The sequence below is a fragment of the Paenibacillus tundrae genome, from assembly GCF_036884255.1.
Taxonomy (GTDB): Bacteria; Bacillota; Bacilli; order Paenibacillales; family Paenibacillaceae; genus Paenibacillus.
The window spans coordinates 886716-944386 of the sequence record NZ_CP145605.1; the positions used below are offsets into that span (position 1 = coordinate 886716).

Here is a 57671-nt window from a genome sequence, read left to right on the forward strand (position 1 = left end):
GGGTACGACCTCGACAAAGCCAAATCGTATTTGTATACTTGTCTTTCTTATCTTCGGAGAAGCTTGACGGATCAGGATATACCCATCCATATTCGCAAAGGAAATCAGGGTTTCTCTGCCGAGCTAAACGATATCATAATAGATGTCTCTCCATTTGAGACGCTGCTCAACCAAATATTGGACGAAGAGAATATGCAAGAGAAGCATTACAATCAGATGAACGAGATGTACACCGGCGATTATATGGATGGATGCAATTTTGACTGGGCGATTGCCAGACAGTTGGAGATCAAATCATTGTATGTTCGTGTTCTTCGTAAATGGAATAAGTATTACCGTAGCCAAGAAAAGCTCTCGCTTGCGGCGGATAGTTTACAGCGGCTACTCAAGCTACACCCAGACTCCGAGATTGACGGCCGCGCGCTCATCAGACTCCATCTGGAGCTTGGTAACCGGAGCGAAGCATACCGTGTTTGCTTGCAGCTGGAACAGGCGGTACGCATTCAGCTTGGCACAGAATTAGAGGAGGAAACTATGTTACTGGTTCGACAAACGATGGAAAGACAGAGTGCGCATCCCAATGAGTCGTAAAATCATTGCGGCGCTTATTACAATAGCGATGCTGTTCGCCACTTATGGGTTATTGCTGACATATTTCACAATGAATAAAAAAACGATGCCCATTGCCACCGATGGAACGATGGATTTAACCAATTGGGCATTTGAAGAGAACGGTGTCGTTCGGTTGGATGGACAATGGGAGTTTTATCCCCATCGACTACTCTTCAGCCACCCAATTGATTCAGAGCGAATGGCAGATCAGCCACCTTCATTGATTCAAGTACCTGGTTATTGGGCCAAGCAGATGGACACGTTAGGCGTGGCTACATACCGGTTGAGGATTCTAATCGATGATGACAGTGTTGTATATGGGATCAAAACGGCAGCTGTTCTGATTTCTAACAGGCTTATCGTCAATGGTCAAGTCGTAGGCTCCAGCGGAGATCCTAATCTGGAAGAGGATTATCGGGCACTTAATAAGCCTTATGTTAGCTACTTCACACTCAAACAGGGGTGGAACGACATTCTCGTCGAGGTCGCCAACCACGAATTTCGCGTTGCTAGTGGAATTGGTGAATCGATTCAATTAGGTAAGGCTGATCAGATTTCAAGAATTCGGGATCTCGCGACTGCACATGATTGGGTGGTATTAACCGCGTTTCTGATCATGGGACTTTATTTTATCGGGTTATTCTCTCAGCGGAGGAACGACCTTTCTCTTGTCGTATTTGGACTCGTCTGTTTGTTTATCGCGGCGTTTACAAGTGTCAGTGGTGAGAGAGTACTGTTTGATGTGATTGGGCCATTCCCTTTCTGGCTCTATTTCCGAATTCAAATGGTGGTAACCGTTGGGGTAGGCGTAGGCTTTTTCCTGTATGTGTATACCGCATTCCGCCCCTACAGCCACAAATGGCTCACGAAAGGAGGCTTGGTTACAGGGACATGTTTACTCCTCCTGCATCTGGGCTTCGCTACACAGCTTACAACAGGACTGCTGCGTCTCGTGACGTCACTATATGTCACATTAGCTTTGTTGTACGCAACCTATGTGTTTGTTCACGCAGTTCTACATAAGGTAGCTGGTAGTTGGTATCTTGCCGTTGCGGCTATGGCTTTGAACGCAATGATCCTGAACCAGAACTTGAACGTATATTTCGGAGTACCCATTTATTCATTTGCGCCAGTTGAGCCGTTTCTTGTGCTCCTCATGCTTGCGCTGTTAATGTCGCTTCGCTTTTCCAATGCTTTTCAACGGATTGAGGAGCTTTCCGAGCAACTGCTGGAGGCAGATAAACACAAGGATGATTTTCTTGCGCGTACCTCGCATGAGTTCAAGACACCTCTGCATGGTGTGATGAACATATCACGATCCATGCTCGATGATGTTGCCAATCCAGCTACAGCAGAGCAACGAGAAAAGCTACAATTAATGATTGAGGTGACCAGAAAGCTATCTCAGCTCGTCTATGACATTCTGGACTTGTCCAAACTGAAACAGGGAGAATTCAGGATCGTACTTGCACCAGTGGATGTGCGTTCTGTCGTGGAGGTTCAGATTCGTTTCTACGCCTATCTCTGTACAGATAAGGACATTCAACTCGTCAATCAGGTTCCAGCGGATTTACCTCTCGCGCAAGCTGATGAAAATCGGATAAGCCAAGTCATCAGTAATTTGCTCGATAACGCGATCAAGCACACGGAGCATGGAACGATTATTGTCACGGGGAAAGAACACGGAGGGTTGCTCCAATTCGAAGTTAGGGACACAGGTGCAGGCATTGACCCGGAGAATCTGCCGCATATTTACGAGCCGTTCAAATCCACGGAGGAAACACGGAAACGCGGCTTCGGGCTTGGACTGCCAATTGCGAAGCAACTGATCGATCTGCAGGGAGGTACGCTTGTTGTCATGTCTACGTTGGGAGTTGGCACAACCTTTACGTTTACACTGCCGATGGCATTACAACATAGCGACCCATGGGTTCCTTCATCTACATCCTATGCTCAGCCTTTGGAAAAGGAATATTCATTCTCAACGCCATATATTATGAATCCCGATGGCCAGCGGACGGTATTGATTGTCGATGATCAGTATGTGAACTTGAAGGTTTTGCTGGATGCGTTGCAATCGCTCAATTATCGTGTTATTGCGGTCAAAGATGGATACGAAGCGCTTGAACAGATCAACCAGCCGGGCAGAATTGATCTAGTCATTCTTGATCTGATGATGCCTGGTATGTCTGGATATGAAGTCTGTCTTGAAATTCGCAAGCGGTACTCACTGCTAGACTTGCCTGTGCTAATGGTAACAGCAGCGCTGCAACCGCAGGATAAAGTGGCGGCATTCCAGGTGGGAGCCAACGATTATTTGCCCAAGCCATTTGATCTGGAAGAACTAAAAGCTCGAATTGGAAGTTTGCTTGCTATGAAGGAGTCGCTGGGACGGGCAGTCCATATGGAGGTAGCATTCCTTCAATCACAGATTAAGCCGCACTTCCTATATAATGTCCTCAATAGTATCGTGTCTTCCAGTTATACTGACGTGGAGCGTGCAAGGAACATGATTATTGCGTTGGCAGATTATTTACGAGGGAGCTTCCGGTTCAGCAATACAGATGAACGAATTGAATTTGATGAAGAATTCCAGCTTATTCAAACGTATGTGGAGATTGAGCAAGCAAGGTTCGGGGATCGGATCAGCTTCAAATATGATATCCCAGAAGATGCTTATCGCTCGAAGATGCCGCCGTTGCTGTTGCAGCCATTGGTTGAAAATGCCATTCGTCATGGTATCGGAGCTCGAATCGAAGGCGGAACCGTAGAATTGAAAGCAGAGAGATCCGAAGGGGGTTGGCTATTCACTGTAATTGATGACGGAGTCGGCATTTCTCCCGAGCGAATAGATCTACTACTGGAACAAAACGAATCGAATGGTGAGCACGGCGTAGGCCTGCGGAATATCAACAAGCGACTGAGATTTGAATACGGGACTTCACTGGAGCTCGCGAGCGAGCCAGGGCGTGGAACAAGTGTTGCCTTTCGTATTCCAGATCTGCAGTCTTAATGTGAAAATAGTGTTATATCAAAGGGTTCCATCGCATTTGCGATGGAGCTTTTTTGTATTGGCATAGCTTTAGTTTAAACGAAATAAAAAAATGGGTGGGTTTTAAAGCCTTACGAGCAAGAACCAAGTGATATGTGCAATTGAGTTGGTCGAAGAATGTCGAATAACGTCAGTTTTTAAGGTTTTTTTAAGGTGCCCTCCGTTATGTTGAGTAGAAATATATAGATGCATCAATAGAACGAGAAGACGGAGGGATAGATGCGTAATGATTCCAGTGAGAACAACAAGTAAGAGATACAACAGACATTTTCGAAGAATGGCACACCTATTGCTAGCCATCATTCTCTTAATACCATCCTTGGTGATTGGAGGAGGCGTCACTTCGGCGGCATCCGGCTGGTCAATTGTTGATGGGAATGGAGCAACTGGCATTAATGTAAATCCAGCCATGAGGGGCGAAAATCCTGCCATATTGGAATGGAATGGTGAAATTTATGTAGCGTGGAAAGAAACAATTCCGAGTACGCCTACGATTAGTCAAATCAGAGTTAAAAAGTTTAATGGCTCAAACTGGGTTAGTGTTGATGGAGTTCATCCAACATATGGTTTGAATTACGATGTCAACAGAGATGTTGAATCTCCAGCACTAGCTGTTTATGACAATGCACTGTATCTGACTTGGTTGGAGAGAAATGCTTCTTATACTGCACAAGTTCGGGTCAAAAAATATGATGGTACGAGCTGGACAAATGCTGAAGGGGGGAACCCTGCCGGGATCAATGAAAATCCTTCCATCACAGCATTAAGTCCAAAATTGACTGCATATAAAGGCGAGTTGTATGCAATGTGGCAAGAAGCAGCTAAGATACGTGCCAAAAAATTCAATGGTACGACGTGGACAAGTCTTGATGGCGGCGGAACGGATGGGTTGAATGTAGCCCCAGGCAGTGTAGCAGGTGGACCAGCTATGATTGTATTTGGCAATGATTTATATGCACTGTGGTCTGAAAGAGTAGGCACCGGCTTCAGTACAGTGCGAGCTAAGAAATATGATGGCACCAACTGGACGGTCGCTGACGGTGGAGCTGGCTTGAACAAGGTAAGTTGGAATAATGCAATAACCCCATCTCTAAGTGTTATGAATGATCATTTGTACGTAGCATGGGTAGAAGCCCGTGGGGGGCAATATAGTACGGATGATCAGATCCGTGCTAAGAAATTCGACGGCACTAATTGGACTAATATTGATGGAGATGGTGAATACGGCTTAAATGTAAGGACTGGATTTCGAGCTTTTGAGGTTCAGTTAGCGGGCTTAAATAATGAATTATATGCCATATGGACCGAAAATTCGGGAGAGATGGCAAGTGGGGTTCCTGTTTTCAAAATTCGTGTGAAAAAATATGATGGCAATGGATGGGTTCTAGCCGAAAATGGAAGAAATGGTGGCTTGAATGCTTTTGCAACTAAAACAGCCATGCACCCTGCTATAGCAGCCATGAACGGAGCGCTGTATGCGGTGTGGGACGAGAATGACAGAAAAGTAGTAAATATAAGGGCAGCTCAATTCACCCCGCCGCCACCACCAAGCGTAACTAGTGTTACTGTAAGCCCAGTTACAACTAGTACGATGCAAGGTGGCAACAGACAACTATTTGCTTCTGTTAACGCAGTAGGAGAGGCAGCAACAACGTTGACATGGAGCAGTAGTGATGTCACGAACAAGGTATCAGTAAATACTACGGGCTTAGTTACGGTTGCACGAGACGCAACACCAGGTAATTACATCATCACGGCGACTTCCACGTTTGATCGTACCAAAACAGCAACATCAACCGTTACGGTGACATATGCACCAGCAGTTCAGAGTATAACGGTTAATCCAAGTACGGATAGCTTGATGCAGGGTGAGAGCACCCAGTTAACGGCAACGGTAGTAGCCGTAGGTGGAGCACCAGACACGGTAAGATGGCATAGCAGTGATCTCGGTAATAAAGTGACTGTAGATGCGACGGGGAAGGTTAGTGTGGCATCAGATGCTACACCGGGTGATTACACCATTACAGCATCTTCCACTTATGATACGGGCAAGAGAGAAACGGCAGTCATTACGGTCACATATGCACCGGCTGTTAATAGCGTTACTGTAAGCCCAGATAATGACAGTTTGATGCAAGGAGAGAGCAGACAGCTGGTAGCAACGGTAAACGCTGTAGGTGGGGCGCCCACATCGGTGACATGGGCCAGCAGTGACACGGATAACAAGGTTGAGGTAAGCGATACCGGCTTCGTGACGGTTGCCGCAGATGCTGTGCCAGGGAACTACATGATTACGGCAACTTCGACGGTAGACAGTAGTAAGGTGGGTACAGCCACTATTACGGTGACGTATGCACCAGCAGTAAACGGAGTTATCGTTACGCCTGATCCAGCAAGCGTTGTGCAGGGAGATAGCGTACAGTTAGAGGCAGTCGTTGATGCAGTTGGGGGAGCTTCGACGGTGGTAACATGGAGCAGTAGTGATCTAACTGGCAAAGTTGAGGTAAGTGATACCGGCTTTGTAACGGCTGCAGCAGATGCTGTACCAGGGGATTACACAATGACAGCTACATCGATTGAAGACAGCAGTAAGACGGGAAAGGCAACCGTTACAGTGATGTATGCGCCAGCTATTCACAATATCACTGTCAATCCGGAAAATGCTAATGTCGCACAAGGAAGAAGCGAGCAACTCACGGCCACGGTAACTGCGGTAGGTGGAGCCGATCCTTCCGTGATGTGGGCAAGCAATGATTCTAGCAACAAGGTAACTGTAAGCGGCACGGGGAATGTTAGCGTTGCTCCTGATGCTGTGCCAGGTGACTATGTGATTACAGCGACATCTGTGTACGATCTAACCAAGGTTGCAACGGCAAACATTAAGGTGACGTATGCACCGGCCGTGAACAGTGTTATTGTTGACCCGGCTACGGATAGCCTAATGCAGGGAGAGAGCAGACAACTGACTGCAACGGTAGACACCGTAGGCGGAGCTGATGTAACGGTGACATGGAACAGTAGCGATGCAACCAATAAGGTGAAGGTCAGCGATACAGGTTATGTTACGGTAGAAGCCGATGCTGAGCCGGGGGAATATACCATTTTCGCGACCTCTACAATAGATATGAGTAAAAAAGGTAGCATGGTTCTCACGGTGACAGCAGCTCCAACATATACGATTGCTCCGATTGATGATCGCACATTGGAGTCCCTCATGCTCGATTACGAATCTGGTACTCAGGAAACGAACACCGTGTCCATTCAACATACGGGTACAGGAAATCTGGTTCATTTATCTGCATCCCTGAGCGGGGATGATTCGGATGCCTTTGTTATCACGCAACCGGATACTGAATTGACCGCTGGAGATCAGACAGAGTTCACGCTACGTGCCAAGGATGGATTACCGGCAGGAACATATACCGCTACCGTTACGTTGACAGCAGATCAGATGCTGCCTGTCACTTTCAAAGTAACACAGGCGGTGAATCTGCCTAATGCACCGGCCAACCCTCGGAATCTGACAGCTGAACCTGGGGATGGTCACGTAACGTTGAAATGGGAAACGGAACCCGATGTAGAGTACCGGATCTATATGGCAACAGATGGTGATCCTGACCATAGGATTGAAATCACAGATGAGGCATCATCACCTTATATGATTCCTGATTTGGTTAACGGCAAGACCTATTACTTTGTTGTAAAAGCAGAGAATAAGGGAGGGTTTAGCGAGGTCTCCAATCAGGTCAGCGTTATTCCTTCAAGCGTTCCAGGAGCGCCAACAGATGTAACGGCGACTCCGGGCAACGGACAAGCCATTGTGAGATTTACGGCACCAGCTAATAACGGTGGAAGTCCAATTACGGGATACGAGGTGATCGTATCGCCAGGGAACACAATAATTACAGGCATCGCTAGTCCAATAACAGTATCAGGATTGAGTAACGGAACAAGCTATACGTTCACGGTGAAGGCCATTAACGGTGCTGGCAAAAGCATAGACTCGGCGAAGTCCAATGCAGTTGTGCCAGTAGCAGCTTCTGCTCCGTCAACCAATCCACCTGTAACAGAAGCTCCATCCACCGCACCAGTAACGCCAGTCACACCACCGACAACAGCACCAACAGTGCCAACAACGGTAACGACAGGCGTCGATATTCTGGTTAACGGAAAAGTGGAAAATGCGGGACAAGCAACAATATCCCGGCGTGATCAACAAACGACATTGACCATTGTGGTGGATCAGCAGAAGCTGAATGATAGATTGGCACAGGAAGGGCAACGTGCTGTTGTCACGATTCCAATCCGCCAAACGTCTGACATCTTCGTTGGTGAGCTTAATGGGGAAATGATCAGGACGATGGAAGATTATCAAGCTGTACTGGAATTCCAAACGGAGCAAGCTTCATATACCGTTCCTGCAGGGCAGATTCGTATTGGGGAAATTGCAGGCCAAGTTGGAGGGTCTAATGACTTGCAGGGAATCAAGGTACGGATTGAAATTGCAGCCCCGACATCTGCTCAATCGGACATTGTAGGGCGCGCAGTCGCTCAAAACGAGTTAACACTAGTTACTCAACCGCTGGACTTTACGGTTAATGCCGTTTATGGGGACAAGTCCGTTGAAGTCAGTCATTTTGATGCCTATGTCGAGAGAACGATAGCTATTCCAGACGACGTAGATCCTAACAAGATTACAACCGGCGTTGTGGTGGAGCCGGACGGCACGGTTCGCCATGTTCCAACCAAAGTACGTCAGAATAATGGAAGATACGAAGCTCAAATTAACAGTTTGACCAATAGCACATATGCCGTGGTATGGCATCCGCTACAATTTGCAGACGTAACCAATCATTGGGGTAAAGATGCTGTGAACGATATGGGGTCTAGAATGATTGTGGAAGGCGTTGGCAATGGTACCTTCAATCCTGATCGAGCCGTGACCCGTGCAGAGTTTGCTGCCATCGTGGTTCGTGGTCTAGGACTTCGTCCGGAGAATGGGGAAACTCCATTTATCGATGTGAAGACCGAGGATTGGTACAATGGTGCTATCCGTACAGCACATGCTTATGGGCTGATCAACGGCTTCGAGGATGGTACCTTCCATCCAAACGAAACGATTACCAGAGAACAGGCGATGGTCATTTTGGCAAAAGCGATGACGATTACTGGGATGACAGACAGCTTGAACTCAGGAACTCTGGATACAATGCTCCAGTCATTCCAAGATGAGACTACGGTATCTAATTGGGCACGCAGTAGTGTAGTAGAAAGTGTTAAGTCGGGTCTTGTGCAGGGACGCAGCCAGTCTCTATTAGCACCAAAGGGTCAGATCACCCGTGCCGAGATTGCAACGATTATGCAGAGATTGCTGCAGAAGTCGGATCTAATCTAAGTAGAGATCGTTAAAATTTTGAATAGATAGCGTAAGGTAACTACATGGACACTAGAAGGCGGAACGAGAGGGCTATGACCAGCCTGCGTTCCGCTTTTTATTTAAGATGTACAGTTTTATTTTAATATATCTAATTTCCGTTAGCCGGGGATAAAGGTGACTTGTTTAAGCAATTTTACGGGAGAAGTATGCTTCTCTCGGGGGTGTGATATAATCGGTTACAGATGATTTAACATTTTCGGGATAAAGAATTCCCTAGTATGCATAGAGAGGTTTTGGATATGAGGAAAGACAATTTTTGGCGTGAGTTACCACGACCATTTTTTATACTGGCACCGATGGAGGATGTGACGGATGTTGTGTTTCGTCATGTTGTGAGTGAAGCGGGGAGACCAGATGTATTTTTTACGGAATTTGCGAACACGGAGAGCTACTGTCACCCTGAGGGGAACAAAAGTGTGCGCGGACGTTTGACGTTTACAGCGGACGAACAGCCCATTGTGGCTCATATTTGGGGAGATAAACCGGAATTCTTTCGTGAAATGAGTATCGGTATGGCAAAAGAAGGCTTCAAAGGCATCGACATTAATATGGGTTGTCCTGTAGCCAATGTTGCAGAGAATGGGAAAGGGAGCGGCCTGATCTGCCGTCCCGCAATCGCTGCGGAGATCATCCAAGCTGCCAAGGCCGGAGACTTGCCTGTCAGTGTGAAAACAAGGCTCGGCTTCACAGAAGTAGACGAATGGCGCGACTGGTTAACTCATATTTTGCAGCAGGACATTGTGAACCTGTCCATTCACCTACGGACAAGAGAAGAGATGAGTAAAGTTGATGCGCACTGGGAACTGATTCCGGAGATTAAAAAGCTTCGGGATGAGATCGCGCCGCATACACTCCTGACGATTAACGGCGATATTCCTGATCGTGAGACTGGCTTGAGGCTCGCTGAACAGTATGGTGTGGATGGCATTATGATTGGGCGGGGGATTTTCCAGAATCCATTTGCCTTTGAGAAGGAGCCTAAGGAACACAGTAGCGAGGAATTGCTCAATCTGCTAAGGTTGCACCTGGATCTTCATGATCAATATTCAGAGCAAGAGCCACGTTCATTCAGCGCGCTTACACGTTTCTTCAAAATCTACGTTCGTGGATTCCGAGGCGCAAGTGAGCTTCGCAATGACTTAATGAATGCAAAATCAACAAGTGTCGTGCGGACGCTGCTTGATGAGTTTGCAAGCAAGAGTCAAGATAGGGTAGAAGAGTCTTAACATATATGGAAAAAAAGTAAAGCTAAACCGCAATTCTTCTGACTTCATGTCGGAGAAGCAGTTTAGCTTTTTTTTCTTCAACTGAAAAAACGGTTATACACGTACAAACTAAGCCACGCAGCAAGGAGAACCCAAACGATAATGAACAACGTAGCCGTGTACCAGTTTCTAGGTTTGCTTAAAATCTCCTGTGCTTTGGGTCTATTCTCTTCAAGAACCACCTGAGGTATCATTTTTAGGGCGAGGACGATGCCGATTGGAACGATAATGAGGTCATCCACATAACCGAGAACGGGGATGAAGTCTGGGATAAGGTCGATTGGACTGAACGCATAAGCTACAACACACAATGTAAACAGTTTGGCAAACCAATTTACTCTCGGATCACGGTAGGATAGATACAATACGAGCAAATTGGATTTAAGCAATTTCGCAGCTTGTTTTAGTTTTTGTAAAATGGTGGTAGTCCCCCTCTATATATGTACATCCTTTTCAACTTATTTAAGCGGAATGTATAGATCAATCTTGGAATTAGGGTGATCGTAACCCAAATAACGTTGATCATATAACTCAAAATCCTCTCGGTCGTCCATTTCCTCTTTCGTATTAAGCAGCCATGTTCCCCATATGTACTGGAAGGTCTGAGGCAGCGCGCGAAGTGACCCTGTATGAGTGAATACCGCGTAACGTCCTGCTGGAAGAGTCTTTTGTACAAATGGTTCAGGCAGATCTGCAAAAGAATCGACCTCCACGCCAGCAACCTCTGTGAATATCACCTCATCACTCATTTCGTACAAACTGTTCTCATGACACGCCTCGCAGATGCCAAAGCCCCGTCCAGGAATGGAACGGTGGGGGATCTGGGTAACGATGTGGTTGAACGTCTGCCACAAGGCGGCTAGCTTATTATCCTTAAGTGTGGTGTGTCCGCGTATTCCCACGATCTTCGTTTCGGGGAACATGACAATGGTGGGTTGTATCGTGACGTTGAGCGTTAGATGATCCAGAACATTCGTGTGTAGTTTCGACTTGGAAGCAATAAAGGCATCTAAGCGATTGATGCGGTATTCCTGTGGACTGATCCTATAGTTGAATTTAAACGCACGGCTAAACGACTCGGAGGATTCGAATCCATTTTCCAGCGCAATCTCAATAACCTTTTTATTCGTATAAAGTAAAGCCTTCGCTGCACTTGCTAATCGCCGTTTCTTAATGTAACTGCCAATGCTCTCTCCCAATATCGCGCTGAATTGGCGGTTCAAATGGTAGTAGGAGTACCCTGCTGCCCGCGCAACCTCCTCCACTTTGATCGCTTCACCAAGCCTATCTTCGATATAGATGATCGCCTGCTCTAATGCTGGTCGGTAGTCCAATAGGAATCCCTCCATGATCAACGGTGCAATGATTGGTATCCGAACATCGCCAGGTTCGCTCTCTCCAAGCTAATCTCAATTGTAGTTGATGTTTCTGGTATGGGTTGTCTGATATCGTATGTGTGCCAGCCATTGGCAGCTCTACCGCCCCAACATAGCTCTATTATACCGTCTACGGGGGAGAACAGCATGCTTTTGGTGGTGCCGAAAAAGTCCTCAAAATAATGACAACACAGCCCATTGGGGTAGCTCGACAGTAACATATCCTTGAGCTGTTCTGGTGTTACACCCGTCGATCCCTCCAGTTGGGAAACAACCCACTCCGCTCGTCGCAAAGAATGAATCGCAGCCTGTGGCTCATAATGAATGAGCTCCGGAAGAACAGGATGATTGGTCGCCCAGAGAAACTGTTCTAGCGAGGTTGGGTCAATGTGCTTCGTAGCTTGATTGCCATCCATCGTTTCAAATAAAGCAGCGTTACCGGATTGATCGAGCAGCATGATATTGACATTACAAGCAATTGGTATGTCTTTGAGATAGAGCAGCGCTTCTTCAACATTGGTGCAATGCTCCAGTACCGCCCGAATGGCCGCCCAGAAATGTAATCCTTTAAGCTTAGGTGCTTGCATGAAGGGCACAGCCCCAACGGGAAAACCGCAAGCGCTCATCGTTACCGCAAGTCCATGCTCATTAAAACCATCGTCACGTCCAAAGCTCATCGTACTCGTTCCCATGTGTGTGTATTTACCAGTGACAGAGGTTCTAGCAAGAACAAAATCCTCCATCTGATGATTGAATTCATAGTTACGAGCAAGTAAGGGTTTGTTCAGTGCTGTCATTGAGGGTAGCAGGGCAATCTGGCTGCATCGCAGGAGTAAGTACGATAAGGCATAATATGCAATTTGTTTGGCAGGTACGTGCAAGGCCTCTGCAAATCCAGCAATTTCTTCCGTTATGCCTGGGCACCATTCGTCGAAGAGATGGATTGCTTCTCGATATTCGTTCTCTCCAAAGCCTTCAAGTGTGCGTGTATACGCGAGTTGTTGTTCTTTATTTTCAGAAATTAGTTTACCTAGTCTATAGCCAATCTCGTAGTTTGTACCTTTTAATTCTAGTGTGTGAACGGGAAGTGTTAACATCTCGAAACCTCCTTTTTTCCAAAGTTTACGGTAGGGAGGTGAGGGGTGCATGATATTTTGTGCTGTTTTTTGAACTGCACTAAAGTAAAATGAAGAGTGAATGGATGTCTTAAAATGCATTTCGTGAACATGGTGTGCATCATCTATCAAATGGATCGACATAGGAGGAATTATGTCCTGGAGTAAATTGAAGCAACAATTGGAGAGTTTCCTCTGTCCTGCGTTAGTTGGAAGAGTTGAATATGGATCAACCAGTTACCGGTATTCACCGGATAAGGCTGGACTTAGTTATCTTGTTGTAGATAAGAAGAACATTCTTAATATGATGGATAAGACGACCCCGATCCGCTGGTACCAGTCGGATCAGGAGATCAAGAATGATCCGCAGATTGAGATTCCGGTTAGTGATGAAGATATTGAAGAGGTTAGAAAAGCGACCAAAGGAAACGTGCCTGAGGATCGTCTGCCTGTCATGGCAAGAAGCAAGAAAAGTACAGCTGTAGCGAAGGAGATTTTGTCCGCACAGACTGCACTAAGTAAATCCAATTTTAACGTGGTGGCGAATACGTTTTTAACGACCTCGATAGAGGTAAGCCTGGAGAGCGATGATATTCTGTTGAATATTCTGGCTTTGGTGGACAGGCGTGTTGGCAAGAAGCGAATATTGAACATGTCCGAAAAGGTGAAATCCAAGCATTCCGCTGTGCAGTATTTTTATGAATTACGGCGTAGTACGTTATAATTAAATGAATGTTTTGGATTGATATGTCTTACTATATTGAATGTAAAGCTACAAATTGAAATCGCCATTTGACATGTTATAATAAGAGTATGAACAGCTTATAATGCAAAGAGAGCCGTGCGTCAACACGACTCTCCACGCAATAGCCGCTTTTAAGGGCGGTTGGCTTAACAAGAGGATATACGTCAAATAGACCGCAACCATTGCACAGGGGGCGGTCTACTTGTGTTTATTGGACAGCAGCGCTACAATCAGCGAACCGAAGGTAAGCATCAGCATAATTGCTTCAAATACTGTCACAAGGCATCACCTCCCTTCCGGGAGATTAGCCGACCGCCCATATTAGCCTTTCTATTGCTCTACAATTATATCATAATATTCATTTCACTAGAGAGACGATAAAAGAATTGAACTAACCTATCTTCCAAAATCTATTTTTGAAAGAAACCTACATCAACAACATAAATAACCCGTGATTCCCATTCTGTTATAGCTTTTAACTATAACTAGTTATGGTTTTTAAGTATCTCTTCTAACTGCCTCTATCGTGATATGATACTCGTATACAACGAGGGGGTTATTTACATGACTGATAAGTTCCAGATCGTAGGAAGTTTATTGCGGCCGGATGAGCTGTTAGAATATAAAACGCAAATTGAACACCGTGATGATATCCAGTATCCGTTCTATAATAATTTTGAGGGATATGCACAGTGCGAAACTAAGGCAATCGAGCAGGTGGTCAAGAAAGAAATTGAGCATAATCTGTCGATTATTACAGATGGTGAATTCTCCAAATCCATGTGGCATCTAGATTTTGTGTGGGGTTTTGGTGGAGTGGAGCGTTATATCGCGGATCATGGATACTTTTTCAGAGACGTGGACGGCACTTCGAAATATGAAACACGCAAAGACATTGGACTTCGCATCACTGGCGAACTGAGCGGCAAGAATCACCATTTCATTCAACTGTTCAAACAGCTGCAAGACACGGCAGGTGATCAGCAAACGAAGCTTTGCGTACCGTCACCTTCCCATATCTTCGGTGAGCTGTCCTGGTCGGATAACATTGGCGGCACAGATGCGGTGTACCAGAACATTCAGGAACTCAAAGCAGGGCTTGTCAAAGCTTATAAAGAATTCGTAACAGAATTCGCTGCAGCCGGCGGCAAAATCCTGCAATTCGATGATTGCTTGTGGGAGCTGTTTGCAGACGACAACCCGAACTCTCCGTTTACTGGGGAGCATATCAATCAAGAGGAAGTACAGGGTCTCGCTACTGAATTCATTGATATTAACAACACCGTAATCGACTATGGACATAGCCTTGGCTTGAAAATGTGGACCCATAACTGCCGCGGTAATTATGATTCCCGCAACATGGGTGGAGGATCATACGCAAAAATCGCGAATCTCTTCTTGAAGCAGTTGAAGTATGATCGCTTCTTCCTAGAGTGGGATGACGATCGTGCAGGTTCCATTGAAGCACTGGAAGTATTCAAGGACAGACCTGAAACGGAAATCGTCCTGGGTCTGTTGTCTTCCAAAACAAGCACACTTGATGATGAAGATCGCGTAATCCGCCTGCTGGACGAAGCATCCAAAATCATTGATAAGGATCGTCTGCTACTGTCCCACCAATGTGGGTTTGCATCCTGCGACGGTGGTAACGAGCTAAGCGAATCCGAGCAATGGGCGAAGATTGATCAAGGTCAACGGATTGCCAAGCAATATTGGGGCAGCTAATCACGTTTTGGAAAAATAGCATTACTTCATTCGTCACAGACGCAGTCTCAAGACTCCAATAATGATACATGAAGTTCATAGAGATGGCTTGCAGAATCCAGCAGTGGATCGCGAGTCATCTCTATTTTGTATGCCAAGTTCAAGCTAATATCCTGCCACTGAATTCCTTCTTGAGACGGAGGCTACGATCCATCGCTTGCAGGAGGTCGTTATTTTACCAAGATGTATGATGGAATTGAAGTAAATAAAGGGGGATATGGGCTTCATATTTAAGCCCTAACTCTTTGTGTGCGGCATATAACAAGGGAGGAGTTGTGAGTGGTGGGAACACTGATTGAATTCAAACAGGTTTCGAAGGAATATCAGATTGGTGAAGTGAGAATCAAGGCGCTGGACGATGTGAATTTTACGATAGCCGAGGGCGAGCTTGTTGTTATTTTGGGAGCAAGTGGTGCGGGGAAAAGCACAATTCTGAACATCCTTGGCGGCATGGATACGGCTACGTCAGGTCAGGTTATCATCGGCAATCAGGATATTTCGAAATGGAATGAAAAAAAATTAACCGCTCATCGCGGGGAGAATGTTGGTTTCGTATTTCAGTTTTATAATCTGATCCCGAATCTGAATGCATTGGAGAATGTAGAGTTTGCCACGGAAGTATGCAGGAATCATCTCGATGCGGGAGCTGTACTGAATCAGGTGGGACTGTCGCATCGTCTGCACAACTTTCCATCTCAGCTCTCTGGTGGGGAGCAGCAAAGGGTTGCTATTGCTCGAGCGCTCGCCAAGAATCCTATGCTACTCCTATGTGATGAACCAACTGGCGCTTTGGACTACGTCACCGGCAAGGCTGTGTTGAAGCTTCTTCAAGATGTGAATCGGGATCACAAAACCTGTGTCGTGCTCGTCACCCATAACGCCGCAATCGCTCCAATCGCCGACAAGATCATTAAGGTGAAAAGTGGTGGTATCGAATCCATCACAATCAATGATAACAAACAAAGCATCGAAGGAATCGAATGGTGATGAAGAAATTAGTCGTGAAGCTGTTCAGAGACATGAAACAATCGGTTGTTCAATGTATTGCGTTAGTGTTGGTCATCGCTGTAGGCGCCTTCTTCTATGCGGGATTAAGTAGCTATAGCCAGAAGCAGCGTGAGTACACCGGGGATTATTTTGCAACATATAACTTAAGTGATCTGAATGTGTATTATGACCGTGTGGCTGTAGAAGATGTAGCACGATTCGCTAAAATTGACGGAGTTGAACGTATTGAAGCGCGTTATACAACGGATGCATTACAATACTTCGATGGTTATACAGCGGCATTCACTATCCATTCACTGCCGTCCGACAATCAGATCAATAGGCCGATGATCCTAGAGGGGCGTCTTCCTTCCGAACCTGCTGAGATCATGGTGGACTCGCATTATGCCGAGGAACATTCGTATCAGGTTGGTGATTCGATTCGTTTGAACACGAATGGAAGAGAAATGACGTTTGAGATCAGCGGACTAATTGAGAATGTAGAATATGTGAAGAAAAATGCTACGCAAGACCATAAAACTCATGCCATAGCCTATGTTGCCCAAGAAGCGATTCCAAAGATTGCAGGCAGTCTATATTACAATGAATTGCTCATTGATGCCAAGGAAGGGCATGATGTGGATTTAATAGCGAAGACCATGGAAGCACAATCCGCAGAGCTTTCATATCTAGGACAAACGAGCAAAGAGCGGTCATTCGGATATGCCCAGATCCAGCAGACCATCTATAACAACGGTATGATGAGTAAAGTAATTCCGCTCATTCTCTTTTTGATCTCAGCGATCATTTTATTTCTAACCATGTCCAGAACAATAGATTCACAGCGCAATCAGATCGGCATCATGAAGGCTCTGGGGATTAAGACTAGTTGGATTATGTTTCATTACATGGGATATGCTCTGCTGGTTAGTACAATCGGTTCCCTCGTTGGCTGCATCGTAGCCCTCTACGTGTTTATCCCATTAGTCACAGCATCTAGCGCCAAGTCATATTCGTTGCCTGGAATTACATTTTCGCTCTCCCCATGGTCGTTCCTGCCGCCGTTGTTGTTCTCTAGTAGCTTTGGACTCTTGTCCGTTTATTGGAGTGGTAGAACGATACTTAATGAGCGTGCAGCTCATGCCATGCGTCCGAAGCCACCCCGCAACATGAAGAACCTACTAATCGAACGGATTCCGGGGATGTGGAAACGGATTTCCTTCAGCCACAAAATCATTATAAGAAACCTATTTCTAAACAAAAAGAAGGCAGTGGCAAGCTCCATTGGAACGATGGTGAGCATGGTATTGCTGATTATCGCCGTAGGTACCCAAGCGTCATTGCTGACAATAGCCAACCAGATTGAGGATGTGTATACCTATGATCTGAGAGTAGATTACAAAATAGGTACTGCGCTTGAGGCAATCGATCTGTCCTCAGATATTCAAAGCCATTACTTCATTTCTACCCTACCTGTGGAGCTCGTTGAGGCGAATAACAGAGAGAATGCGACGATGGTCGTGATGGAAAAAGAAAACAACCTCATTCAATTGTTTGATCAAGCAGATCAACCAATAGCTATCGGGGATCATGGCGTGATTGTACCGAAATCCTATGCGGAACATTACAACATCGTAGAAGGCGACTTCATTCAACTGCGCTTCATGCAGCCGGAGCGACGGAATCAATCTGTAACGATGGAGGTTGCCCAGATTACGAATCAGTATAATCACCCATCCTTTTATATCACGCCAACCTATTTGGAGAGCTTCAGGGTCGATTATCATCCAACCTCGATGTTGATTAAAGCTAATAATGATACGGAGTTAGCAAGCATACGCCATTTTTTTGAACAGGATCAACGTGTGAACTCGCTTACGGATAAGCAGGAAATTCAGGAATCGGCCAGATATATTCTGAACCAGAATCAGTTTATGTTCGTGATGTTTCTCATTAGTGCGGTAATTCTCTCCTTGGGAGCCGTCTACACGATCTCTTCCATTAACATTCATGAACGGAATAGAGAGCTTGCTACGCTCAAAGTTCTGGGTTATCCCATAGGTAAAATCAATCGTCTTATTTTTAAGGAAAACATCATATTAACCGGCTTGGCAGCTATTGTTGCGATACCTTTAGGTATTTACTTTTTTGCGATGGTGATTAAGGCACTATCTAGTACCCATCAACAAATTCCAGATCAAGTAAATGTGACTGGATTGCTGATCTCCGTGGTGCTGGCATTCTTTTTAACCATGCTGTCCAACTTACTATTAAGAAGGAACATTGCCAATATTCATATGACGGAGTCGCTAAAAAGCGTAGAGTAGCAAATAGAATTGCAAGAATTAGGGAAGCAAAATAAATAGAAATTAGTGTGATATGCACCCACCATTCATCACAGTAGAAGAACCAAAAATCTCTACGATGATGAATGGTGGGATTTTTTTGCAAAACCTTTAGCTGGTGTTAAGCGTATTAATGATTATGACGATTTGAGAGATTTTGTATCCTGTGGAGTTAAACAGGAGATATCTCGGTATGAATGCTCAGACGGTTACATGGAGATGAAGGGAGAGCAGAACCAATGACACTTAATCCAACACCATTAAACCAAGAACAGCTCCTGAAGGAGCTAGACACACTAGGGTATTCCAATCGGATGAAACAAATGGCACTGCTCGCGCGTGTGCACCGAGAAGATGAAGTCTATTCGGCGTTACTTATAAGCTTGCTGGAGAGCGGCACTGCGTACGAGGCACATTTGGCGCTGACTGGCGCTCAAGTCGCTAAGGATGCACAGGCTGTAACGTTCGCTATGCAGCATCCCAAAGCAGGGGTCAGGGGGCGGGCAGCCAGATTGTTGCCAGAGCTTATCACCGATCCTGAATATGCCATTGAATCCGAGATCACAATGATGTCACACCATTGCCGTCGCCATTTGTTGCAGAGCATTGTGAACATTGGTAGACAGGATTGGGCAGAGCGATTATTGCCGGTTGTGCTTACCCGCTGGGGAGCCCACGAGGCTGCGGTATTATTATCTGTATGCAGCGAGGAGACGGTTCGTAGCCGGCTCTCTGACTTAGGTTATGCGGTACATAATTGGCGGAAGTTAACGAGACGTTTCCCGGATCTGGTTGCCGAATATCTGGAGAATGAGCTACAGAAGGCTACGCAACGGGAAAAGGGATATGTATGGTGGAAGCTTTCTTCCGCCGTTGAGAAACTTAGTGTTACAAGACCGGATATCGTTATAGATTGCGCTCTCAAGTATGGACCGAAGGATGAGATACATCCTGTCCTTAAGCGACAATTAGGTATTCTCATCCAGGCTAACCCTGAGGGTGTATTTGAACTGCTGACAAGAGAAGAGGCAAGAGGGTATCTTCTGAATCATGGGGTGCCCGCAGGTATTTTGAATAAAAGAAAGTGGTTTACGACAGCGCAGTGGACAACACTGGTCACCTTGCTTGCCGATCAGCCCGTGCATGTTGCTAAGGTACTGGATACACTCGCTCCATCATCTCGTCAAGCGATGTTTGAGGCCGCATATCCAGAAACTGAACGCAAAACACGTTTGTTTTCTACCTCGTTGTTAGATGTGTTGCCACATCAATTACGGGACAAGGAAGCTGCGCGAATGCTGGAGCTTCGGGAGATTCGCGATGATCAGTATCAGACGCTTGAAATTACAACAAGGCGTTTGATTGGACATGCGAGAGCGGAGCTAGAGGGATCAGTTCAAGTATCTAATGCGGATGAGCGTGCCCTAGCTTATAGGCGGTTGATTCAGAGCACAATTCTATCTCGGCGCGGAATGGGTGATACACTTCATTTCTTGACCCGAGTCAAAAACGACCAAGATCCGGTTCGATTTGCAGTTATATCGGAACTGTCGAACTGTCCCGCGCACATGTTCAAGGAGGAGCATATAGAGGATCTAACCGTGTTGATAGATAGTGTGGTTGAAGCACGAGATACCTCATATGGGACGAAGAACGTAACGGAAAGATTGGCTTTTGACTTACTGAGGGAGCATGCACTGGAACCAGAGAGTAGGCTGTTTAGATTCGCTTTGCGAACATTTGAGAGAATGGTTATGCGTGATGGGCAGTTTGTGTTATTCGCCAAAGATTGGGATAGCATACCGAGTCATGCACTTGAGATTTTGTTTGATGAGATCTATGCTTTTGCCACGGAAGCTAACAAGCGTGAGAATGACCATGTAGTTCTGCGGATGGCAGATGCATTCGGTAAAGCTGTAGAGCGATTGCCGAAACTCCAACATCTGTTAGAGCAACTGGTCAAAACTCAAAAGTCCCCTGCACAGGCTGTTCGGCACTGGCTAGCTCCCCATAAAACACGGGACGAGAGAGTCAGAGAGCTGATCGACAGAGATCCGTCCTTCATTGCTTTCTATGAGGTGTTCAACCATCTGCATTTGAAACGACAAGAGTGGCTAGATCCGTTTATCACAGGAAAGGTTATTAAGGGAAAACATCTATCAGGCAAAACAATCTATCTTGTGCCAGCCTATAATGGATTTTATCGTTGGTTGCCGCGTCAGCAAAAAGCACTTGCTACCTTGCTTGAACGAGTCGCATTAGATGCCAAGCGCAGCTTCCATGAGCGTGCATCGGCGATGAGAAATCTTGCAAGTATGCCCGACTATACTTCGGATCAACTGGAAGTCCTATTGCAGGATAAGGAAGTACACGTCGTTGAAGCAGCCCTTCATGCCTTTTCGCTATGGGAAGAGCCGGAGAAGGCACTCCCTATTTTGTTAGACAACCTAGAGGGAGACCGTGCACGTGTTGCGATGTATTCGATTCCTAGATGCGCACGCAGGGTAAGTCCTTTGTTGTTAACGTCCATTCTCTCTGACTTGTTAAACCGGGAGAAGCTGAAAGTTACGGTTAGAAAAGAAGCGATTCGACTTCTGGGTGCTTATAAAACGAGTGAGAGCATGACTCTGCTCGTTCGGGAATACGAGAAACCGAATACGCACAAAGACGTGATCATTGCCATAGGGCATGCGGCAAGGCAGTGTCTTGACGATGAACGTAGCTGGGCGATGATGAGCACGATGGCTTCGTCTCCACAGCGGGATATCGCAAGGAGTTTGCTGAATCAGCAGCCGGGCGATCTTCCCGTGGAGGCACGTCCACGGTATCTGCAGTGGATTACTGAGATTGCAGGTCACACGGATTCGGCTGTTGCGAAAGAAGCTTTTCGGGCAATGGCCAAGTGGGTGAACGGGAACGAAGATGTGATTGCGGCTTGCGCAAGTAAGGCACTCGGGGATCTGCAGGATAGCACACGTTGGGAAGCGGCACTTGATACAATCATTGCAACTTGCCGTGATGGACAAACGAATGAACAGGTCATCGCCGTGTGCAGACAATTGGTTGATACCGAAACGACAGCTGATTGGAATGCCGGTACCGAGCGAGATCTGCCACACCGGCAGCGTTTGCTCGCCTTAATAGACAAGCTCGCCTCATTGCCTCGCCCTGCACGGTGGTTACTTATACCTTTGTATGAAGGCTTGATTGAAATTTTCCAGTCTCAAGATACGATGAAACCTTCTGTGATCAAGTTGCAATTAGCTATGACGGATTGGAGCGATACTGACGGAGCAGTCGCTAGTTTGAATGTTGTTATTCCGATGGTGGATGGACAGCCTTATTTGCTTGATTTTGCATATCATCAGATCGTCCGGGTCGTCAATGGCAGCGTAGGTTACTGGAAACCGGAGGGGCTGCTTGAACTCGTGGATCGGTTGAACGCTCAGTCGCAGATCGCTTCCTCATATATAGGTCTGTCGCTGTTGAAGATCGCCGGTAAAGCTCTATTATGGAACAAGGCTTCTGCTGATCGGTTAAGGGCTTATCGAAATCATGAACATGAGATTATCCGATTGATGGCATTGGATCTGTGGACCGTGCTTGAATAATATGATCTGAATTCGCATTGGTTCTAAGTTCTTTGCTAGGCTAGAAAAATAAGAATAATCAAAGACCGGTCTTTACCCGCATCTAAGGGTGAGTCCGGTTTTTTTGATCTCTTTCATTTTAGGAGCAAAAAGACAATTGTGATTCATCTCACTTTCATGCTATTCCAACTACTTTAAAATTAATGGAATGTGTATGAGGAGGAGAATGGATGATGAAACCTCAGATGATGCCTCAGATGAAACCGCGAGATTATGCTAAGTATCCGTTCATTGTGATCTGGGAGGTCACACGAGCGTGTGCTCTGAAATGTCTCCATTGCCGCGCGGAAGCCCAGTATAGAGCAGATCCAAGGCAGCTGACAACCGAGCAGGGGAAAAAATTGATTGATGACATTGCGGCAATGGAAGTACAGCCGTTATTTGTGTTTACGGGTGGTGATCCGTTAATGCGACCGGATTTATTTGAGTTAGCAGAGTATGCCATTAAGGAGAAGCAGCTTCCTGTCTCCATGACACCAAGCGCTACACCCAAGGTGACGCGTGCTGCAATAACGAAAGCCAAAGAAGTGGGTTTATCCCGCTGGGCGTTCAGCCTGGATGGTTCGACAGCGGAGATCCATGACCATTTTCGCGGAACGAAGGGTTCATACGATATGACGATGAAGGGCATCCAGTATCTGCAAGAAGCTCACATTCCGATTCAAGTAAACACCACCGTTTCCCGATACAACCTGCACGATTTGCAGGCGATTAGCCGCAAGGTGAAGGAGATGGGCGTGGTTCTGTGGAGTTTATTTTTCCTGATCCCGACAGGGAGAGCCCAAGAGAAGGATATGATTAGTCCAGAAGAGCATGAAGAGGTCATGAAGTGGATGGTACGTATTGCGCAAGAGATGCCTTACGGTGTGAAATCGACGGAGGCACCGCACTATCGGCGGGTGATGATGCAGGGTCGCGGGGCAGTGGGTTCCGAGCGTAGCTCTATGAAACGTCTGGATATGCTGGGACGTGCACCTCAAAGTGTGAATGATGGGGATGGTTTTGTATTTATCAGTCACACCGGCGATGTATATCCTAGCGGATTTCTGCCTGTTGTGTGCGGCAATGTGAAGGAGCAATCACTTATTGACGTGTACAGGAATTCTCCAGTAATGCAGACGTTACGAGACAAGTCCCAATTGCAGGGCAAATGTGGTGTCTGTGAATTTAAAACCATGTGCGGTGGATCAAGGGCAAGAGCGTATGCGCTTACGGGAGACTATATGGCGAGTGATACAGCGTGTGGCTATATTCCGTCTGCGTTGCGACAAACATAATATTGGTGGGAAGTGTGTAATGGATAAACAAAGCAGGAAGCAAATCGTTATTGCTGGAGGCGGAATCACGGGACTCAGTACAGCTTATTATGTAGAGCAGTTGTGCAGGGCGCACGCGATTGAAGCAGAGATTGTGTTGGTGGAGAAAAGTGATCGGTTCGGCGGACATATGCATACCGGGAAAAAGGATGGATTTGTCATTGAACGGGGGCCGGACTCGTTTCTTGCCCGCAAAACTTCCATCATTGAACTGATGCAGGAGCTGGGCATAGGGGATGACATTGTTGGCACAAGACCTGGGATATCCCACAGCTACATTGCTTATCGGAATCAGCTGCATCCCATCCCGGATGGCTTTATGCTTGGCGTACCGACGAAGTGGAAACCATTCATTACAACCAAGCTGATATCTGTGCGGGGGAAGGTGCGAGCTGCTGCAGATCTGGTTCTGCCAAGAAAGTCGAATGTGGAAGATGAGTCTCTGGGACAACTGCTTCGTAGACGCCTGGGAGATGAGGTGCTGGAACAGATTGCCGAGCCACTGCTGGCAGGGATCTATGCAGGCAATGCAGATGCACTAAGTGTGCAGGCTACCTTTCCGATGCTGCAAGAAACCGAACAGAAGCATCGGAGCTTAATTGTAGGTATGCTTGGTGTTCGAAAGAGCAGAGTTCCGAAGCAGACGACGCAATCGAGCCAAACTGCGAATAAAAGTGGAAGTGGTAACGATAGTGGTAGTGTAAGTACGGTGAAGAAAAGCATGTTTCTAAGTGCCCGTGGAGGGCTGGAAGAGGTCGTGACTCATCTCGAAAAGGCATTATCCTCCAGTATTAATATGATGAAGAATACAGAAATATCAGGTGTCACACATGAAGGGGAGCGTTATGTTGTCCACTTGCATAATGGAACGAAGCTTCATGCAGACGCGATGGTAATCGCTACTCCAGCCCATGTAGCAGCTAGGTTATTGCCAGATGAGTCTATATCCGAGTTACTGCAAACCATTCCCTATGCATCCGTGATGAATGTTGTACTTGCTTATCGCGAGCAGGATGTCGGTATCTCTTTGGCTGCATCAGGCTTCGTCGTTCCTCGTAAAGAAGGACGTGCGGTAACCGCCTGCACCTGGACGTCTTCCAAATGGGCACATACGGCTCCAGAGGGTCACATTCTGTTAAGAGCTTATGTGGGCAAATACGGGCAGGAAAATGATGATCAGCTCTCAGATGAGAAGCTGGTGCACCATGTACGCCGTGAACTGGAAGAGATGATGGGCATATCTGCCGAGCCGATCTTTACGGAAGTGAACCGACTTCCCGATGCAATGCCACAATATAAGGTGGGACATCTGGAGCGTATGCAGGAGCTTGACGATGCTTTGGCAACGGTTATGCCAGGTGTGTACCTAGGCGGTGGGGGATATCGGGGAATCGGAGTTCCGGATTGTATATCCCAAGGCAAGGCTATGGCGAATAAGTTGTTAACCAGATTAATAGATATGAGTGTGTAGTTTTTAGGTTCTTAACCAAATTGTCGCGGCTCTCTGGAGTGGCGGCTATTTGTGTTGTTGTTGGCTGAGAGAGAGCATTAAAAGTGATGACCTCAGCTCTTTGTGAATGTATGATGTGGGAGCAACTGTGATAAAATAAATATAATTCTAATAACATCGTAAACTATGAATAGTGTTTCTATAGAAAGGGGCATATCCTCCAATGAATCTAGAAGAAGTGATGCAGGAGCTTGAAGCCTTGGGCAAGGAACGAACGAAAAAAATATATATGTCTAATGGCGCGCACGAACCACTTTTCGGTGTTGCTACTGGTGCGATGAAGCCGATGTCCCGCAAGATTAAGAAAGACCAGGTACTTGCCGATCAACTCTATGCTACGGGCAATTATGATGCCATGTATTTTGCCGGCGTTATTGCCGACCCCAAAGCGATGACTGCAGCGGATTTTGAGCGTTGGATGGAAACGGCATATTTCTACATGATATCTGATTATATCGTAGCGGTCACACTCGCAGAGACGGATATTGCTCAAGAGGTTGCCGATGCTTGGATTGCGAGTGGTGATGAGCTGAAGATGTCAGCAGGCTGGAGCTGTTACTGTTGGTTGCTCGGAAGCCGGAAGGATGATGAGTTCTCCTCAGATAAGCTAGAAGCAATGCTGGAACAGGTGAAGGACACGATTCATGATTCGCCGGAACGAACAAAATATTCAATGAACAACTTCATATATACTGTAGCAACATCTTATCAACCTCTACATGATCAGGCAGTGGAGACGGCTAAGCTGGTTGGCCCTGTTGAAGTAAACAAGGACAAGCCTAAGAGTAAGCTAATACAAGCTTCTGAGAACATCCAGAAGGCCGTGGATCAAGGACGGATAGGTTTTAAGCGCAAATATGTAAGGTGTTAGTACGAGATTGAATGAGGAAAACCGCTACCTATAAAGGAGCGGTTTTCTTACTTGATGCACACCATAATTACGTATACAATCACAATTTCTTCATTCTAAGGATAGGATCTTGATCATGAAAAGCAATACAAACCGCGAGTGAACTTGCACCCTTCTATGTTCATTACAAGATGGGAAGGCATAAAAAGAGTGCCTTTTACCCGATATGGATGTTCATATCATTTGGTGATAATAAGGTAAAATGCCACAGATTGATTCTCATTCATCCGCATCATTATATGATATAATTTTTCACTGAGCGTACAATAATGGAGATCAAGCACGGTTATATGTAGCTACTTCATACCTGCGCCCCGATCGCAATTTAGCATAGATGGAAGACTTCATAGGCAGCATTCATGTCTAGCATATGGGAGCTGCGGATAGATAAAATTATTTTATTATAGGAGTTGTCTAACGGAACATGAATAAAAAAGAAGTCGCGCATATACGCAAACAATTCAAATTGGATCACGATCTACTGAATATTTACGATATTCTTAACGTCTATATTACGAAGGAAACGAATGAGGTCTACCATTGGGAGCGCCACCCGTTTGAGCTCGTGGATCGGGAAAAGCAAGAGCTATACATGGGGAATTTCAAAAAACTACTAACCGGCGAACTGGATCAGAAATTGTTCGAGCTGAAGTTTCAAGAACAGGCAGAGGAGCCTGCACAGGTGATGCTGCACCAAGCACTCGTAACAGGTGATCCGGACGAATGGTCAGACCTGATGTTGCTGCTTGTGGATCGTATGCTGGCCGATGCGAAGTATGAGCGGGACATGGTAGTTACGTTTGTTAAGGGTCAATACTACTTGCCAACTCAGGCCAGAAACGAAGCAACGGAAGAGAGCGAGAAGAACGAAGTGTTTGCTCATCCCTTCATTCTGTGCAGCGTAAATTCAACGGAAAAACAAAAGAAGACAATGTTGTTTGACTATGTGGAACGGGAGTTTAAGTATAACGTCATTGTTGATCCGATTATCAAATTGAGCACGCCAGAGCAGGGGTTCCTGTATCCGAGCGTGACAGACAATTATTCGGACGTAAATCGTGTTTTATACTGTACCGGGAAATCCAATTTTCCAGATCCACACTTTGTAGAACAGGTGTTGAATGGCGATCGGTCTGTGACAGCACTGGAGGAACGAGCCATCTTTGAAGATATCGTGAAAGAGATCACGGGGGAACAAATGGATGCATCCACACTTGCTCATGTATATGAAGAGATTAATCGGGTCATTGAAGTGAGTGAAGAGTCACACGAGGAAGAGCCGCCGAAGCTTGATTACAAGGATGTGGAGCGTGTACTCACCGCGAGCGGTGTAGAGGATCTGACAGAGGAGAAAGTAGAGCGGGCATTCGAGACAATTGTGGATAACAAGAACTATGAGTTGAAGGCCAATAGTGTCATGCCGAAATACACTTCCAAATCGATCAAAATTGATACAAAGGTAGCCACAATCTCCGTTAGTCCGCAAGATCTGAAATACGTAAGACAAGTCAACTATCAGGGCAAACGCTGCATTATGATTGAGGTTGATGAGGATGCCGTTATTGAAGGATTTACACTTACTACAGAGACGCTATAAAAAGATAAACATATGAAATTTCCATGGGATTAATCCAACATCTCAAACTCAGCAAAGAGCCCATGCCTAAGCGATATCGCCAAGGCATTGGGCTTCTTTACGTTTCGGAAGAAGGGGATATACCTCTTTCCTTAACGCTTGTATGTTGTTCATTCGCCGTGCGGCATCTCTGCTCTTGGGGCTCAGCGCTTTATCAACTGCTGCTGGACGATGATGCAGCTGCGGCCGCAGATGCCGCGGCAGCAGCCATCGCTGCCTGCTGGGCAATGAGCATGTTCACGATGCTGGTAGATAAACTTGTGGTCAGCACACCCTTTTGCAAATTCTCAACGTGGCTTGTGGCAACGAGCGCCGAAGAATGAAGCAATAGCTCTTGTTTGGTAACTGACCAAGAACCAAAACCTTTTTGCTGACGCAGTCCTTCGAAGGTTTGGGTAACCTCCTCCACAATCGCGCTTGTTTCAATGGGAAGTAGGGAGAGTACGCCCAGTGTAGGTAACGTCTGTGCTCTGTCCATTCTTAAGCCGCTTGTGCGGAATGTGTCATTTAATTCAAGTATTCGAGTTCTAGTCTGCATAGAGTCTTCTCCTAGGGTTAGCACTTGAGTTAATGTCTGCAGACCATTCCCAATGGAAAATTCTCGTCGAAGCTCCGTGTAGAGTTCCTCCATGCGCTCAACAGCAGGCTCGGGCTCAAGTGAGGACAACGCAAGCATCGAAGCAAATATGTAATCATCTTTGCCTGTCAGGAAAGAATGCTCCTTCTTCATTAGATCATAGAATATTTTGGCTCGTTGTACCGTGTCCTGAAAGGATTCCTTAGGCGCATGTGCAGCAATCTGATGTGCAGCGATCACGAGGTAATCCGAGGTGCGAAATTTATTTTCCTTCATTACGTCATACACCATCAGGCTGTCAGCCAGCAAGCTCTCTCGATCTGGCGAAAGGGATAGTAGGGTAGCGAGCAGGATAGACGTATTTCCTCTGAAAGTAGAGAATAATCCGGTGTTTTCCTTAATTCGCTCATAGTTCTGTTTGATATCCTCTGTATCAACGGTTTTATTTTCGGATGCGTACAATAAGGCTGCCAGCCGATGGATCATCACATTTTGCCATCTAAACGCTTTTTTCATCAAGTGAGTGTTGGATACGAATAATTCAATTCTAGCTGCGTGCTGCTCTAACATAAATCATCCTCCTGCTAAGTCTGTATGAGTTCAGTTTGAGATATCTATCATTTTATACCCAACCTGTGAATTCCAGAATAGAGGCTTTGGCAGATTGAGCTTCAGATTGAGCTTCTTTTCGCCATGATTTAGGCGATTGTCCCATCAGTTTGGCGAAGCAGCGGTTAAAGCTGGAGATGGAACGGAAGCCGACTTGTTCAGAGATGGACAGGATTGATGCGTCCGTGCTCTTTAGTCGTTTGCATGCTTCTTCAATGCGAGTACTATTCAGAAATTCAAGCGGTGTAGTTCCCATAAGTTCGTGAAACTTGCGGCGAAAATGTGTGGTGCTTAGATGGCATAGATCGGCGAGGTAATCGACGCTTACAGGCATCATATAATTTTTGGTGATAAACTCCAGTACCGGTGAAATGACCAACTCCCCTTGAAGGTCAGGCTCCTGATCCTGTTCAGACCAGCTCTCATTGTTCGCATGAATTCGAAGCAATTCAATATATAGGGACATTAACAAGCCATATGCGCTCTCTTGATAGTAGGGGGACTGCTGCTTGATTTCTTCTACAATGGAAGTTGCGAGTGTGTAAATCTTCGGATGCTGTTCTTTATTCAAAATGCAGTTCGTTCCCTGTATCGCCCATAGGTTAGGTTCGATGTGGCTTTGGGCTGTTTTTAGTGAGTGACGGAAGAGATCTTCTGGAGAAAAAAAGATATACGCCCACAAGCTCGCGGTATTAGGTGAACTATATGTAGTGTGCGGAAGATAGCGGGGAATAAACGTGATGTCCCCTGCTCGAAAAGGCACAGATTCGCCCTTAATCTCCATAATACCTCCATCGGAATAACAGATGCCAATTTCCATGTGATTATGGAAATGAAGGTGCTCACTTTTGATGTCTGATATTTTCCAGCGATCCCCGCTGAGCAGCAGGACAGGAAAATCAATGGGTAGGCTGTAATGCCGGTATTCAATGACGGGTTTCTTTTTTTTTGGCATATTCGATGCTCCCATTCATAAATGATTGAAATTGCGCAGTTTTGTTGCGAATATGCTTAGATTGAGACTATTTTACTGCGTACAATGGAATAAGTAAAGCGTTTACAAAAATGGACGGACACCTCTCAGAACACACTTGGGGGCGTGTGCGCAGGAGAGGGGTATGACAATGCTTCAAGTGAAATATGACAGAGAAGAGATTCTTAAGGTTATTGATACCGTTACGAAGAAAACACTAGATATGGATTTGACATGGGATTGGCCCTGCGGTGTAGCCTATTACGGAGTATCTAGAGCCTACCAGACGACAGGCAACCAAGAGATTCTGGACAGGCTTGTGAAGTGGGCAGATGAATATATTGAGCTGGGTCTACCGAGCTGGACAGTAAATACATGTGCGATGGGGCATATGCTGATTACGCTTTATGAAGAGACTGGGGATCAGAAATACTGGGATATTGCGATGAGCAAGGTGGATTATCTCCAGAACCATGCGCTTCGTTTTGGAGACAATGTGCTTCAGCATACGGTATCCGTTGCCAATGATTTTCCGGAACAGGCATGGGCAGATACCTTATTTATGGCAGCGTTTTTCCTGCTTCGTGTCGGTAGCAAGCTGAAGGATGAGGCGATGATTCAAGATGCCTTGAATCAGTATTACTGGCATATCAAATACCTGCAAGATCCGAGCACAGGTCTGTGGTATCACGGTTATAACAATGTAAATAAGGATCACATGTCCGGATTCTATTGGGGAAGAGCGAATGCGTGGGGAGCATACACGATGTCTCAGGTAAAACCTCAGTTGAAAGAGTGGTACTTGTACCCGCAATGTATGGACGTAGAGTGTTCGCTTCGTGATCAATTGGCAGCGCTGAAGCTGCTTCAGACAGAGAATGGCCTGTGGCGGACAGTTTTGGATGATGCTGAATCGTATGAGGAAGTATCTGCATCCAGCGGAATCGCAGCAGCGATGATTAATAACGGTAACCCGCTTCATACCAAGTATGTGCAGAAGGCGCTGGAAGGTATTTTGCAAAATATCAGTGAAGACGGTCGTGTCCTAGGGGTATCCGGTGGCACAGCAGTAATGAAAGACCGGGATGGGTATCGCAATATTCCTAAAGATTGGATTCAAGGCTGGGGTCAAGGGCTCACACTCGCTTTTCTGTCCGACATGTTGAGATAGGGAGGGAACGAAGTTGTCGAAAACAACGAAAGGCTCTTTTACATTACCGGGCGAATCCGGTTACGAGGCGCTAACGCTGGAACTTGCTGAGCGCTGGGGCGCAGATGTCATCCGTGATAGTGATGGTACGAAGTTGTCTGATGAGATCATTAATGCCGGGTATGGTATCTACTCGACCATTTGCATTATTCGGGATCATAATGAGTGGGCATCTCGTAATCTAGATAAGCTGCAACAGTGCTTTTTGATTACGAATCCAAAGGTGGCTGTCCAAGATTATATTTCCATCTATCTGATGGAGGATTTTTTTGCTGAACAGTTCAAGGTGAATGACTCGAAAGAGGCATTTAAGTATTGGCAGGTATACGACCGAACGACGGGTGAGGAAGTACCAAGAGAGCAGTGGAATTATGAGCGGGAGTCTGGGAATGTTGTTCTCACCGGCATTGTTCCTTGGCATAAATACACCGTGAGTTTCTTGGCTTATCGGATCTGGGAAGAGATCTCCATGTACAATCACACCACCAATCATTGGGACAAAGAGCATCTCATGCAGATTGACCCGATCTATACTGAGACGCAAACCTACCTTCTGGATTGGATGGAGAAGTGGTGTGTCCAGCATCCGGAAACAACGGTTGTGCGATTTACGTCCCTGTTCTATAACTTTGCCTGGATCTGGGGGAGTGATGAGCGTAACCGCCATTTGTTCTCAGACTGGGGTTCATACGATTTTACCGTAAGCTCCAGAGCACTGGATCTGTTTGCCCAGAAGTACGGGTATTCCTTAACGGCAGAGGACTTTGTGAACGGCGGAAAATATCGGGTTAGCCACGTTCCAGCACAGCAACGCAAATTAGACTGGATGGCATTTATTAATGATTTTGTCATTGAGTTCGGGAAAAAGCTAATTGACATTGTGCACAAGTATGACAAGTTAGCCTATGTATTCTTCGATGATAGCTGGGTGGGGATGGAGCCTTACAATGATCGTTTCGAAGAGTTTGGATTCGATGGCATGATTAAATGTGTATTCTCCGGTTATGAGGCGCGGATGTGCTCCGAAGTTAAAGTGGATACGCATGAGATCCGCTTGCATCCATACCTGTTTCCAGTGGGATTAGGTGGACTGCCTACGTTCAAAGAGGGCGGAGACCCTGCACTGGATGCGAAGAAATATTGGATTAACATCCGGCGTGCGCTGCTAAGAGAGTCGATTGATCGAATCGGACTGGGAGGATACTTACATCTGGTCGAGCCTTATCCTGACTTTGTGGCATATATTGAGAAGATTGCCGATGAATTCAGAGAGATGAAAGAGCTGCATCAGGCTGGCAAGCCTTATGAACTGAAGACCAAGGTAGCTATTCTGCATAGCTGGGGCAAATTAAGATCATGGACGTTGTCTGGGCATTTCCACGAAACGTATATGCATGATTTGATTCATATCAATGAGGCGTTGTCTGGGTTGCCGGTTGACGTGAAGTTTATAGATTTTGAAGATATCCGTCAGGGAGCACTTGAACATTGTGATGTCGTGATTAATGCGGGTTCAGCCGGCTCTGCCTGGAGTGGTGGAGAACACTGGAATGACCACACTTGTGTGGACCTTCTGACTCAATGGGTGTATGAAGGGGGAACCTTCATTGGTGTGAATCAGCCTTCGGCAGTTCCGGGCTATGACCACTTTTTCAGAATGGCACATGTGTTGGGCGTCGATGAGGATACTGGCGCAAGAGTGGTTCATGGGAAATGGTCGTACACCGTGAAGGATGAGCATCAAGTAGTTCCTGAGGGAGCGACTATAAAAGGTAAACATAACATTTATCTTACCGATGGAGCAGCAACCGTGGTCAATGATCAGGATGGCGACATTACGCTATCTACGCATGACTTTGGTAAAGGAAAAGGAATTTATCTGCCTTCATTCGAATTCACTTGGGCAAATACAAGATTATTGCTGAACTTAATTCGTCTAGCAGGTCATGAGCCGAGTGAGCCAAAATACATTTCAGATAATTGGTATACAGAGTGTGCTTATTATCCAGAAAGTAAAATATTAGTTGTGATCAACAATAGTGATCAGGCTCAATCCACGACGGTTGATACGGAGTATGGAAGTCAAACGTTCACACTCGAACCGTATGATACGGTGATCACGAATATTGGTGTAATGAAGTCCATAAAGGAATAATTACATTTTATGTTTACGGTATAACTCTATTAAAAAAAGCTCAAGCGACTGACGAGATTCGTCCAATGCTTGAGCTTTTTTTTGTTTGTGTTGGGCGATATAAAACAAAAACGTAGCGAGCTTCTTACATCTCCTGTGCAATTCGTTGTGAGGCTGCAAGACTACCATATGGCTACTCTAAAGCTTATTTAATAGATTTAAGTACTTAATGTAAGCCTAATCTTTTTAGGAGATCGCCTTTACTGTCTAATGATATCAATGATTTTGCGCTGAGCATCTTTGGCTTCAGGGATCGGGTATAACACGAAGACATGGTTCATTTTGGGATAAACAAAGGTATTGTGCTCAATGCCTTGATCCGTAAGCATTTTATCCAGCTTCATGTTATCAGGAAATAATCCCTCGTGGGTTCCAATAAAGATACTAATCTTGCCAAGCCCTTCAAAATCACCGTAGATCGGGCTGATGAGTGGATCATCTAAAGGTTTATCGGCTGCCCAGATCCGTCGAATCACATCATATCCTTCTAAGGCCAGCATCGGATCTCTAGTTTCATAATCAAAGATTACGGGGTTGTCCAGTACCATATCAACGCATGGCGATAACAAAATAATATCTTTGGGCTGTGGCAGAGAATTCATATTGATGTAATGAGCGAAGCTAAGTGAAATATTGCCCCCTGCTGAATCTCCGATAATGGTGAGTTGAGAGGGAGATTTTACGGATTTAATCATTTCTCGGTACAGATTTAAGAGCCTTGGATACGTATGCTGATAATTAAAATGAGGCACTTTGGGATAGATTGGAGCGATAACTTTGGCATTCAGCGCTTGCGCCATGCGATCCATGAACCGCCAGTGAAAGGACAAAGGCTGATGGGTATGCGCACCTCCATGGATATAGAGAATTACGTTTTGGTTAGTAGACTGCTGATCATTCAAGGTGAATATCTGCATATCTTCAAAGGAGTCTTCGACTATGGTAGACGTTAGTTTAACCTTCCCTAGCTGATAGGGTTTGGTATTTTGAGTACCCATGTGCTCAAGATGCTTCATTGTATTTTCCCGTGAAGATAAATTTTTCTTGGTATCTAGCAATCCGATATATTTCTCAAAGAGATAGCTCATGATAGAGCGTTTATTAGGGTATATATTTACACTCATTGGTATGCCGCCGCCTTTCATGGTTGAAAAGTAATACATCTACAGTATAAAGGTTGAAGTGTACTTCAAGGTCAAGGCTGGGAAAGCGGGTTGCCTATGTATGTTGGTGTGAGCCTTAGAATGTTGTCATGTTATAATTAAGGCAGAATTTACCTAGCAACAATTACATGATGGAGGGACAACATGGCAAGTTATACCTATTCATTTCAAATGAAATTTAATGGCGCATCGATGAGTGGTTCTATCGACAAAAGTTTGTATCCTTCGTTAGGTGATTCGTTGAATACATTAGATGCCTTGCACTTTACAAGCACAAGTGGGGATTCCACCATTGTAAATGGTCAGGTAACAACGAATTTCACATATCCCGCTGAGAATTTGAATGTTTATACGGCAGGGAAAAGTTTTGTCTTATTTTCGCTTGAGCCGTGGATAACGAGTGCATTACTACTCCATACTCAATCTGATCGAATTGGAGCGTTAAATTATGTTTACCGTAATGATCCTGTTAAGTTTAAACTGAAAAACCATAGCGATGAGGGGTTTGATAGATTCTTCTTTGAAGACTCTCCCTTACTGGAAGCACGTTACTTGAGTTATGACAAGGCCAGTCCGATAGATGTCCGAGAAATAGAGGAAACACTACCGAGCATTGCAAGCATTAACGATATTTCTACTGTATCGATTAGAGATGCGCTGCATAGCGCGATGTTTTGGATACATAGAGCCAATGAGGCGGGTGGTGCTCAAGGGATAGATTTTAGTGGAATCCACGCGAGGTTTCGGGATCTATGGTCTGCCTTTAATGCTCTATTTTCATTGGAAGATGGACGTTCCGAAAGAGAGAATATAGTGAGCTATATGAATAACCGGCCATATGCGCACGAGTTTATTAACCAATATACAGAACAGCGTACTCAAGTGGTGAGAAGCTTTGCCGACGCTTCGTTGACTTTAAGAAAACGTAATCAGCATCTTTCCATATCGGAGGAAGTGAAGCATTTTTTAGCAGTAAAACAAGGTGTGGACTCAGCATACGTTCCTGAATTAACAGCAGATCTTGAAGGGGCATTGTTGTTGAGCATTTACTCCGTCAGAAACAAAAGTTTTCATGGCGGTGAACTTGAAGCAGCGACAGAACGTGTCAGAGAGTGTATTGATGTGTTAGATCGGTTTTTGAAAGTGTGCATTATTGGTGAAATTCGAGCTGCGACATAGAATCCATGCAGGATGTGTCACGGGTGAGCAGTGTGTTCTTTTGATAATTTCATAAGCATTAATAATATCTATATTGGGGGTGATCTTAATGAAAATTAAGGTGGATTTAACTCGTGAGAGATTTGATGATATCAACGGAGTAGATTTCTATGATGGCAAGACGTTGTTTTTTGATATCCCGACGACACTACCAAAGGATATGGAGATCGTGGTCTGGGGCGCGAGCTTGATGCCAGAGTTCGACTGGTCTACGTATGTAAACCTGGAGGAGGACAGACGGCTCAGAAAAATTATAGCGAGAAGTAAGAATATACCGGTACAAATTAAGGGTTTTGGCAAACTGAGATTGGAAGAGTTAGTGGGTGGGAATATTGAGGTATCGCCTTTAGATATGACGGTGAAGGAAGATTATACGTATTTTAGAGATCGGCAGGGACAAATCTTGTCTTTCCGAAGAGAATGGAGTATGGAATCTGTAGATTCAACCTGTTATGAATATGGTTTTGATTCGAGAGTGGCGTTTCCATTCGGTCATTGTGATCTGAATTTGTACGCGAAAGGCAATGTGGTGTTCGAATTTGATACGGATGATTGTGTGCACTACCATGACTATGTATTGAACCCCAATAGGGATGAGACGTATTTCGGTTTTGTGAAGTGCCAAGAGCTGGCGTCGAATACGTTCAAGGATTTTAAAGTATAAGGTTTATTTCACATTACAGAATAATAAGGAGGGTGCCAATGGGGAAGTTCAACGGTAAGGTGAAAATGTTTAACAAAACCAAAGGGTATGGCTATATTTCAGGTAATCATGGTCGTAAAGATATAAATGTACATTTTAGCAACATACAGGCAGAAGGCTATAGGACATTAATAGAAGGCCAGAGCGTTGAATATGATATAGAAGAGACACCGCGTGGCTTAACCGCGATTCATGTTCGGGTTCTGGAGCGAAATCAAGCGATTGAGCATGACACCGAGGACAAGCTATATTGGTGCCGGGCAGGGGAGATTGAAGAAGAGGCATTTGTCCGTGAGATTGTTCCCCGCATCCATCGTACTCTTATTGTTCATCCAGACAAAAAGACTCGCAAAACGATGATAGATCTACTGAACACGGATCAAGGAACACTAGCCGATCTCAAAACACAAAAGACACCCTTTTTCTCAGCGGGTCGGTATGGATACGATCCCCAATACACGGTGACCTTTAATCACAAAGATTATGAACATTATAAAAGATTATATCCGACAGCCGCCATATACTTCTGGGTACACTGGGAACAGCTTCAATATAAAACGTACACGGTAGAACCATTGTATGGCGTGTGGGAAGTACCATTTACATATCTTCAAGAACGGATTGAAGCTAACGAAGTAGCTTTACACCAGTATATACATCGAATTAATGACACGAAGAACGCCACGGAAAGCTATTTATTTAATCTAAATGAGTTTCATAGACTACTCTAATCCAGATTCGATTATACATAAAAACTGGTAATTCAATGTTAACTATAATATGTTATACATAAGTTGGACTGCGAGGTTCAACTTGTAATATTGTGGTATCGCTTTCATTATTGGCTGAATCAAAGTTGTTATTCATTTAAATTGAAGGAGAATAGTACATGTACACCCAACCGAAAGCTTTGCGATCTGTATTAGATGGTAGATACCTAGAATTCATGATGAGTGAGCAGTATGACATCGGAAACTGGCAAGAATGCGTGTACTGGCTACGAGGTCTAAATGACACATATCGAGTAAAGACGTCAACAGGACTGTATATTCTGCGTGTATATCGCACTGAAATTAAGGAAGAAGAGGTGCAGTATGAACTATCTGTGATCTCTCAATTAAAGGAGAAGCTGAACTCTTCTAGTCATGCAGATGTCGGAGAGTATATTGCGAAGAAAGATCACAGTACATATACCGTTATAGATGCCCCGGAAGGTACACGTATTGCCGTGATGTTCCGCTATATTGATGGAGTAGAGAACAATCTTGAGGATGAGGCATCCTGTTATGCATTTGGTCAATCTGCGGCACAGCTACATGAGGCGTTAGATCACGTCGTTGTCGATCAGCCGCGTTATGAATTGGATACATCGTTTCTTATTGATCAACCACTAGAGCGGATTATCCATTACATTGGTGAAACAAATGAAGCGACGGCTTTTCTACAGACGTTCGCGAGTACGTTGAAGGAACGTATTAACATTGCATCCCAACAAGGATTAGATACAGGCTTATGCCATGGAGATATGCATGGGAATAATAATGCGTTTCAGCAGGGGGAAGTGTTTACTCATTATGACTTTGAATGGGGAGCTAAGGGATGGCGTGCATATGATCTGGCTCAGGTGAAGGCACGTAAGCGGCAATCGGGCGAGAAGAAGGATGTGTTATGGCAGGCGCTTCTGTCCGGCTATCGCTCTATTCGAAACTTCTCTTCCGAGGACGAACAAGCCGTTGATCTCTTTATCATGGCTCGACGCTTCTGGGTCATGGGTCTGGACGTTGCCTTTATCGATAATGATATGGGTGCACTGGATTATGGCGAGGATTGGCTTAATGATTTTGTGAATGAATTTCGAGGTATGGGGATCCTAGTGTAATCTTTCTAGTTGTCTTCTTCTTGATAACTTGTTGTTTCTAACAAACGGTTTCGCAAAGCGAGCAGTTAGCAAAGGGGGAAGGAGAAATCCTTCTCCTTTGCGCCGCTTTTTACATCATTCCAATCTGTCGTTTACTGAAGTGCTAACCATATTAAATGAATGGTTGCGCCCAGTCCCATGAAATAGATAATCGATCTGGAAAAGCTATTTTTGAACTCATTGCGCGGATGCTTTTCGAAGAAGACGTGTAACACAGTATGTATGATGAAAAAGATATCGAGTACCCAGAAGGTAATACTCTGATACGAACTAAATAGAAGCGATAGGATGACGGTGTACAGCGGTAGGTGAATCCAAGTGAAGTACTTAAAGGCTTTGTCGTCTTCCATATCTTTCAGTACGATAAACAATCTCCATTCGGATCGCCTAATGGCATCCATTTCGTGTAGAAGAAATAGAGAGAGGTTGAATAAAAATAAGACCAACAATAGATCGGGCATGCGGAGCCTCCCCTCATTCAGAATGAACATCAGATATAGATACGAGCGTTGAATTACGTTGGTTCCAAGAACGCGTTGAGGCTTGAATGAGAAAAAAACCCTCCGATCCAATTTGATCTCAGAGAGTCTTTTTATTTTCGGAACCTTCCCAATAGAAAAGATGAGTGTTGAGATGAACTGTAGCTATTATTTCACTAAAGCCTGCTCAACAAGTTCGAGTGACTCAACCTTAATATTCGGGTAATCCCCAAACACCCACTGTGGCATGATGTGAATGTTTCCCGCTTTTACGGCCTTCAGATTGCTCCATACGGCAGATTGTTTCATCTCTTCGAGCACCTTCTCAGCTTCATCATCATGACTAACTGTTGATTTGCCTATAGTCATAAAGATATGATCCGGGTTCAACTCGGGGAGTGTCTCCAAGGATAACGTCTCATACGTATCTTTCATATTTGTCAATTGAGGCACATACTTGAGCCCTAAATCTTTCGACAAGGTTGCTCCCAGATGAACATTGGGGCTAGCGACTTGCACATTTTTTTGAACACGCATGAATAGGAAGGTCTCATCTTCACCGATATGCTGTGCCATTTTTTCTTTAATTTGTGCTGCTTTGAGATCGTACTGTGCTAGCCAGTCTTCAGCCTGTTGCTCTTTACCTACGACAGTGGCAATCTCCTTCATTTCTTCTCGCCAATCGCCATCCCCGCGGAAGACGATAACAGGAGCTACTTTGCTCAATTGCTCATAGACGGTGGGCTCAATATGACGAGCGATGATAAGATCCGGTTCGCTTTCCACAGCGGCTTCAAGGTTAATCTTATCCCCTAAAGGCAGAATATCTGGATTCTGCTGGTCTACATCCATATAGGGCAGAACTGTAGAGCCCCCATAAGTGGTGGTGGCATGAGGATATACACCTAACGCATTCAGGGTATCCATAATTCGATAATCGGCCGCTGCAATTTTATTCGGTGTGCCTTCCAGCTTCGTGACGCCCATATCATGCTGATATTCAACAGACGTGCTTGCCTGAGATGGCTGGATACTAGTCCCGCAGGCACTGAGCATAATCATCATGCACATGAGCAATGCTACAGCTAGTGGTGTCTTGTGTTCTTTTGACATGAGTGAATCTCCCTTCTCGCCTACATGATCGACAGCGTCGCTACGCCATTCAGTATAGTTCAGAGGGGCAGAGTTCCATATGGATGATTTGAGCCTTTTGTATGTAATATTCGATAACTGCTGCTCAGCAGCTTGCTTTCGGTATTGTCCAGGGACGAGACCCGTATGTTTTTTGAATCGTCGGATAAAATAAAACAGATCATCGTACCCGACTTGGCATGCAATATCTTGAACCGCTGCATCGGTTTCTGATAACAGGAGAATAGCTTTCTCCATGCGAAAATGAATCAAGTAATCAATGGGGCTACGTCCCATTTTGGATTTGAACTTGCGAGACAGATACTGCACGTTATAATTCAGTGCTCGCGACAGAGCATCCAGCGTTACGGATTCGGCAAAGTGTTCTTCGATGTACCGAATCGCCTGATCCACAATATCCGGCTTAATGGTTATCGCAGACTGCTGATCTAGTTGGTGCATGATTTCATGTAGAAACAGTTGAAACATGGCGCGTGCTTTAAAGCGTGCTAGATCTCCGCCATCCATCCAAGTCTGATACAACTTCTGTGCATGTTGGTGTAGTACAGCGGGATAATCTGTTTGGAGGGCAAAAGAATCTTCCAATGCGTTATGCAAACCATTCAACACATGAAGAGGATCTGTGTTTGCCGTATGTTCTGTTTTATACAAAATGAGATAATAGGCCAACGGCTCCTGACTGATGACCTGCATCTGAAGTCCTTTGTTACCATGAAGCACATGACTGTGGGAGACAAGGTAGGAAGTCTGATTAAGGACAAATTCTCCTTGCCCTCGGGAGACAAGTAAGAAGGCGTTCGCGGGAAATCGATAGGGAGGAAGCGGTTTACCCGTTGGGATTAGCGTATAACGTACATCAAGTATATGTATGGACGATTGAGTCCATTGCTGTATATAGGTGGATAAATCCATGTTGCCTCCTCATCCATAGTGAATGTCAGAATGGGATTTTTGTTGTTATTATAGTTGATAATCATTCTCATTTCAATCCTTCCTCACATTCCTTGTTGTATTTCTGCGACACATCTCGTACAATTTGGTGAAGTAATTCTGCATTGCGTTAATGTGGATGTGAAATGGCGATTTTTTACAACATGAAGAATGTACACAAGAAAAGGGGAATGACGCTTGGAATCGAAGCAACTATCTAGAGGACTGAAGCCCAGGCATGTTGAGCTGATTGCACTCGGCGGCACGATTGGCGTAGGTTTATTTATGGGATCGGCAAGTACGATTAAATGGGCTGGCCCATCCGTATTGCTCGCCTACCTGCTGGCTGGAATTGTGATCTTTTTTGTCATGCGCATTATGGGAGAAATGTTGATTCAGGAACCGGTAACAGGCTCCTTTGCTACATTTGCCCACAAATATATTGGTCCACTTGCTGGCTTTCTCACCGCCTGGAGTTACTGGTTCCTATGGGTAACGGTCGGTATGGCAGAGGTTACGGCGATTGGTATTTACGTGGGGTATTGGTTCCCCGATATTCCACAGTGGATTCCGGCGCTTGCTGGGGTACTAATTATTGCTGCGGCGAATTTGGCTGCAGTGAAGTTCTATGGTGAATTCGAGTTTTGGTTTGCCATGATCAAGGTGACGGCCATTGTTGCAATGATTGTGATTGGTACAGGGCTGATCTTCTTCGGCTGGGGGAATGGTGGTCAAGCAATTGGTCTATCAAACCTGTTCAGCCATGGTGGATTCTTCCCAGGTGGATTGAAAGGATTCCTTTTTGCACTATGTATTGTCACGGCGGCATACCAGGGCGTTGAGATGGTAGGTATCACAGCGGGAGAAGCGGAGAATCCCAAGTATACCTTGCGCAAAGCGATCAAAAACATCGTTTGGCGTATCCTTATCTTTTATGTAGGGGCGATCTTCGTTATTGTAACCTTGTATCCGTGGAATGAGGTTGGGGAGACGGGAAGCCCGTTCGTGCTGACGTTTGCTAAGGTAGGCATTGTGGCTGCAGCGGGGATCATTAATTTCGTTGTACTTACGGCTGCAATGTCAGGCTGTAATAGTGGTATTTATAGTGCAGGACGAATGCTGTATACCCTTGCGGAGAATGGACAGGCGCCAGCCTTTTTCAAAAAGTTATCCAAGGGCGGGGTTCCCCGCAACAGTATTATCGTTACGATTTCCTTGTTGCTTATTGGTGTAGTTCTGAATTATCTAATGCCAGATTCGAAGCTGTTCCTATACATCTACAGTGCGAGTGTTCTGCCAGGGATGGTTCCGTGGTTTGCACTGGCGTTTAGCCAATTCAGGTTCCGTAAGCGCTGGGGTAACGAGATGGGCGACCACAACTTTAGATCCAAATGGTTCCCGATCAGTAACTACATCATCATTGTATATCTAGTGCTTGTTATTATTGGGATGTGTTTCAACCCGGATACACGGGTACCGTTGTTGGTGGGAGCGACCTTTATGGCGATTGTAGTTATCGGTTACTACCTGTTCGGAATCGGGAAAAAGCAGCAAATCGAGCAAGATCCAACTCGACGTTAATAAGCTATGGTGTAGATGAAAAGGGGTTACGCCTCTTAACCATTAATGGTGATAAGATTTCAAATTCCAAGATGAAGCTGAGAAAATTTCAGCTTCATCTTTTTTTGGCTTGATGCAAAATGGAGAGCATGGAATGGAGGGTATGCACATGGGATTCCAACGCTTCAATCTGTAAGTCCATGGCTCGTAGTGTATAGAGACGGTGTCCGCCTTCTGTATATTGGGACGGCTGGAGAAGTGCAATTTCGTCATAATACCGAATCGTTTTGACCGTTCAAGTTCTTGGGAAATTATATGTAGGAGCGAATGGTAAATGGGAATGCTCAGTTTAAACTCTGCCCAACTCGGTTACAAAGGAAGGAGTGAGACTTTTATAACAACCTATATGAAATTAAACGATAATAACCGAGGAGGAAATTGACGATGGCAAACCAAGACCAACACACCATACAAGATCCGACTACACAATATCCGAAGGCTACACCGGAGTGGAAACAACAGCAGGAAGAGCCGGGATTACAGCGTGAGATGACCCCTGTTCCGGATTGCGGTGAGAAAACATATAAAGGCAGCGGCCGGCTGACAGGTCGTAAAGCGGTCGTTACCGGTGCGGACAGTGGGATCGGCCGGGCAGCGGCGATTGCATATGCTCGTGAAGGTGCGGATGTGGTACTCTCCTATCTGCCGGAGGAAGAAGCGGATGCGAAGGAAGTCGTGCAATTAATCGAGGAAGCTGGCCGAAGAGCGATTGCTGTTCCGGGTGATCTAAAGGATGAGAAATACTGCGAGAAGTTGATTGAAACTGCGGTCAAAGAACTAGGCGGCATAGACATTCTGGCTAACGTGGCAGGGAAGCAGCAGTTTGTCGAGCAGATTGCAGACCTGACAACTGAACAATTCGATGCGACGTTCAAAACCAATGTGTACTCCATGTTCTGGCTCTGCAAAGCAGCCGTGAAACATATGAAGCCAGGTGGTTCGATCATTAATACATCGTCCATCCAAGCATACAGTCCGTCACCGATTCTGTTGGACTATGCAACTACGAAGGCTTCGATCAATACCTTCAGTAAAGCACTCGCCCAACAGGTTGGCAGCAAAGGCATCCGTGTGAACATTGTTGCACCAGGGCCGGTGTGGACACCACTTCAGATTGTCGGTGGACAACCTGTAGAGAAGTTGTCCGAATTCGGGAACAATACACCGCTGGGTCGTCCGGGACAACCTGTTGAGATGGCTCCAGCATACGTATTTCTGGCGAGCCAGGAATCCAGCTATGTGAGCGGAGAGACGTTGAACGCAAATGGTGGTACCGTAAGTCCGTAATCGTAGCATGTATTGTACAGATAAACGATGTTCTGGGAGCGTTACGTCTCATCAGGTTTAAAAAAGAAAACGGGACAAAGCAGTGGTAAGATGCTTTGTCCCGTTTTGTATGTCTCGTGTTAGGTTAGAACTTGAACTATTTCTGTTCCGGTTTCGATTCGAGAATAGCATAGCTGCCAAGGGTGGCAAGCTGGGCTGTATTCAGCAGTGATTCATCCACTGCAGCCAATGCTTCACCAGCGGCTGTCATAAGTTCATCTGAGTTAACAGGTGAAGCGAACCGTAGGATGACAGAAGTCTCCCCTTTTTTCAACTCTGTCTCTGCCTTGGTTTTATATTCGCTAATGGATGCGACTTCAAGGTTGTTCTGTACATAATTGCTTAATCCGATACCAATACGTATAGGCATCGGTATAACCCAATTTTGCATATAGCCGTCTTGCGGGTGCATTGTTTTCAACGACTTGCAGATAACTTGACACAGCACCATGATTTTTACCCCAGTGCAACAGATGCAGGATCATCTGTTCTGCCAGGCCGCGATTACGGTACGTTGGTTCTGTAATGATGTCATGCAGTCCAATGACTCCCTGCTCAACCACGCCAAGTCCGCAGGCCGCCACGATGCCATCAACAGATAGGGTGATGAAACCTGTCTTTGCGCGAACGTTTAAGAGCATCTGTGTCATCGTTTCCCTGAATTCTGCGTTGACTGCATTCAAACGACAGAAATGGTTCAACCATTCGTCAGTGAGCTGCTCGTCGATATGTACCTCCAGATGCTCAGGAGCTTTCAGTTCTTCTAGATTTCGAAGCTGTACGATCGTCCGATCCATGACGACATAACCTTTATCCTGCAAGAGCTGATCCAATTCTTCTGGCTGAACAAACGGTGTAATTTTGAAAATAGTACTTAACTGGTTAGATGTATAAAATTGCTCACAGGCCGTGATTTTCTCATGTACATCCAGGGTAGAAGGGTAGATGGCTTGAACCGAGTTCGCTCGCTTCGTATACCCTTTGGCAAAACGCAGCACCCATCCGTCATACAGTGAGGTTGATAGAGGCTGCCAGTGGTTGAGCGTTAATTCTTCAATATGCCGATGCGTATACTCTGTTGCATACATTTTGTTCATCCTCCCAGTGTAATGATCAAGTATATGTAAGATTTTAATTTAATAATAATACATATAAATGAATAAAAATTCAATTGGGATTGTTCGGATGTTAAACATCTGATTATTGGTATACAATTTGTAGGATACAGTGAAATGCAGCAATTAATAAGTAAGGATAAATAAGAATTTATATCAGTAAACAAGCATTAGCATACAGCTCAAGTTGCAGAAATGGAGTACAACATGATTACTATAGAGATCCAGGGACAGACCATTACATGTCATATTGAATATGGCAAACGAAAAAAAGCTTCCATCACGATGGACTTGCCCTACATGGTCACGATAAAGGCACCTAATGGCACCAGTGAAGAAGCGTTAACGGCACTCGTGCGGCAGCACGGAGAGGTCATCCTCACAAAGTCGGCGCTTATGCAGCAGGCACTGGAAGGCCCTCAGGCTAAGGAGTACGAACAAGAGGGCAAGGGAGCATTTTTACATTTTGGTAAGGAATATGCACTACATGAATTAATCCCTGTCGAAGGATTGGGGGAAGAGGAGCTAAGAGCGACCCTGAAGAAGTTCTACTTTGCCGAGTGTAAACGAGTAATTGGGGAGCGCATCGTTCGCTATCAACGAGAGCTTAAGGTGAAGCCGAAGTCTGTAGACATTGTGGAATCAGCCACGAAATGGGGGAGCTGTAGCTGGGACAAAAAGCTTACCTTTAACTATCGTTTAGCTATGGCACCGTATGAAGTTATTGACTATGTCATTATCCATGAGCTCTGCCACATTCATCATATGAATCATGACCGCTCGTTCTGGCGTCGTGTCGGCAGCATCATGCCTGATTACAAATCGAAGGAAGACTACCTGATGAGACATGGACGTGCTATGACGTTGTGAATTACAATGAATTCAAATACCCGTACCACGAGGTTTACTCTGTGGTGGAAGGAGTTAATGATGCCAGATAGCAACCCCTTTTCTGTGCAGGTGGACGAATATATTATGGGATTTGCACCTGAGGTGCAGGCACGACTTCAAGCTCTAAGGCAGTTGATTCGGGAAGCAGCCCCGAATGCGGAAGAGAAGATCAGTTACAAGATGCCCACGTATGCACAGCATGGGAATTTGGTTCATTTTGCTGCATATCAACATCATATTGGGTTCTATCCGGCTCCTAGTGGGATCACGGCATTTCAAGAGGAACTCTCCACATTCAAGAATGCGAAGGGATCGGTTCAGTTCCCTCACAATCAGCCGTTACCCGAAGAGCTGATCCGGCGAATCGTCGAATTTCGGGTGAAAGAGAACGTGGAGAAGGCAGCAACGAAGAAGCAGAAGAAGTAATAAACCGACCTGATCAAAGGAGAGTTTAGATGAATAAGGCTTTAATTGTGCTGGACGTACAGCAGGGTATTGTACGATTACGTGATGTAACAGAACCAGTGGCCAAGATCCAATCTGTCATTGGGGAGTTTGAGGAACGGGACTGGCCGATTGTATATATGAAGCATGTAGATTACAAGCAAGAGGATTCGTCTCTGTACTATAAGGAGCATGCCAATCTGGAGATTGTGCTCGATACGAAGCAGCATCCTGTGCTGGAGAAGAGCAAGCCAAGTGCGTTCAGCAACCCGGAATTAAAGACATGGATGGTAGAACGGCACATTGATCATGTATTTATTGTAGGGTTCAATACGGAATACTGTTGTCTGTTCACAGCAATTACAGCAGAGCATGAGGGTTTCCAGGTGACCTTGATCGAGGATGCGACGGGTACTGTCAACACCGAGGAGACTTATGAGATGAAGGGACTAGACATTCAAGACTTCGTTGGATCAATTCTGAATTGGTCTGGGTGTATTGAAGTGTTATATGTGGATGAGTTCAAGGAAATGTACGCCTAAGTTTATCTATCAAAAAAGAGATCTGCTGCAGACTCCTGTATCCTTGGGAGAGTGGATATGAATTTACAAGAAAACAGTCGGAAATGCCCTTGAGGCTTCCCGACTGTTTTTGTTGTTGTGGATACTATTTAATCTGAGTTTCTAATTAATTAATATAGTAGGTCACGTTTGAGTTGCCAGCCGCTGTGATGAGATAGGTAATATCATCGCTGACCTTCATGTAGATGTTGAGATCGGAAGCGGACAGGTTAGGCAGCGTGAGACCGAATCTACCACGTGCATCAACATTTACAGTGACTGTTCTGATATGGCTTTCCTCGGGTGATGGTCCATAGATCTGGAAGGTGAAGCTTTGGTTAGCGTATTTCAACAGTGTTCCATTAATCTTTAACGTACGGTCTGCTGTGTATTGAAATTTAACGAGGAAATTATCCAAGATATCTTGGGGATCAGGTTCCTGTGTACCTGGGTCTACTCCCGGATTCGGTTGTGTCTTATTTACAGAGAAGAATCGGGTTTGATACGTAATCTCGGCATTGGAGCCGTCTTTCTTCTTCAGACCTGTGATTCGGATGTTAAACGTGTCATTTTCTTTCAAAGACTGGATCTGATCTGGACGGAAAATGATAGCGTAATTGTATGCATAAGAATCGTTATTTACATTAAAGTATGCTCCCGAAGGGTCGGTGCTGTTCTTATGATTGGCCCCTAATACCCACGTCCGCTGATCTGATGAGCGAACAACCTCAACTCGTACATTCGATTGGGAAGGCTTCGCGAAGACATCTGGGTTCAGTTGTACGGACCAAGCTTGAGAGCTTTTGAACGCTTCAATCGGGAAGTCCCCTTTGTTTGGATACAAGCTGTAATTATAGTTTACCTTTTCCGCACGGCTGGTATCGAGAACCTGCATCGTACTGAACTGGTTGGCATACGACTTGTTATCACGGTACGCAACACCGAATCCCGTCTTCTTCAATTGTGTGCTCAAAATCCAGCGGCGATGACCCAGTGCAGCAATGTTGCTCGCATCTGAATCATCCATATACGCTTCAACACTGTTGACTGCGACGTTCCCTCTGGAGCTGTAAGCTGCAAACAGGTTGGAACTTGATGCCGACTTGGCACCTAAGTCGTAAAAGTCCTTTGGCATGTCCGCCGGTTGAGGCGGATAATGAGAGAGCGCTGATGTAGAGATAACGACTGCGCCATGTTGTGCTTGTTGATTGAGCGCAGCATCTAGAACGAGATCCCCCTCGAGTCCTGACAGGAAACGATAAAAGTTAGCTGCATTCAGGGCGTGCTCTAAGGAAGCATCACTAATTTTCCCCGCAATATAAGGTGCCATAGCGGAAGGTGTCTCGGTGAACGTCACTGATTTATCTTTCTCACTCATCCATTCATTCCACTTCTGAGTAATTTCTTGCTCGCTCCGCTCAGGTAACAAACTGTCGATGGGAGCTGCCGAAGCCTGCTGGGATGCAAGCAAAACGAGCAGTAGACCAGCTAAAGGTACTGCTAATAACGAACGGATGTAGCGTTTTCCATTAAACATGTTTCAATCTCCTTTTTTAATTATAAATTTTAATATTATGTATCCAATGGTTATTATCGACAGTAGAGGCATCTTTCGTTAGCTTTGCTCTCCTTGAATTCAGCGATTTTTCAGTTAGAGCCCTTATAATACTGTTCGAATCCTGTAATGGAAAAGGAGTTGTGACATGTTTAAGGTGATTCATCAGATGCTCTATCTCATTATGGCGTTATGTATTGGGCTGTTTATCGCTTCGTCCTTCTTTCTCCGGGCGCAGTACAATTACGCCATGTATGGAGATAATCCCATATTAGAAGCGCAGCAATGGGGCATATTCATTCCGATCATCATCGTGCTGCTCGTATCTAGCATCCTGCTCTACAGAATCTGTTTGACATTAGATAAATTCCGCCCCAAGGTGGTCATTCCTGTGGTGTTACTTTGTTCGTTTATCGTGCAGGTGGGCATTATTTTCCTGTTCCCGCGTGTGCCTACAGATGACTCACAGACCGTACTCTCTCTGGCGATGAATATGCTCTATGATCAGGACTATTCCTCGTTTGAGACAGGTGGATATCTGCATATGTTTCCATTCAATTTCTCAATCGTGCTCTATTTAAAAACATTGCTGTCCTTGTTTCCAGACAACTATCTGGTTATTAAGCTATTTAATATTTTCTTTTCACTCATAACGACCTATATGATCTATCTGATCTATAAACAATTGAATCGCAGATCCACAGCGCGTGATTATGGCATTTTAATCTTTGCAGCGACGTATCTTCCGTCGTTATTTATGAACAATCTGATCTATAACGATGTGATTGCAACTGCCTTTTTTACATCCTCCTTATATTGCTTGATCCGATTTACGAACAAAACGTCGTGGAGCATGTTGATTATAGCTGCAGTTCTATTGGCGATAGGTAACTATTTCCGAAGTGTTGGTGCGGTCATCCTGATTGCTGCTATTCTGTATATTCTGCTGAACTGGTGCAATATTGGACTCAAAAAAGTTATAGCATCCATCGGCATTTTGACTATTCTATTTAACGTTCCAGGCTGGACGCAGAATGCAGTACTGCAATCGACGCATACCGTTGAAGGATCTGTGAATGAGAACTCGGCACCGATCTATATGTGGCTCAATATGGGGATTAATCTGGAGCGATTCGGCTTCTGGGACAATATGGAGAGTTATCGAATCTATCAGCGAGAGGCGAACTATAACCAAGCGACAAGTACAGCGTTATTCAAGCAAGAGATCGAGAGAAAGTTATCCGAGGCAAGCTTAGCTGAACTGGCGGAGATGTACTATAAAAAGGTTATATGGACGTGGACTGAGGGTACTTATCAGATGGATCGATATGGAATCGGTAATGAAAGTGGAACGGACATGGGAAGAGGTAGAGGTGGGGGTGCAGGGATTGCAGGCTCCTACAGTTATACCAATCCAATGACAGAACTATTTGCAGGAGATTCGCCGTACCGAGTTGGTGTGTTATGGATCGTATATGTCATGAACTTCCTGATGTATTGTTTCATCCTGATTCGGGTGATCGGTGCGATACGTGCCAAGAGATACGATGAGGTTTCGCTGATATTAGTGATTCTAGGGTTTATCGGATTTTATATCTTGTGGGAGATCAAGTCGAGGTACATTTATCCGGTATATCCGCTGCTCATTGTGCTGTCCTACATGGGATTCAAGGATGTATATGACTTCGTATTTCGAGGAAAAATCGACTGGAAACCCGCTTCACAGACTTCCTTAGGAAAAGGGTGAACATATGCAAAAACGTAATAGAACTACATCTTATATATGGATGATGCTTGTATGCTCTGTCCTGTTGGTATCCTGTGATGCCATCACGTCTCAGCAGATTGCAATGCCAAGTTCCAATCCAGGTATGACTGGATTTCCTAATATGAATGGCGGCGATGGAGGTATGAACGGTGCGCCTAATGCTAACGGAGGTTTTAATCGAGGTAGTGTTGGTGGATCGGATTCAGATGCACGTACAGGTAACCGAGAAGCCATGCGCGGAGGCATGATGAATGCAGATTCCATGGGCAAAGTGATCTCTGTTGATGGCAATGTCATCACCGTAGCATTGTTGGAGCAGGCGCAGAAGGGCCAACCCTCCAGTTCCAGCAACAACAGTCAGCAGGGGAGTTTTCCAGGAGCCAATATGGATATCAATGAAACAGGTGAGGAAATGAAATGGACGGTGAATGATGATGTGATCATCACCCGAGGAATGATCATGGGGAGTCAAGATAACAAGTCCAGCTCTGATTCTGCCTTACAGTTGTCCGATCTTAAGCAAGGGGATATGATCATGATCTGGTACCAAGACAATACAGAGAAGGTAGAGCGGATTATGATCAATCCTTTCTAATTGTTGTGAATGTTATATGGTAAGTGATGAATTGGTGAGGCGATTTTGTAATTGCTTACATGAAATATATGGATTAATATAGAAATAACTTGGTTTCTCGAAGGGAGTGAGCGTCATGAAACGACGGGCTAAGATGAACGCAATGACTACAACCATTAAGGTGATTATGAACTGAATAGATACAGCAGACATCGGGGATTAGGTGCGGCAATATGCTGCTCAGAATACCATCGGATGACTGCTGACCATAGGGATATAACTGCATTTTTTTCCTGGTGATCACGAGGTTTATTTGTTTATGCGCTTCTTCTCGTACACCACGAATTTTAAAAGCCGCAGGCATAGCCTGCGGTTTTTTGCGCGCCAAAATAGCCATTTAACCCGGTGGCGGGTCAATGGAACGATCTATTGCAGGCAATAGCTGCTGGGAATCATTTCTTTTATCAGGCACGCCCGAGCAGTATTAACGATATTAAATAATGAGGAGCTAGATGCCCATGTTAAAACTAAAATATTTATTCCACAATCACGATCTCGCCGAGATGATATTGAAGCAATGGGACTATGATGCAGAGTCGCTGGATATGTTCCAACATTACCGAATATCGTCGAATGCGGTATACCCGTTCCGATTTCAAGATGAAGTTCGGTTGCTTCGTTTTGCACCTGTGGACGAAAAGGATAAATTGAAAATAGAAGCCGAATTAGCATTCCTGCATGAACTTCATCGACATCAATATGGAGCGCTAGAGACTGTTCCAGCACATAACGGGGAGGAGCTTGTTCGGGTTCATACACCGTGGGGGGCCTATTATGCATCGGTGTTCAAACGTGTTCCAGGGATATCACTTGCTCGTGTTGACCTGGATGAGACGATTGTTCACGGTTATGGTCAGGCGTTAGGCAAGCTACACAACGTATCCCGTCAGTACGTGCCAGAGCATACGGGTCGCTGGACTTATATAGAAGTGCTGGATTGGATGCAAGGTGTGTTAGAGGAGTTTTCAGATGAGACAGAGGCTTTGAATGAGGTCAATGCTGTGCGGACGGTGTTAGCATCCTGGCCTGTTACGAAGCAGAACTTTGGTCTCATTCATTACGATTTTGAACTGGATAATGTATTTTATGATCAGGCGAATCATGCCTTTTATGCCATTGATTTCGATGATACTATGGTTCACTGGTATGCGATGGATGTGCAGCAATCATTGGATAGTTTACAGGAGGAGGTTGAGCCAGAGCACTGGGAGCGGATGAAACAATCCTTTATGCGAGGATACTGGTCTGTAGCCGAAGAAACGGTTGATATGGAGATGATGTTTCCGGTATGTCGCCGCTTCGCCAACCTGTACGGCTATGTACGAATACTTCGATCTGCCGCGCAGCAATGGGCGCATGAACCTGAGTGGATGTGTGGATTGCGGGAGAGGTTGGAGAAGGCATTGGTAGAAAAAGCGAAGCTATTCGGTCAACCGCTGTCTTAGAGTTGTAGGAGCTGCAATGCGTAGTATGACGTAACCTATCAGAGTTCAAATCGTGCAAATAGCACCAGATAATCCCCACAAGCAGCACTCATAAGCAACATGCCAAAGGGACTTTATGCTTCTTTATGCTTCACTGTCATCAAAGAGCGCAGGTGAACCCACGTCATGGGGAAACCTAGCGCTCTTTCATATTATGTATCGCCAAACTATGATTCCGAAGCATGAATAGTTAGATCGAAATCGGGTTTGCACATGTAGCTAAGGGGATAGAGATCATCCCGGGCAGAGATTAAGGCACGGAAATGAAGCATACCATAGCGCTGACCTGTGGTTGAAGTAGTGGAGTAAGGAACAATCTCGCCTACTACAAACACGTCTTCTTCATTCGTACATCGATAAATGACATTGTTCGGATTGCGCACTTCTTTAGCGTAACCGTACGTCATTACGTGAAATGCTCGACCACGCCAGTTCGTACGGATTACTCGATAAGATTGTGTCTGCACAAGGTCAATATAACGCTCCAGTGGGAACGTATGCTCAAACTCTGTAATGTACCCATTCTTGTCCACATCAATGGTAAATTCAACATCATAACTCTTCCCAAATTCCTCTTGATAGGTACCCTCCATCATGCTCATCGTGTCGAAGCACGCGCCGTAAGCTTCATCTTCCACGTAGGGGATGGCGATTCGTTCAGGATCAACCACATGGGTGATCTGGCTGCTGGAGCAGTCTGCGTCCAGTGCCTTTGGTTGAAGTGCAATCATGCCAATCGTAAATCCAGTACCAGCTTCGCAAGTTATCCGCATAGTCATCTCCTTATTCCGTAATTAGTGATTAGACGAACGTCGGCAGGAAAGGTTGCGTATTTCCATTCGATAGATTCTTTTGATAGAGTAGTTATAGGTCATCCTGAAGGAAGACACGAGCGCGCGAATTGGAGAGGGGAATTGGTGATGAATGTAAAGTATAACGTTATTGAGCAGCAGGCTCTTCATTTTGTTGGGATCAAACGAACCTTCTCTTGCGTAGACGGTGAGAATCTTAGAGGCATTCCCCTAATGTGGCAAGAAGCTCTGGCTGAAGGGATTGAGGATCGTTTGAGCGAGCTGAATAACGGGATAATCCCTGGTTTGGTGGGTATCTGTGTAGATCAGAGACAATTGCATGACGGGCAAATGGAGTACTGGATTGCTACCTCTCACTTGGATGAAATCCCAGCAGGCATGTATGGAATAGAGCTTCCCGCAGTGAAATGGGTTGTATTTGAAGCAGATGAACTTGCGCCAGAAGCGATACAGCGCTTGTGGAAATATATTATGTCTGAATGGTTTCCTACAGGATCTTATGAGCATGCAGGTATTCCAGAGCTTGAAGTGTACCGTGGTGAAGGTGCTCCGCCTCAAGTGTGGATCCCCGTAAAGTCATAAATGGGTTAATTTCTAGAAGGTTCAATCATTAAGGAGGCGTATCATGTTATCAACTCGGGTGATGGAGTATTGTGAGGATCAAGGCTGGTGGCATGAAGATGTCCCGGCAGATTATGAAGAAGCGTTACGGAAACTGGGAATTGCTCTAGAGTCTGATTTTGCGCAATTTTATTTGCATGCTGAGGATGGTCCTACATTCTATAGTAGAAATCAGGAGCTTTATCAGATTTGTTGGTTTATGGTGAATACCGTTTATATGGAAGACATTACTGTGGCACAGCTCACGTTAGGGCTGCCGGATGCTTATATCCCGCTGGATAGCTTCGAGGGTGAAGGTGGGTTCTTTTATAATCGAGTGACGGATGAAGTCATTTTGGTTGAGCTAGGCGAATCGATTGAGCGTTTCCTTCGGGGAGAGAGTACACCGCAATGGTCGAATTTTAACGTATTCTTAGAATGGTACTTCAAGCTCGATGAGGAACCTACGCAATGAAGAAACGGTTACATTGAAGTAAAATTGAAGTGAGTTTCAGCGGAGAGCAAGTTACGACCTACCCTGGTGACATACCCAAGTGTCATAGCCAAAAACCATGCAAAAAGACGAGCCGCGGCTCGCCTTATTTGTTTCACCCTATTGTGCAACGGTCTAGCTTGGTGCTATGTAGTGTGCAGCGGGTAAGTGGTGTATTGCTCTAATCAGAGATGTTGCGCGTATAGTATTCGATAATGTCTTTGCGACGGATGATGCCGAGGAACACACGATCTACATCAACAACAGGTACGAAATTTTGATCGGCTGCTAATGTCAGCATATCCTCCATCTCGGCCTCAATGTATACGCATTCATTGTACACACGGTTGTTAATCTCATGTACCTCAACCTGATCCATATTATCAAAAGTCAATCCAGGCGTACTTCGCATTTTCCATAACAAGTCACCTTCGGACAGGGTAGCAACATATTTTCCATCCTGATCAATTACGGGTATGGCAGTATAATGCTGCGCTTCAAGCTGCTCGATCGCATCCTTCATGGAAGCGGAGGACTTGATATAGGCCACTTCGGCTTTGGGGAGTAAAAAATAGCTGATTTCCATCATCGGGCTCCTTTGCAGTAATTTCACTCTCCTTATTTAAACATATTATGTGAGTATTCGGCTATTTTTTATGATAAAATCGTCAGATTTGTGCCATTGTTTAAATGAGCTTGGAAATCTATAGTATATTGTAGAGGTGATATGACCATGAAAAAGAAACATAAAATTTTGTACGGACTACTCCCAATCTTATTTGCGGGTGGAGTCGGAATGTACTTATATATGCAGAACAGCAAAGCTGAAGAAGCGAAGCCAGAGGCCACTGTAACACAGTACATAGACCATCTGCAGAAGAAGGAATTCGATCAGCTATATACGATGATGACGCCTGCTTCACTGGATGAGTCTGGACTGAGTAGAGAACAGTTCGTGGAAAAATATAATGCGATCTACTCCGGCATGGAGGTATCCGAGGTCAAGGCAGAAGTGAAGCCGCAGGCCACCGAAACAACAGCGGATTCCAATGAATCAGAATCAGGAGCAAGTGTGGAAGCAAGCACCGAGGCACCCAACCCTGACATCTACGAAGTGGACTATAATCTGCAGTTGACAACCTTGCTTGGCGACGTGAACGAGACTCAATCCTTGAAGCTTGTCAGACAAGAGCTTGAGGATGGCACCAAAGTCTGGCGGATTGATTGGCAGCCGTCGATGATTCTCAAAGATATGGTTAAAGGCAGTAAGGTGAGAGTCCGGACACTATTTCCGGAACGTGGCAACATCGTAGATCATGAAGGGATGCCTCTTGCGACAAAAGGTACGATCAATGAATGGGGCATCGTTCCAGGGGAGCTAGGCGAGAGCCCGGAGGCTAAGATTGCCCAGATTGCTCAGCATTACAAGGTATCATCAGACGTTATTACGAAGGCGTTAGAGCAAAAGTGGGTGAAGCCAGAATATTTTGTACCGATTGCTACGACCGATGAATCCATGGTGCCTGACGGGCTGAATGGCGTGAAGCTGCAATCCAAGACGATTCGATACTACCCGCTGGGTGAAGCGGCTGCTCATCTGGTTGGTTATGTGCGTAAAGTGACGAAAGAAGATCTGGAGAAAGATACCGAAGGTTATTACCGGGCTGAGGACTGGATTGGTAAAGCCGGTCTGGAGCAGTCCATGGAGAAACAACTTCGCGGCGAGCGAGGTGGCTTGATTGAGATTACGGATGAACTAGGAAATGTCCAATCTGAGCTGATTCGTCATGACGCGGTTGATGGACAAGATGTGCAGTTGACCATTGATGCGCAAACACAGCGAAAATTGTATCAGACCCTTTCCAGCGGTGGAGACGCGGGAGCCATGGTGCTGATGAACCCAACAGATGGGCATCTTCTTGCTATGGTTAGTGCACCAGCCTACGATCCGAATAAAATGGTTACAGGTCTTACGCAGGCGGAGTGGGATGCGTATTCCGCTGATGAAGGGTTACCTTTTATCAATCGATTCACGAATCGTTATGCACCAGGATCAACCTTCAAAGCAATCACAGCAGCAGCAGGACTCATGGAGAACGTAACTACTGCGGATAAGGAACATGATATCCCTGGTTTACAATGGCGTAAGGATGAGAGCTGGGGCGGTTATTATGTGAAACGTGTGAAGAGTGTATCACCGGTGAATATGGTCGATGCTTTGGTATATTCAGACAATATCTATTTTGCCCAAGAAGCCATTGAGATGGGCAGTGCCAAATTTATCGAAGGTATTCAAAAGTTTGGATTCGGTGATAACTTCGGATTGGACGAATTGTACTTGAAGCCAAGTCAGTATGCGAATGAGGCGCATCTAGATCTCGCATCAGAGGTACTTCTCGCTGATACGTCCTACGGTCAAGGAGAGATGTTAATGTCTCCGATCCATCTAGCGACTTCGTTTACGCCCTTTATTAATGAAGGGAACATGGTGAAGCCTGTTCTGATTGTAGGCAAAGAAACGTCTGAACCCGAGGTGATCATCACACCTGATGTCGCAGCTACGGTTAAGGATGCACTCGGTCAAGTCGTCACCCGTTCAGGTGGAACGGCTCACTCCCTTAATTCGCTTCCAGGTGCGTTAGCTGCCAAGACGGGAACCGCTGAATTGAAAGCGAAGAAGGGAGAGAAAGGACAAGAGAACGGATTTGTCGTGGTATTTGATACCGAATCCCCTTCCTTCCTCATCTCTGCGGTCATTGAACAAGTGAACGGCCGTGGCGGAAGCCACTATGTCGTGGATAAACTAGAGCCGTTTCTGGAGAAGTTGAACGTACCTGCATCATGATAAAACATAACAGCCCACCAGATCTGAATGGCAGTGCCAAAGGTCTGGTGGGCTGTTTTTTTGTTAGTTCTTAGCTAGACTATAGAGCTTTATTTGCGAGCTGTTATCAGGAAACGTGCAGCGTTCGTCCGAATTCCCAGATCACACTGATATTGCTGAATCAAATGCTGGAGCGTCTGCACATCTGTAACTTGTTCTCCGAAACCGGGAATGATCGGCGCATGAGTCAGCAGGAAGAGTAGATCTTCTGGGCGAGCATAATACTCGGTCGCATTATATTCCTTGAGTTGAATATCACGGAATCCAGCTTCATGCAGCTCGTTCACGTATCTCTCCGCTAATGGGCTTGTTGGCAAGTCTTCGGTTGCCTCCAAGCCGAAGGCTTCTTTGATGTTATATTTATCATTTTCCCGAACCTGCTGGGTCAGAAACATGCCTCCATCAGCAAGTACACGATATGCTTCTGATGCGCAGAAGGGAGCATGTCTGCAAGCAATCATATTGAAAAATTGATCGGGGAATTGAAGCTGCTCGGCATTCATCTGCATAAATCGGACGTTGGAGCGCCCTGACGCAAGAAGATTACGCTGTGCAGTCTGTATCATGCCGTGGGAAAGGTCAATCCCTACAAGTAATGATGCAGCCTCGGCATGCGAGAGCAATGCTTCTCCGCCACCT

At 45.4% G+C, this 57671-nt stretch carries 45 protein-coding genes and 1 pseudogene (2 of these 46 cut by a window edge); 30 read left to right on the forward strand and 16 right to left on the reverse strand.

Going from position 1 to position 57671, the window contains the following annotated elements; genetic code table 11:
• From V6W81_RS03950 to V6W81_RS03965, 4 genes are all read left to right on the forward strand, one after another.
• Positions 1-591, forward strand: the 3' portion of a protein-coding gene (locus V6W81_RS03950) for a response regulator (protein ID WP_338541635.1). 564 nt of this gene lie to the left of the window's left edge; only the last 591 of its 1155 coding nucleotides appear in the window; the start codon falls outside the window, past its left edge; its stop codon occupies positions 589-591.
• The gene (locus tag V6W81_RS03955; RefSeq protein ID WP_338541637.1) at positions 581-3625 is read left to right on the forward strand and encodes a sensor histidine kinase; all 3045 of its coding nucleotides are present in this window, start codon (positions 581-583) and stop codon (positions 3623-3625) included. Before V6W81_RS03950 ends, V6W81_RS03955 begins: the two co-directional genes overlap by 11 nt.
• A gap of 265 nt (positions 3626-3890) precedes the next feature.
• A complete protein-coding gene (locus tag V6W81_RS03960; RefSeq protein WP_338541638.1) occupies positions 3891-9059 on the forward strand; it encodes an S-layer homology domain-containing protein in 5169 nt (1722 codons plus the stop codon).
• Positions 9060-9340: 281 nt separating this feature from the next.
• Positions 9341-10327 carry a tRNA dihydrouridine synthase gene (locus V6W81_RS03965; protein WP_338541640.1) on the forward strand — a complete coding sequence of 329 codons (987 nt, stop codon included), beginning with the start codon at positions 9341-9343 and terminating at the stop codon, positions 10325-10327.
• A gap of 77 nt (positions 10328-10404) precedes the next feature.
• On the opposite strand, the gene V6W81_RS03970 is transcribed toward V6W81_RS03965, so the two are convergent.
• The 3 genes from V6W81_RS03970 to V6W81_RS03980 form a co-directional block, all read right to left on the reverse strand.
• Complete coding sequence (locus V6W81_RS03970) at positions 10405-10755, reverse strand: YkvA family protein (RefSeq protein WP_430701022.1); 351 nt, start codon at positions 10753-10755, stop codon at positions 10405-10407.
• A gap of 69 nt (positions 10756-10824) precedes the next feature.
• Positions 10825-11700 (reverse strand): AraC family transcriptional regulator, encoded by an 876-nt coding sequence (locus V6W81_RS03975; RefSeq protein ID WP_338541642.1) that lies wholly within the window; start codon positions 11698-11700, stop codon positions 10825-10827.
• Positions 11701-11717: 17 nt separating this feature from the next.
• Entirely contained in the window at positions 11718-12839 is a 1122-nt protein-coding gene (locus V6W81_RS03980; protein WP_338541643.1) for a C45 family peptidase, read from the reverse strand.
• Positions 12840-13011: 172 nt separating this feature from the next.
• On the opposite strand from V6W81_RS03980, the gene V6W81_RS03985 reads away from it, so the two are divergent.
• Positions 13012-13581 carry an SF0329 family protein gene (locus V6W81_RS03985; protein WP_128100328.1) on the forward strand — a complete coding sequence of 190 codons (570 nt, stop codon included), beginning with the start codon at positions 13012-13014 and terminating at the stop codon, positions 13579-13581.
• A 219-nt stretch (positions 13582-13800) separates the two neighbouring features.
• On the opposite strand, the gene V6W81_RS29150 is transcribed toward V6W81_RS03985, so the two are convergent.
• The gene (locus V6W81_RS29150; RefSeq protein ID WP_353057537.1) at positions 13801-13881 is read right to left on the reverse strand and encodes a putative holin-like toxin; all 81 of its coding nucleotides are present in this window, start codon (positions 13879-13881) and stop codon (positions 13801-13803) included.
• A 285-nt stretch (positions 13882-14166) separates the two neighbouring features.
• On the opposite strand from V6W81_RS29150, the gene V6W81_RS03990 reads away from it, so the two are divergent.
• From V6W81_RS03990 to V6W81_RS04025, 8 genes are all read left to right on the forward strand, one after another.
• Positions 14167-15327, forward strand: coding sequence for a cobalamin-independent methionine synthase II family protein (locus V6W81_RS03990; protein ID WP_338541645.1), 1161 nt, complete (start codon positions 14167-14169; stop codon positions 15325-15327).
• A gap of 321 nt (positions 15328-15648) precedes the next feature.
• Positions 15649-16353, forward strand: a complete 705-nt coding sequence (locus V6W81_RS03995) for an ABC transporter ATP-binding protein (RefSeq protein ID WP_338541646.1) — start codon at positions 15649-15651, stop codon at positions 16351-16353.
• Positions 16353-18680 (forward strand): ABC transporter permease, encoded by a 2328-nt coding sequence (locus tag V6W81_RS04000; protein WP_338541647.1) that lies wholly within the window; start codon positions 16353-16355, stop codon positions 18678-18680. Before V6W81_RS03995 ends, V6W81_RS04000 begins: the two co-directional genes overlap by 1 nt.
• A gap of 257 nt (positions 18681-18937) precedes the next feature.
• The gene (locus V6W81_RS04005; RefSeq protein ID WP_338541648.1) at positions 18938-22309 is read left to right on the forward strand and encodes a HEAT repeat domain-containing protein; all 3372 of its coding nucleotides are present in this window, start codon (positions 18938-18940) and stop codon (positions 22307-22309) included.
• A gap of 224 nt (positions 22310-22533) precedes the next feature.
• On the forward strand, positions 22534-23625 hold the full coding sequence (locus V6W81_RS04010) for a TIGR04053 family radical SAM/SPASM domain-containing protein (protein WP_338543935.1): 1092 nt from the start codon (positions 22534-22536) through the stop codon (positions 23623-23625).
• Positions 23626-23644: 19 nt separating this feature from the next.
• Positions 23645-25135, forward strand: coding sequence for a protoporphyrinogen oxidase (hemG, locus tag V6W81_RS04015; RefSeq protein WP_338541650.1), 1491 nt, complete (start codon positions 23645-23647; stop codon positions 25133-25135).
• A gap of 202 nt (positions 25136-25337) precedes the next feature.
• The gene (locus V6W81_RS04020; RefSeq protein ID WP_338541652.1) at positions 25338-26045 is read left to right on the forward strand and encodes a DNA alkylation repair protein; all 708 of its coding nucleotides are present in this window, start codon (positions 25338-25340) and stop codon (positions 26043-26045) included.
• Between the two features lie 463 nt (positions 26046-26508).
• Positions 26509-27681: a DUF4317 domain-containing protein gene (locus V6W81_RS04025; RefSeq protein WP_128100337.1), complete on the forward strand. Its 1173-nt coding sequence runs from the start codon at positions 26509-26511 to the stop codon at positions 27679-27681.
• A gap of 193 nt (positions 27682-27874) precedes the next feature.
• On the opposite strand, the gene V6W81_RS04030 is transcribed toward V6W81_RS04025, so the two are convergent.
• Positions 27875-28867, reverse strand: a complete 993-nt coding sequence (locus V6W81_RS04030) for a DUF4003 family protein (RefSeq protein WP_338541653.1) — start codon at positions 28865-28867, stop codon at positions 27875-27877.
• A 52-nt stretch (positions 28868-28919) separates the two neighbouring features.
• A complete protein-coding gene (locus V6W81_RS04035) occupies positions 28920-29861 on the reverse strand; it encodes an AraC family transcriptional regulator (protein WP_338541654.1) in 942 nt (313 codons plus the stop codon).
• A 169-nt stretch (positions 29862-30030) separates the two neighbouring features.
• Between V6W81_RS04035 and V6W81_RS04040 the strand changes: the two genes are divergently transcribed.
• Positions 30031-31050, forward strand: a complete 1020-nt coding sequence (locus tag V6W81_RS04040) for a glycoside hydrolase family 88/105 protein (RefSeq protein ID WP_145052993.1) — start codon at positions 30031-30033, stop codon at positions 31048-31050.
• Between the two features lie 13 nt (positions 31051-31063).
• Positions 31064-33244 carry a 1,3-beta-galactosyl-N-acetylhexosamine phosphorylase gene (gene gnpA / locus V6W81_RS04045; RefSeq protein WP_338541655.1) on the forward strand — a complete coding sequence of 727 codons (2181 nt, stop codon included), beginning with the start codon at positions 31064-31066 and terminating at the stop codon, positions 33242-33244.
• Between the two features lie 239 nt (positions 33245-33483).
• Here the strand turns inward: gnpA and V6W81_RS04050 are convergent, their stop codons facing one another.
• Positions 33484-34407: an alpha/beta hydrolase gene (locus tag V6W81_RS04050; RefSeq protein ID WP_338541656.1), complete on the reverse strand. Its 924-nt coding sequence runs from the start codon at positions 34405-34407 to the stop codon at positions 33484-33486.
• A gap of 183 nt (positions 34408-34590) precedes the next feature.
• Between V6W81_RS04050 and V6W81_RS04055 the strand changes: the two genes are divergently transcribed.
• The 4 genes from V6W81_RS04055 (at position 34591) to V6W81_RS04070 (ending at position 38246) form a co-directional block, all read left to right on the forward strand.
• Positions 34591-35625, forward strand: a complete 1035-nt coding sequence (locus tag V6W81_RS04055) for a hypothetical protein (protein ID WP_338541657.1) — start codon at positions 34591-34593, stop codon at positions 35623-35625.
• Positions 35626-35713: 88 nt separating this feature from the next.
• Positions 35714-36328: a hypothetical protein gene (locus V6W81_RS04060; RefSeq protein WP_338541659.1), complete on the forward strand. Its 615-nt coding sequence runs from the start codon at positions 35714-35716 to the stop codon at positions 36326-36328.
• A 38-nt stretch (positions 36329-36366) separates the two neighbouring features.
• Positions 36367-37098: a cold-shock protein gene (locus V6W81_RS29155; RefSeq protein ID WP_338541661.1), complete on the forward strand. Its 732-nt coding sequence runs from the start codon at positions 36367-36369 to the stop codon at positions 37096-37098.
• 158 nt (positions 37099-37256) lie between these two features.
• On the forward strand, positions 37257-38246 hold the full coding sequence (locus V6W81_RS04070; protein ID WP_338541663.1) for a phosphotransferase: 990 nt from the start codon (positions 37257-37259) through the stop codon (positions 38244-38246).
• 131 nt (positions 38247-38377) lie between these two features.
• Here the strand turns inward: V6W81_RS04070 and V6W81_RS04075 are convergent, their stop codons facing one another.
• Together V6W81_RS04075 and V6W81_RS04080 are read right to left on the reverse strand one after the other, a co-directional pair.
• A complete protein-coding gene (locus V6W81_RS04075; RefSeq protein ID WP_338541664.1) occupies positions 38378-38746 on the reverse strand; it encodes a DUF6713 family protein in 369 nt (122 codons plus the stop codon).
• 186 nt (positions 38747-38932) lie between these two features.
• Entirely contained in the window at positions 38933-40828 is a 1896-nt protein-coding gene (locus tag V6W81_RS04080) for an AraC family transcriptional regulator (RefSeq protein WP_338541666.1), read from the reverse strand.
• Between the two features lie 216 nt (positions 40829-41044).
• Here V6W81_RS04080 and V6W81_RS04085 point away from each other — a divergent pair, with 216 nt between their 5' ends.
• Positions 41045-42427, forward strand: coding sequence for an amino acid permease (locus V6W81_RS04085; RefSeq protein WP_338541668.1), 1383 nt, complete (start codon positions 41045-41047; stop codon positions 42425-42427).
• Positions 42428-42616: 189 nt separating this feature from the next.
• Here V6W81_RS04085 and V6W81_RS04090 read toward each other — a convergent pair.
• Positions 42617-42689 (reverse strand): annotated as a pseudogene (locus V6W81_RS04090) (MerR family transcriptional regulator); the annotation flags it as partial.
• Between the two features lie 161 nt (positions 42690-42850).
• Here V6W81_RS04090 and V6W81_RS04095 point away from each other — a divergent pair.
• Entirely contained in the window at positions 42851-43753 is a 903-nt protein-coding gene (locus tag V6W81_RS04095; protein WP_338541670.1) for an SDR family oxidoreductase, read from the forward strand.
• Positions 43754-43889: 136 nt separating this feature from the next.
• Here V6W81_RS04095 and V6W81_RS04100 read toward each other — a convergent pair whose 3' ends face one another.
• Positions 43890-44162: a hypothetical protein gene (locus tag V6W81_RS04100; RefSeq protein ID WP_338541671.1), complete on the reverse strand. Its 273-nt coding sequence runs from the start codon at positions 44160-44162 to the stop codon at positions 43890-43892.
• Positions 44110-44880 carry a GNAT family N-acetyltransferase gene (locus tag V6W81_RS04105; protein ID WP_338541672.1) on the reverse strand — a complete coding sequence of 257 codons (771 nt, stop codon included), beginning with the start codon at positions 44878-44880 and terminating at the stop codon, positions 44110-44112. The genes V6W81_RS04100 and V6W81_RS04105 overlap by 53 nt, the downstream gene beginning before the upstream one ends.
• Positions 44881-45117: 237 nt before the next feature.
• Here V6W81_RS04105 and V6W81_RS04110 point away from each other — a divergent pair, with 237 nt between their 5' ends.
• The 3 genes from V6W81_RS04110 to V6W81_RS04120 are packed head-to-tail and all read left to right on the forward strand — an operon-like array spanning position 45118 to position 46784.
• Complete coding sequence (locus V6W81_RS04110) at positions 45118-45777, forward strand: M48 family metallopeptidase (RefSeq protein ID WP_430701332.1); 660 nt, start codon at positions 45118-45120, stop codon at positions 45775-45777.
• Between the two features lie 60 nt (positions 45778-45837).
• Entirely contained in the window at positions 45838-46224 is a 387-nt protein-coding gene (locus V6W81_RS04115; protein ID WP_145052987.1) for an iron chaperone, read from the forward strand.
• Positions 46225-46253: 29 nt separating this feature from the next.
• Positions 46254-46784, forward strand: coding sequence for an isochorismatase family protein (locus V6W81_RS04120; RefSeq protein ID WP_338541675.1), 531 nt, complete (start codon positions 46254-46256; stop codon positions 46782-46784).
• A 145-nt stretch (positions 46785-46929) separates the two neighbouring features.
• Here the strand turns inward: V6W81_RS04120 and V6W81_RS04125 are convergent, their stop codons facing one another.
• Positions 46930-48339, reverse strand: a complete 1410-nt coding sequence (locus V6W81_RS04125) for a CAP domain-containing protein (RefSeq protein ID WP_338541677.1) — start codon at positions 48337-48339, stop codon at positions 46930-46932.
• Positions 48340-48505: 166 nt separating this feature from the next.
• Between V6W81_RS04125 and V6W81_RS04130 the strand changes: the two genes are divergently transcribed.
• From V6W81_RS04130 to V6W81_RS04140, 3 genes are all read left to right on the forward strand, one after another.
• Positions 48506-50104, forward strand: coding sequence for a glycosyltransferase family 39 protein (locus tag V6W81_RS04130; RefSeq protein ID WP_338541679.1), 1599 nt, complete (start codon positions 48506-48508; stop codon positions 50102-50104).
• A gap of 4 nt (positions 50105-50108) precedes the next feature.
• On the forward strand, positions 50109-50720 hold the full coding sequence (locus tag V6W81_RS04135) for a hypothetical protein (protein WP_338541680.1): 612 nt from the start codon (positions 50109-50111) through the stop codon (positions 50718-50720).
• 497 nt (positions 50721-51217) lie between these two features.
• Positions 51218-52204 carry a phosphotransferase enzyme family protein gene (locus V6W81_RS04140; RefSeq protein WP_338541681.1) on the forward strand — a complete coding sequence of 329 codons (987 nt, stop codon included), beginning with the start codon at positions 51218-51220 and terminating at the stop codon, positions 52202-52204.
• 206 nt (positions 52205-52410) lie between these two features.
• Here the strand turns inward: V6W81_RS04140 and V6W81_RS04145 are convergent, their stop codons facing one another.
• Entirely contained in the window at positions 52411-53016 is a 606-nt protein-coding gene (locus V6W81_RS04145; protein WP_338541683.1) for a hypothetical protein, read from the reverse strand.
• 147 nt (positions 53017-53163) lie between these two features.
• On the opposite strand from V6W81_RS04145, the gene V6W81_RS04150 reads away from it, so the two are divergent.
• Positions 53164-53637: a GyrI-like domain-containing protein gene (locus V6W81_RS04150; RefSeq protein WP_338541684.1), complete on the forward strand. Its 474-nt coding sequence runs from the start codon at positions 53164-53166 to the stop codon at positions 53635-53637.
• A 43-nt stretch (positions 53638-53680) separates the two neighbouring features.
• Positions 53681-54130 carry a hypothetical protein gene (locus V6W81_RS04155; protein ID WP_338541685.1) on the forward strand — a complete coding sequence of 150 codons (450 nt, stop codon included), beginning with the start codon at positions 53681-53683 and terminating at the stop codon, positions 54128-54130.
• Positions 54131-54329: 199 nt separating this feature from the next.
• Here V6W81_RS04155 and V6W81_RS04160 read toward each other — a convergent pair whose 3' ends face one another.
• The gene (locus tag V6W81_RS04160) at positions 54330-54734 is read right to left on the reverse strand and encodes a CBS domain-containing protein (RefSeq protein ID WP_056692743.1); all 405 of its coding nucleotides are present in this window, start codon (positions 54732-54734) and stop codon (positions 54330-54332) included.
• A gap of 147 nt (positions 54735-54881) precedes the next feature.
• Between V6W81_RS04160 and V6W81_RS04165 the strand changes: the two genes are divergently transcribed.
• Entirely contained in the window at positions 54882-56993 is a 2112-nt protein-coding gene (locus tag V6W81_RS04165; protein WP_338541686.1) for a penicillin-binding transpeptidase domain-containing protein, read from the forward strand.
• 89 nt (positions 56994-57082) lie between these two features.
• On the opposite strand, the gene V6W81_RS04170 is transcribed toward V6W81_RS04165, so the two are convergent.
• A protein-coding gene (locus V6W81_RS04170; protein WP_338541687.1) for a class I SAM-dependent methyltransferase crosses the window boundary here: on the reverse strand, positions 57083-57671 show its 3' portion. 164 nt of this gene lie beyond the right edge of the window; only the last 589 of its 753 coding nucleotides appear in the window; its start codon lies off the right edge, out of view; the stop codon is at positions 57083-57085.

Coding starts and splice junctions, on each gene's coding strand:
- V6W81_RS03955 (WP_338541637.1), top strand. CDS start 581: ATGAGTCGTAAAATCATTGCGGCGCTTATTACAATAGCGATGCTGTTC.
- V6W81_RS03960 (WP_338541638.1), top strand. CDS start 3,891: ATGATTCCAGTGAGAACAACAAGTAAGAGATACAACAGACATTTTCGA.
- V6W81_RS03965 (WP_338541640.1), top strand. CDS start 9,341: ATGAGGAAAGACAATTTTTGGCGTGAGTTACCACGACCATTTTTTATA.
- V6W81_RS03980 (WP_338541643.1), bottom strand. CDS start 12,839: ATGTTAACACTTCCCGTTCACACACTAGAATTAAAAGGTACAAACTAC.
- V6W81_RS03985 (WP_128100328.1), top strand. CDS start 13,012: ATGTCCTGGAGTAAATTGAAGCAACAATTGGAGAGTTTCCTCTGTCCT.
- V6W81_RS03990 (WP_338541645.1), top strand. CDS start 14,167: ATGACTGATAAGTTCCAGATCGTAGGAAGTTTATTGCGGCCGGATGAG.
- V6W81_RS04000 (WP_338541647.1), top strand. CDS start 16,353: ATGAAGAAATTAGTCGTGAAGCTGTTCAGAGACATGAAACAATCGGTT.
- V6W81_RS04005 (WP_338541648.1), top strand. CDS start 18,938: ATGACACTTAATCCAACACCATTAAACCAAGAACAGCTCCTGAAGGAG.
- V6W81_RS04010 (WP_338543935.1), top strand. CDS start 22,534: ATGATGCCTCAGATGAAACCGCGAGATTATGCTAAGTATCCGTTCATT.
- hemG (WP_338541650.1), top strand. CDS start 23,645: ATGGATAAACAAAGCAGGAAGCAAATCGTTATTGCTGGAGGCGGAATC.
- V6W81_RS04020 (WP_338541652.1), top strand. CDS start 25,338: ATGAATCTAGAAGAAGTGATGCAGGAGCTTGAAGCCTTGGGCAAGGAA.
- V6W81_RS04025 (WP_128100337.1), top strand. CDS start 26,509: ATGAATAAAAAAGAAGTCGCGCATATACGCAAACAATTCAAATTGGAT.
- V6W81_RS04030 (WP_338541653.1), bottom strand. CDS start 28,867: ATGTTAGAGCAGCACGCAGCTAGAATTGAATTATTCGTATCCAACACT.
- V6W81_RS04035 (WP_338541654.1), bottom strand. CDS start 29,861: ATGCCAAAAAAAAAGAAACCCGTCATTGAATACCGGCATTACAGCCTA.
- V6W81_RS04040 (WP_145052993.1), top strand. CDS start 30,031: ATGCTTCAAGTGAAATATGACAGAGAAGAGATTCTTAAGGTTATTGAT.
- V6W81_RS04050 (WP_338541656.1), bottom strand. CDS start 34,407: ATGAGTGTAAATATATACCCTAATAAACGCTCTATCATGAGCTATCTC.
- V6W81_RS04055 (WP_338541657.1), top strand. CDS start 34,591: ATGGCAAGTTATACCTATTCATTTCAAATGAAATTTAATGGCGCATCG.
- V6W81_RS04060 (WP_338541659.1), top strand. CDS start 35,714: ATGAAAATTAAGGTGGATTTAACTCGTGAGAGATTTGATGATATCAAC.
- V6W81_RS29155 (WP_338541661.1), top strand. CDS start 36,367: ATGGGGAAGTTCAACGGTAAGGTGAAAATGTTTAACAAAACCAAAGGG.
- V6W81_RS04070 (WP_338541663.1), top strand. CDS start 37,257: ATGTACACCCAACCGAAAGCTTTGCGATCTGTATTAGATGGTAGATAC.
- V6W81_RS04075 (WP_338541664.1), bottom strand. CDS start 38,746: ATGCCCGATCTATTGTTGGTCTTATTTTTATTCAACCTCTCTCTATTT.
- V6W81_RS04080 (WP_338541666.1), bottom strand. CDS start 40,828: ATGGATTTATCCACCTATATACAGCAATGGACTCAATCGTCCATACAT.
- V6W81_RS04095 (WP_338541670.1), top strand. CDS start 42,851: ATGGCAAACCAAGACCAACACACCATACAAGATCCGACTACACAATAT.
- V6W81_RS04100 (WP_338541671.1), bottom strand. CDS start 44,162: ATGCCTATACGTATTGGTATCGGATTAAGCAATTATGTACAGAACAAC.
- V6W81_RS04105 (WP_338541672.1), bottom strand. CDS start 44,880: ATGTATGCAACAGAGTATACGCATCGGCATATTGAAGAATTAACGCTC.
- V6W81_RS04115 (WP_145052987.1), top strand. CDS start 45,838: ATGCCAGATAGCAACCCCTTTTCTGTGCAGGTGGACGAATATATTATG.
- V6W81_RS04120 (WP_338541675.1), top strand. CDS start 46,254: ATGAATAAGGCTTTAATTGTGCTGGACGTACAGCAGGGTATTGTACGA.
- V6W81_RS04125 (WP_338541677.1), bottom strand. CDS start 48,339: ATGTTTAATGGAAAACGCTACATCCGTTCGTTATTAGCAGTACCTTTA.
- V6W81_RS04130 (WP_338541679.1), top strand. CDS start 48,506: ATGTTTAAGGTGATTCATCAGATGCTCTATCTCATTATGGCGTTATGT.
- V6W81_RS04135 (WP_338541680.1), top strand. CDS start 50,109: ATGCAAAAACGTAATAGAACTACATCTTATATATGGATGATGCTTGTA.
- V6W81_RS04140 (WP_338541681.1), top strand. CDS start 51,218: ATGTTAAAACTAAAATATTTATTCCACAATCACGATCTCGCCGAGATG.
- V6W81_RS04145 (WP_338541683.1), bottom strand. CDS start 53,016: ATGCGGATAACTTGCGAAGCTGGTACTGGATTTACGATTGGCATGATT.
- V6W81_RS04150 (WP_338541684.1), top strand. CDS start 53,164: ATGAATGTAAAGTATAACGTTATTGAGCAGCAGGCTCTTCATTTTGTT.
- V6W81_RS04155 (WP_338541685.1), top strand. CDS start 53,681: ATGTTATCAACTCGGGTGATGGAGTATTGTGAGGATCAAGGCTGGTGG.
- V6W81_RS04160 (WP_056692743.1), bottom strand. CDS start 54,734: ATGGAAATCAGCTATTTTTTACTCCCCAAAGCCGAAGTGGCCTATATC.
- V6W81_RS04165 (WP_338541686.1), top strand. CDS start 54,882: ATGAAAAAGAAACATAAAATTTTGTACGGACTACTCCCAATCTTATTT.